Genomic DNA, 56666 nt, shown 5'->3' on the forward strand with positions numbered 1-56666 from the left:
ATCGGGCTGAGCGGCACTTCCATCACGGTGACCGATCTTGGTGGCACGTTGAGCCAGGACCTTGACGGTACCTTTGCCACGGACGCTGAATTGGCTGCCCTTGACACTGATGATGCGGATGCCGACCCGACGAACGAATACAACACGGCTTTTGCAGTCACCGGAGGAAATCTTAGGATCACGGATGGTGGAGGCAACCTAGATGTACCTCTAAGTTCAATATCTACAGATGATCAAGATGCTTCCGAAGTAAACTCAGATACGCCTATTGATGTTGATGGAGATGGAACTACAGAAGCTACCGTAGAGGATGTAATTCAGGATATAGCACCGATTACTTCCAAAGCTGCAAGAATATTTTATCCACCATCCATAGCAATTGATGCATCAACCAATGGTACGGGACGAACTGTTGACCTTTATGCGCAATATGTTGCCCAATATGGAAGCCCTACAGTTGCTAGTGCTGGTGCTCCGGCTGCACTTCCAACATATGGCGCAACTGAGCTCTATTATTACGTAACCTATGCAGACCCAGCGGTCTTTGACAATATGAGTATTAATGCAAGTGGGGTCCTTACGTATGATATTGTTGGACAGCCTGCAGATTACAATGCATTGATCAATGTGGTATTTGTGGTAAAATAGGAATGATATAAAGGCTAATCGATTTGAAATCAAAAAACCTACATAAGTCTTTATTCCTTGGATTGTTTGTCCTGTTTTTGGGGATGAACTTTGCAAATGCCCAGTTTTTACTTCAGGCCCCAAATACCGGTGATGAAAATAATTACCAATGGTTTGAAGCTTCCGATTTAGGAACGGTACTCGGAACTAACTCCTTTTATGAAGCCACGCAGCCTGGAGTTTATTTTGCTACCTATGATGGCACCCTTTGTGGTTCCAATGCGACGGGCTATTTTATTTTAACGGACTGCGAAGCACCTAATAATGAGGTGACGCTTGACATTTCAGCAAGCATTCCCTCTGGTGCGACCGTAAGTTGGAGTCCAGCCTTAAGCGGCGATCAATCGAGGCCCATGGTCATTAGTACACAAACCGTAATGCGATATACGGCGACCATTACCAAGGCAGGAAATAATTCAGAGCTCCCTCGGTTTACAGTGGTTTGTATGAGTCAGGCGGCTAATTTAGAGGACGACCTTATCGCGGTCAATGAGGATGAATCCGTTGTTGTGCCAATTTTCGACAATGATTCGGACTTGCCAACAGCTGGTACGCTTACTACTACAAGTCCATCCAATGGTTCAGTATCCATCAATGAAAATGGGACTGCAAATGACCCATCGGATGATATTGTGACCTACACACCAAACCCTGATTACAATGGAAGTGACTCCTTTGAGTACACCATCTGTAATCCATTTGGGGATTGCAGTACTGCAACAGTGACCGTAGATGTGTTACCCATTGTGGATACCACGGATGATTCTGCTTCAACCGATGTAAACACCAATATTGTGGTACTGTGGAGGGGTAACGATAACGATATTCCAACCGCCGGTTCTATTACGACCACGCTGCCATCCAATGGTACCGTTATCTTGAATGATAACAATACGGCCAACGACCCATCCGATGATGATATCACCTATATCCCCAATCCGGACTTTATCGGAACGGATACCTTTGAATATACCGTTTGTGATACCAATGGAAATTGTGACACTGCCACTATAACGGTCATTGTCAATTCGCTTGGAGTGGATTTGGACTCTGATGGTGATGGCATTGTGGACAGTTTTGAAGATCTTAATGCTGATAACGATAACGACCCATCCACCAACCCAACAGATACCGATGGCGATGGAATTCCAGACTATTTGGACATTGATAGCGATGATGATGGAATTCCAGATAACGTTGAGGCGCAGCCGGCCCTTGGCTACATCCCTCCGAGTTTGGTGGATGCCAATGGAAATGGATTGGATGACGCCTACGAAAATGACGGCAATGTCGGCTTAATACCTATAGATTCCGATAACGATGGTATCCCAGATTATGTGGATACCGACAGTGATGACGACAATGTGCCCGACGCCATTGAAGGTCATGATCATGACCACGATGGTATTGCAGATGTGACCCTAAAAGGTTCAGATAAGGACGATGATGGTTTGGATGATGGGTATGAAGGCGAAGCCGTTCTCGATATTGATGTCAATGATGAGATGGATGACCCAAATACGGATTTACCCGATACTGATTCTGATGGTATTCCTGATTTCCGTGATTCGGATGATGATGATGATGGAATCGAGACCATCGACGAAGATTTGAATCAAGATGGAAACTACGCCAATGATGATTCCAACGAAAATGGCATTCCTAATTATCTAGATCCAGATTTGGGTGAAACTACGGTTGAGACGGTCGACGTCATCAACGTGATCACACCCAATGGCGATGGTGTTCACGATGTGTTGGCCATCAATGGATTGGAAAATTATCCGAACAATACAGTCAAAATTTACAACAGATGGGGCGTTATGGTCTATCAAACCAGGGCCTACAATACAGCTGGGAATGTTTTTGATGGTACATCCCAAGGAAGGGTGACCGTGGATCAAGACAACAAGCTTCCAGTAGGTACATATTTCTACATCATTGAGTATCAAGATGGGACAGGAAACATGAAACAACTTACAGGTTATCTATATATAAACCGATAAAGAAATGGTCGCTTTGGAGAAAATGGCTTTGAGAAAAAGAATTAAGGGACTGCTTACCGTGTTGCTACTCGGGGCAATGGGAATTGTACATGGGCAACAAGATGCACAGTACACCCAGTATATGTACAACACGGTAAGTGTAAACCCTGCCTATGCTGGTTCTCGCGGACATTTGAGCATAGCTGCCCTCTACCGCAACCAGTGGTTGGGATTGGATGGCGCTCCAGAGACTCAGACCCTTAACATTCATACCCCAATGGGATACCGAGGCGTTGGTCTGGGGGTTTCCATAGTAAATGATAAAATAGGTCCAACTTCTGAAACTTATTTTGATGTGGATTTCTCATATACCATCCAAACCTCTTGGGAGGGGCGGTTGAGCTTCGGGCTTAAGGCAAGTGCACATATGCTTGATATCCGATATTCAGAACTGGATGAATTTGAGATTGACCCGCAATTGCAATCACAACAGGATATTCAAAACAAGTTTTCACCCAATGTTGGAGCCGGAGTGTATTATCATACCGATAGATTCTATGCCGGACTATCCGCACCAAGAATTTTGGAGACTACGCATTTTGATACCTCCTCCGTATCAACCGCCAAAGAGCAGATAAACTTGTATGCCATAACAGGCTATGTTTGGGATTTGAATCCTTTTCTAAAATTTAAACCTACCCTTTTGACCAAGGTGGTTCAGGGTGCTCCCTTGCAACTGGACCTGTCGGCAAATTTTATGCTCAATGAACGTTTTATTGGTGGAGTGGCCTACCGATGGGATGCTGCTTTTAGTGGACTTTTCGGCTTTATGGTTTCGGACCAATTTATGATTGGCCTAGCGTATGACCGTGAGATTACGGAGCTGGGAGCTGCAACCTTCAATGATGGTTCCTTTGAAGTCATTCTTCGTTACGATTTCATCAGAAACCTAGGAAATCTTAAGTCCCCACGATTCTTTTAAGGACAATTTAAAACACCTACTTCGGATAAATTCCCTCAAAGGTCATATTTTTACCTCATGGAAGAGGAAAATGTGATTTTGGTAAACGAGGCCGATGAACCCATTGGTCTAATGCCAAAAATGGAAGCCCATGAAAAAGCATTGTTGCATCGGGCTTTTTCTGTTTTTGTGATGAATGATAAGGGAGAGACCATGCTGCAACAGCGTGCCAAAGATAAATACCATTCCCCTTTATTGTGGACGAATACTTGTTGTAGTCACCAGAGGGAAGGCGAATCCAATATTGAGGCCGGAAAGCGCCGCCTTATGGAAGAAATGGGCTTTAGCACTGAGCTAACAGAATTATTTTCATTTGTCTACAAAGCTCCTTTTGATAATGGACTTACCGAACATGAATTTGATCATGTAATGATTGGGACTTACAACGCGGTTCCGAACATCAACCCAGAAGAAGTGGCGAATTGGAAATGGATGCATCCAGAAGAAATCAAAACGGATATTTCCAAAAATCCAGAGCAATACACAGCCTGGTTCAAGATTATTTTTGAACGGTTCTATGACCATCTTATGCAAAACATTTCAACATCATGAAGGTGAAAGTTAGCAGAAAAGCCATTTTTAATGCCGCGCATAGGTTACATCGACCTGATTGGGATGAAGCGAAAAACGATGCGGTCTTTGGAAAGTGTAACAACCCGCGTTTTCATGGCCATAATTACGAGCTTATCGTAAGTATCACCGGAGAAATTGATCAAGAGACGGGTTTTGTGATGGATTTGAAAGTACTCAAAGACTTGATCAAAGAACATGTTGAAGAAGCTTTAGATCACAAAAACCTTAATAAGGATGTACCGGAGTTCAAAAATTTGAATCCGACTGCAGAAAATATTGCTGTGGTCATCTGGAACAAACTACGCCCCCACATTGCAGAAGCCAAGGACTTGGAAGTTGTGCTCTATGAAACCCCTCGTAATTTTGTAACTTACTCAGGATAAAATGGACCTGTATCCCCTAAAATTTAAGCCAATCCTTAAAGAACGTCTTTGGGGAGGAACGAAGCTCAAGGACGTGCTCGGTAAACCCATTGATAGTGATATCACAGGAGAAAGTTGGGAATTATCGGGTGTGCAAGGCGATATTTCGGAAGTAGCCAACGGTCCTTTGGAGGGCATATCACTCAAAGAATTGATAGTGGACCACGGCGAGAAGCTATTGGGGAAAAGTGTGGTAGAACGTTTTGGGACTGAATTTCCCATTCTCATTAAATTCATCGATGCCAAGCAAGACCTCTCCATTCAACTCCATCCCAATGATGATTTAGCAAAGGAAAGACACAATTCTTTCGGGAAAACCGAGATGTGGTACATTATGGATGCCGACCCCGGGGCCAAGCTCATTGTGGGTTTCAATAAAAATGTTGAGAAGGAAGAATATATCCATAGTTTGGAAAAAGGCACGTTGTTGGAGTTGATGAACTACGAAGAAATCTCCGAAGGAGATACTTTTTTCATCAACACAGGGAAAATACATGCCATTGGTGCAGGGACACTGTTGGCTGAAATTCAGCAAACTTCGGATATTACTTATCGGGTTTATGATTTTGACCGAAAGGACAAAAATGGAAACCTTAGGGAATTGCATACAAGCTTAGCAGTTGATGCCATTGACTATGAGTTAAAGGACGATTTTAAGGTAGCATACGCCAACAAAAAGGATGTTGTGAACACCATGGTCGATTGCCCCTATTTTAAAACCAACTTTTTGGATTTGGATGGCGATTTATATCAAGATATTTCAAAAAGGGATTCCTTTACCATCTATATGTGTGTTGGTGGCGAAGCGACCATCAGCAATGACTGGGGCAGTGCCGCTATAAAAAGGGGAGAGACCATTTTAATTCCGGCTTGTAGCAGCAACGTGAACATTAATACGCACGGAGCCAAACTTTTAGAAGTTACGATTTAGTAGTACATTTGAAAAAATACCAACAATGCCAAGTATTCGTGATTTAAAAAAAGATGTCAACTTTGTTTTGGGAGACATCATTGAAGCGGTTTACATCTGGGAAGCCGGTTCAGGAAACAAGGAGTCTGAAGAAGGTACCGTAATCATTGACAAGGCCATCGCCGTGTTCGATGAACTAATGGACAAAATCCATCAGAAAGACGTGAAGGATTCCAAAGCCCATTTTAAGGAGATAAGATTGCAACTGGAAGAAAAAGCTACAGAATTAGTAGAAGAACTGAACAATCTTGCCAGTTAGTCATTCCTGCTTTTCAATAACTCTTGAAGAGCTTTTCCATATTTTGATTCTGCCACTTCAGGCGATAATTTGCCATATACAGAATCCAAATACTTAGGATTTGCTTCCTGAGCCTCCATCATCATGATGTAGGGAGTTGCATAGGAATCTCCATTGTTCAAACCAAAATTCAATACGTATCTGTATCGATTGATCAAATTTTGGTCGGCCAAACGTTGAAGTGAATCCAATGCTTCCTCGTTTTCAAGGTATTCAGGTTGCGAAGCTTCTTGCATCAAGGTCAAATCCCGCAAATTGAATTTGGACAGCATTGCGCTGAATTCCGCAAGTTTTTTATGTGATTCAGAACCCAATATTTCGGGATTCTTATCAAAAGCATTCCAAGACGTATTGATGGTGATTTGTCCGGCTTCTCCAAAAAACATGATTCGATCATTCACATCGTTTTTATCCTCTTTGTCCAGATAGAGATAAAAAATATCAGGATCCTCTACTACTTCGGAAAAGCTGAAATTACCATCGCCCTCAATGTTGAGGGAATCCAACACCACTAAGGATGAATCCCTGAAATGTTGTAGAAAAAGGGTGCCTTTTTTCAGTCCTTTTATGTTTCCGGAAACGGTCATGGTGTTTTCCGTGTTTTTTTCGCAGGATAAAACGGTCAGGGCCAAAAGCGCCACAATAAGGATTCTCTTCATCATTCAAATTTTGCTCGGCAAATATGCATAAACTTCTTAACTTTTTAAACTTTGGAGGCGACTTCCATCAATAAAGCGCAAATATAGGCGCCTGCCGTACCCACAACATACCCAAAAACGGCCAAAAGAATGCCCACAGAAGTCAAGGAAGGATGAAATTCCGCCGCCACAACTGGTGCTGATGCCGCGCCTCCCACATTCGCCTGACTCCCCACGGCAAGGAAAAAATAGGGTGCTTTAATTAACTTGGCGACCAAGATCAATAATCCCGCATGGATGGATATCCAAACCAATCCGATGGCTATGAGTCCTGGGTTCTCCAAAACTTTGCCCAAGTCCATTTTCATACCAATAGTGGCCACCAGAATATAAATAAACACACTTCCAATCTTGCTGGCACCAACTCCTTCATAGTTTTTGGCCTTGGTAAATGATAACCCAATACCAATGGCTGTAGCAAAAACGACCATCCACAAAAACTCAGAACTAAGGGATGAAAGTATTTTCTGTTTGTTCCGAACAACCTCGAAATTAGCTTCCAGAAATCCAGCAAAATGATATCCCAAAAGATGGGCAATACCTACTCCAACAAAGGCATAAAAAAGAATCATCATCAAATCGTGCAAGGTGGGAATTCGAGAGATTTTTTCCGTGTAAGTGGATACCTTTTGTTTGAGGTCCTCTATTGCCGAAGTATCCGCCTTTAGCCAGGCATCAATCTTTTTGGACTTGCCAATACCGAATAAGAGTACAGCCAACCAAAGATTGGCCACCACAATATCAACCAATACCATTCCACCATAACTTTCCTGATTGTATTTAAAGACTTCCAGCATGGCCGCTTGGTTAGCTCCGCCGCCAATCCAACTTCCAGCAATGGTGGCCAAACCGCGCCAGACGGCATCAACACCACTTCCCCCCACAGTTTCCGGTGAAAAAATGGATACGATCAATATAGCTATTGGTCCTCCAATAATGACGCCTGCGGTTCCTGTTAAAAACATGATCAATGCTTTGGAACCTAAATTCATGATGGCTCTCAAGTCTATGCTCAGGGTCATTAAAATCAATGCAGCGGGTAGCAAGTAGCGGCTGGCCACAAAATAAGTTTGGGATGCAGATTCATCTACAATTCCCAAACTGGCCAAAATGGCGGGTAGGAGGTAGCACATGAGTACCGTAGGTACAACCCCATAAAATTTGCTCCAAAAACCGGTTGTTATAGATGAAGTATAAAAAACAAAGCCCAAGCAGAGGCAAAGAAGTCCAAAGATGACCGTGTCATCGGTAAAAGGGAGTTGGTCCATAGTATCTGAATAGCGATATCCTCAAATATAGGAAAATCAAAAAGTGTAAACCTTTTTTCTAAATATTCAGCCAGTAGGTAAGTTTCAAGTTGATTGACCTGGTTCTCGGCATGATGGTATTTACAAAATAGTTATCGTTGTATACCAAGAACAGGTCGGATAGGGGTGCAAAACGCCATTGCAAACGGGAGTTTACGCCTAGGTTGTCCAACTGGTTGCTGTATTGCACCAACGTGGACCAAAAAACCGACTTATTAAAGGTGATGTTTATCCTTGGGCTTAGCAACAATAAGTCTTCACTTTCGTAGGGTTCAGGAAGTTTTATGCTATTGTAGTTCATTCCCAATGAAAGAAATATGGTAGGTTGCAGTCGAAGACTTAAATCTCCTTCCATAGCAAATTGGGTGCCGTTATAAAACTCACCGTATCCGGGTTGAAGCGAGTAGGAAAAAACCTTTCTTCGGTCGCTCTGAAATTCAACTTCAAAACTGGAGTAGTAGTATCCTTCATTGGCGGGAAGCTCTGTGCCCCCATCTGTATTGGTGGGGTCAAAGGTTTCGGTTAAGAAGGTGTATCGGTTAAAAATGCGGGCAGAAAGCTCTTCTTGGGTTTTGAACTGGGCTTGCCATCCGGTTACGTAGGTGTAGTCTGTATTTTTGTAGTCTAAAGTGGGTCTCCAGAGGATATTGGGATTAAAACGAAATCCATGGAAGTTCAAGTTTCCTTTTTTTGGCCAAAAATTCACTTCAACAAAAGGTCTGGTGATAACAAAATCGCGGCGTCTTATATAGCCAAGATCTGATCGGAAGTCGTTTCCCACGAAGTTGCTACTAAGCCCAAAATTTAAATATCGGGAGTTATACTGCAAATCTGCCCCACCCGTAGCGTCATGATCTCCAAGGGCATGTGCAAATGATTTATGGTAGAAAAATTTCCCAAACCAGGTGTTATCCGACGAAGCCAAGTTATAATCCAGTCCTACCACACGATTGTAACGATCCTCTTCGGCCAGAAAATCATAATCATCAAAAGTTTGGCGGTTCACAAATATAAAGCTGAGGTTGGAGCGGGAGAACATCTTCTTTTGAAGCGCAAATACGGTGTTGTTGTTACTGGGGATTTCGTTGGCTTCATCTTTTTCAGTTTGAATATTGAGTAAGCCCAATCGCCAATTTTCATTGATTTTACCGCTCAAACGGGCACCGCCGATAATTCCATTTTCAATCGTTTCGCCATCCAAGTTTTCGGCAATACCAATTCTTCTTGAAAAGAACGGGTTGCTGTCGCGCTCATTCCCAAATGAACTGAAAAGATCACTATTGTCAATAAAAAATTGCCTGCGTTCGGGTAGCGATATCTCAAACCGGGTAAGATTGGTGACCAGATTGTCTACTTCTACATTCGAAAAATCTGGGTTTACCGTAATGTCCAAATTCATGCCATTGCCTATGGAAAGTTTAGCATCCCCACCAAAATTAAGCTTGTTGTTCTCGGTATTGTTCTCATAGTCCTTGCTTGCAATGGCATTGGCATATGGGATGATGGCCATTGGGGTTCTTGATTTTCCCAAAGGTTTTTCAAAGACCATGTCACCCATGAATGCTAAGCTATAGATGAGTTGGTTTTGTGGAATTTCTATCCACGTGCTCTGCTCGTTACTTTGCATATCGAACCGATAACTATTGAAACGCCATCTGGTTTCCCCTTGTTTGAATTTGAAAGAGGTGAGGGGAATGGCAATTTCACAAACGTAATAACCATCATAGAGCTTGGTCTCTCCCTGCCATTTTACATCCCACGAAGTGGTAAAACCGCTTTGGCCGGAGCCGCCATTGGAAATCAGTGCCTCTCTTCTTACTCCGTAGGGATTCATTCCAAAAAGAAAAGCATTGGTGCCATCATTGAAGGTGTCGAACAATAGGCTTATGTTATCGTTTCCGCCTGCACGATAATCCCTTTCCAAAGAAGGAATTATATAATTGTTGCCTTCAGAATCTAGTTTAATGCCAATGAACAGCGTAGTGGCATTATACACCATTTTAATATTGGTTTGCTGGACAGCCTGTACGGAATCCGAGGGGAAATATTGTTGAAAGTCCTGGGCACTTTCTGCAATCTTCCAAGCAGGGTCATCAAGAATCCCATCTATCATTAGGGGGTCTTCAGTATATTTTACAATAAATTGCTTAGAACTGGTTTGCGCAAAAAATAAGTATGGCAATAGTAGTGTGCAAAGTACAAAACGAAGTTTTGACATTAGTTAAGTTTAGTTGGTGCGGTAAAGTTAATTTTTTTCGCTTCGTTAAAAAAATCCCAAAGTTTAGTATAAGCCATTGTCTTTCAAAAAAGATGGTGAAAATTGGCATTTATAAATTATGTTAACCAATCTTATTGTATCGTTTTCCTTCACATAGGGATAACCTCATCATTCATGAAACACACTTTTCTTCTTTTATTATTGGTTCCTGTTTTTGCTTTCAGCAATTTTTGGGGAAAAACAGGACATCGGGTTACCGGACATATTGCCCAAGAGCATTTGTCGAGTAAAGCTAAAAGGGCTTTAAATGATTTGTTGGATGGTCATAGTTTGGCATTTGTCTCTACGTATGCTGATGAAATAAAGGCTGACCGGCAGTATTCTAAATTTTCGGCTTGGCATTATGTAAATTATCCTTTGGGAATAAAATATAAAGACTCCGAAAAAAGTGAGTATGGCGATATTATGACTGCCATTGAGGAATGCAAGCAAGTGATTAAGGACAAGAACAGAAGCAGGGAGGACCGTGTTTTTTACCTGAAGATGTTGATGCACCTAATTGGAGACCTACATCAGCCCATGCATGCCAGTAGGGCAGAGGACAAGGGAGGGAACGATATCCAAGTGCAGTGGTTTGGTGAGGGGACCAACCTACATCAGGTTTGGGACAAAAACATGATTGTTTCCTACGGAATGACCTACACGGAACTCGCCACAGAATTGAATCAGGTTTCACGCAAGGAGCGTAAGGCAATCCAAGAAGGCACTATATATGATTGGGTGGATGAATCCCACGAAATTTGTGCAACATTATATGACTCCGTTAAAGTGGGTGAAAGATTGGGATACGCATATACCTATAAGTATAACGATATCCTTTTTCAGCAACTTCAAAGAGGTGGTTTGCGCTTGGCAAAGGTTTTGAACGACCTTTTTGCCTAAAAAATCTCGCTTACAATATTATTGTAGTACCGTTTTAAGCTGATTTCTATATTCTGATGGATTTTGGCCCGTAAAAGCTTTGAATGATTTGTTAAAATGGGAAAAGTTGTTGAACCCACTTTCATAACAAACCTGGGTAATGCTCATCGGCTGCTCGGCCAAAAGTTTGGATGCATGCACCAAACGGTATTCATTTACAAATTGCGTAAAGGTCTTGTTGGTGATTTTTTTGAAGTACCTACAAAATGAAGGTACTGTCATACTGACCATATCTGCAATTTCGTCCAGACTGATGTCTTCCTTGAAGTTGGTCTTTACATGGTTGAAGACAATATTGATGCGGTCGTTGTCCTTAACTTCGGTCTCCATGGAAAAGCCTTCCCCGTTCAATACTTTGATCTCATCTGAGGTAGCCAAGATGTTCAATATATTAAGGATGGATAACAACCGTTGAAAATCGGTTTGGTACTCCAATATCTCCATTTTTTCACCAACCTTTACCTTGGTCTTTCCTGAAAACGCAATACCTCCCTTGGCAACTTCAAACAGTTTGTGAATATTCTTCATCTCTGGAATATTGAAGAAATCACTACCCAGAAAGTCAGCCTTCATCTGTATAAGGGTCTCGCTTTTGTTTCCTGTCAATTTATCGGTAAAGCCACAATGGGGTAGGTTGGAACCAATAAGAATAAGGTCTCCGTTCCTAAAATAGGAGACATGGCTACCTATTTGACGTTTTCCGGAGCCCCCGTTAATATAGACCAGTTCCAATTCGGGGTGATAATGCCAGCCATTGTTCTTGTTCTCGTTGTTTTCATTGAACTTTTGATAGGTAAACGAGTGACCAAAACTAGGCGCAATTGCCTCAAAAGCAGGTTTTTGAATCATTTTTGCCATTTTATATTTGGTATAACAAAGTTACTGCCATGCCTTGTAGGGCATATCTACAAAATTAACTAAAATCTATGGTATATTAACCTTATCACTATATTAACATATACCCCATGTTAAAATTGCATAGAAACTGGAAAAGATGGTGGTATTCTTGACTTCTATTCCACCATACATTTGTGCTGTAATCTTAAAAAAACGAAATGTTATGAAGTCAGTAGTAAATTATTTAGTAGCCGGAGCATTCCTATTAGTATCTGCAGTAGGTGTTGCCAACGGACCCGCAAAAAGCGAAGTAGAAAAGAAATTGGTCAATGTTGAGCTTGACCCAGTTTTCGTTAAAAAAGGCGAAAAGTTGATGATGAACCTGTTGAACATCTCTCAAGGAACTGTTCTTCTTAAGGTGTATGACAGCAAGGACAGACTTGTTTACGACGAGTCAATCGATGGAAAGCTTGTTGTTGAAAAAGCATTCAACTTTGAAAAAGCTTTTGAAGACGAATATACCATAGTTGTAGTTGATAAGTTCGGTACTTACAAAGAAACTATGGCGGTAAAATAGTTTGTTTAGTTAATTTTTATGTGCAAGGGGCCCTTTAATTAGGGTCCTTTTTTTATAGTAACTTTTCCAATCGTTCTCTTTTTCCAGGCGGTAATGCATCATTCGCTATGGCAAGTTTCAGATGTTCCCGATTTTTTTCTTTGGAAAAGAGCAATTGATAAAATTCTTGGGTGGTCAACGGGCTTTTGGATTCCTCCACTAATTCCATCCTATCTCCGGTAGCAACTTTACCTACTTCCAGAATTCGGATGTATGTCCCGGGAAAACCGTGGTCAATAAATTCCTTTAAAATTTCCTGGGAACCAAAACGAATTCCTAATTTAAAACAAGGCTCCCTTGGTTGGGTAATTTGCACCAAAGCACTGCCTAATTTATAGATGCTTCCAATTTTTAGTTGGGCTTCGTTTAAGCCTTCAATGGTCAAGTTTTCCCCAAACATGCCCCAATTCCAATCCAGATTTGGATATTTTTCCTTCCAATACGGGTAATGGTCCGAAGAGAAAAGATAACACGCCTTAAAAATTCCGCCATGCACCTTACGGTCTGCGATGGTATCCTTGGCCACACTTTCTGTTTCCAAAAGCAAGGGTTCTTCAATGGGGTGCTTGAAAATACCTGTTGTGGTTTCTTTTCCGTTCCAAATTATTGAGGTGGGCTGGCCTATGTTGGTAGAGATGACTCGCATGGACTAAAAATAAAAAAACCATCGCAGATTTTACGATGGTTTTTCAAAATTGAACTTTTGGGTTCAACCTTACTTTTCCAAGTTTTTGGTCATAAAGAAACCAATGAGCAAACCTGTTCCTGCCATTAGGAAAATGGCCCCGGGCATGGTAATATCAGCGTCGAGCGAGGCTTTTTTCCATAATAGCCCGCCAATTACTATTCCTGCACCGATTCCCATTAGTAGTAGCGCCAGATTAAGAATGATAATTTTCCAAATAGGAACGGTCCTTGTTTTTCCATTCACAAAAATACTGGCATCGGCCCCTTTTTCAATTAATGCCAATCGCTCTTTGTTCCGAGTGGAAAAATAGAGATAGGCAATGGCAAATATTACTCCAAAAATTACTGGTAAAATGATTACTTCAGATCCCATTACTGTTCGTTTTTAATGATTATATATTCAATTGGTTTGTAGCTATGACGTTGATTTTTAAAACAGGTTACACCCAAATAAAAAAAATCAAGAATGGTGTAACCATAATAAGGGTTTCGGCGTCCTATGGGGGATGCTGACCGATTCAGAAAAAAAGCTTATCGATGAAATAAAGCGTGGTAATACCAACGCCTTCTCTGAATTGGTGGATATATATAAGGATTTGGTCTTTACCTTGAGCCTAAGAATGCTCGCAAATAGGGAAGAGGCAGAAGAAGTGGCCCAAGATACATTTTTGAAGATATTTAATGCTTTGCCGAAGTTTAAAGGCGATTCCAAGGTATCAACATGGATTTACCGAATTGCTTACAACACTTGCTTGGATAGGCTTAGAGCGAATAAAAAAAGTAGGGTTTTTAAAGATGTTGCGGAGATGGAAGGTATTATCTTTAAGGATATGGACAATGCACTGGATAGTATGATCATGGATGAACGAAATGCCATGGTCAATGCATGTTTAGCACAACTGTCCTCCGAAGATGCAGGTTTATTGACCTTGTTTTATTTTGAGGATAAGAGTTTGATTGAAATTGAAAAAGTGCTGAACACTCCGGTGGGTGTTTTAAAGGTACGCTTGTTTAGAGCACGCAAACGGTTTGCTAAAGTGTTGGAAATGAGTTTTAAATCGGAAATATTTCAGGACAATGGATAAGAATTTCGAAAAGGAATTGGAAGCTTTTGTAGACAGAGTCATGGAAGAGACCAAAGTGGAGTCCCCATCCAAGGATTTCACCCAAAAGCTGATGACGAGAATAGAGGAAGAGTCGAAAGTAACGGTTTTAACCCCCAGTCGCCCTCTAATTTCCAAGGGAGTGTTGGTTTTTTCGGTTTCCGTATTTTCCTCAATGTTGTTTTATGTATTGTTCTTCTATGGCATAGACAGTGGTGAAGGTTGGTTTCAGGGCATTCAATTGGGGCCATATTTTGATAGGCTTTGGACTTGGTTTGAAGCGTATACCTCTTCCAAAATCACGCTATATGCTGTTATACTTTTCGGATTCTTTTTTATGGTTCAGATTCCATTGTTGAAACGATATATGAACCATCACGGTACGCTAGGGTAGCAAGTAGAAATACGCCCAGTACATCAATCCAAATTGCAATGGAATTCTTAAGATGAGAATCCATTTGGGAATTCCCGCGGAGGCTTTTTCACCCGAAAGCATATAAAAATGGACCGATAAAAAAACAATCAGCATTATAATAATGCCAAAAATGCTAAGGTTTCGTGTTGCTTCAAAACATAGGGCGATTCCCAAAACAATTTCGGCCAAACCGCTTAAAAACACCAATAGTTTATGACTGGGAAGATACCTGGGCATAATCCGTAAATACGCCTTTGGAAAAATAAAATGGGCCACCCCTGCAACAACGTACATTCCAGCCATCAGGTATAAGTGCCAAGGAGTTTCCATATTTTAAAAATAGGAAAAAGAATCTCTGGATGAACGCAAATGTCAGTTCGAGCGGAGTCGAGAACTCCTTTTGGGAATAATGCATCTCGACTGCGCTCGATGTGACAGGTTTTGAGATTTATTTAATCATCTCGTAGCTTCGGGCAATGAACTTGGTCAATTCCTCACCTTTCAACAGTCCTTTTGATAAACGCGCCAAATCCAAAGACTGATTAATCAAGCGTTCCCGTTTTTTAGCGGTTTTGGTGTTTAAAATTTCGTTCACCAATTCATGGTTGGTGTTCACGATAAGATTGTACATGTCAGGCATGTTGCCCATACCAAACATTCCACCGCCACCAGTCCGTTGCATTTCCTTCATTCTTCGAATAAACTCAGGCTCCGTAATAATGAAGGGCGAAGCACTGCTGTCCATGGCTTCCATTTGAATGGTATAGCCACGATCTTTTACGACTTCCTCTATTTCACCTTTTAAAGTTTCTTTTTCTTCTTCAGAAAGTTTGGAAATAGCGGTATCTTCTTTTTTGATGAGGTTATCGATGTGGTCCGCATCTACCCGAACAAAGGATAAATTCTCTTTGGAGGTCTCCAATTTTTGAATCAAGTGGGGTACAATGGGCGAATCCATCAACAGCACTTCATAGCCTTTGGCTTTGGCTGCTTCAATATAGCTGTGCTGTGCTTCAGTATCTGACGCATACAGTACCACCAATTTGTCATCCTTGTCAGTTTGACTGTCCTTGATTTTGGCCTCTAACTCCTCAAACGTGTAGTAGCTGCCATCCACGGTTGGGTACAGGGCAAACTTTTCAGCTTTTTCAAAGAACTTTTCTTCGGAAAGCATTCCGTATTCAATCACCACTTTAATGTCGTTCCACTTCTGTTCAAAATCTTCACGATTATTTTTAAAGAGTGAACTCAACTTATCTGCAACTTTTCGGGTGATGTAGGATGAAATCTTTTTCACCGCACCATCAGCCTGAAGATAAGATCGCGAAACATTTAAAGGAATATCCGGAGAATCGATGACACCACGAAGCATGGTCAAAAATTCAGGAACAATTCCTTCTACATTATCCGTAACAAATACTTGGTTTTGGTAGAGTTGAATCCTGTCTTTTTGAATGTTGAGGTCGTTCGTCAACTTTGGGAAATACAAAATACCTGTCAAGTTGAAGGGGTAGTCCACGTTCAAATGAATGTGGAACAACGGCTCCTCAAACTGCATGGGATAGAGTTCCCTGTAAAATTTTTTGTAGTCCTCATCTTCCAAATCGGTGGGTTGCTTGGTCCAAGCTGGATTGGGATTGTTGATGATGTCATCCACTACTTTGGTTGGAGCTGGTTCATCTTCCGCGGCACCTTCGGGTTTGGGAAGTGTTTCAGTACGTGTCCCAAATTTAATAGGGATGGGCATGAACTTGTTGTATTTGGTCAACAGCTCACGGATTTTGGAATCTTCCAAAAATTCAGTGGAATCCTCCGCAACATGAAGGATGATCTCGGTACCTCTTTCTTCCTTTTTGGCTTCTTGAAGGGTAAATTCAGGCGAACCATCACAAATCCAATGAACGGCTGGTTCATCTTTAAAGCTCTTTGTGATGATTTCCACTTTTTCCGCAACCATAAAGGCTGAGTAGAAACCAAGACCAAAATGACCAATGATGCCAGCATCTTTTCCGGCATCTTTGTACTTGTCCAAAAACTCCTCGGCACCCGAAAAAGCCACCTCGTTGATGTACTTTTTCACTTCCTCCTCGGTCATCCCGATACCTTGGTCTATGATATGGATGCGTTTTTTGTCCTTGTCCACCTTCACCTCAATCATGGGGTTTCCATATTCAAGTTTAGCTTCGCCAATGGAAGTAAGGTGTTTTAGTTTTAAGGTTGCATCTGTAGCGTTTGATATCAATTCCCTTAAAAATATTTCATGATCACTGTACAAAAACTTCTTGATCAAGGGAAAAATGTTCTCTACCGAAACATTGATTTTACCTGTTGCCATGGTGTATGTAATTTTTTTAATCCCATAACGACAAAAAAAATACCACACTTACAAAGCTGACAAACTGACACAGAACACGGCTTTTACTTCTAAATCGCAAATTTTAACATAGTTTTGTTTATTCTTTTTTGTAAAATGATAAACAAAATGTGTATCTTTAAAATGTTATAGGAGAAATTGCTATGAAATAGTAGACTATAACAAGTTTGTTTATTTATTGGTTAGGTTGTTGAAAATGCACTTTCGCCCGAAAGTGCATTTTCTTTTCAACTATATTTTGGATGGAGTTGAGGGGAGACCGTTTATTTTGTTAATAAATATGCAGTACTTTGGATATATTTTTTACTTTTCCCTTCAAAAACAGTTTGTTTTTTCAATAATTAGTATTTAATCAGAAAGCAATGTACAACTCAAGAATATCAGGATTGGGATTTTATGTTCCAGAAAATGTGGTCACCAATAATGACTTGTCCAAGCTTATGGACACCAATGATGAATGGATTCAGGAGCGTACTGGAATCAAAGAGCGACGTCATGTGGTGAAGGGTACGGATACCACTACAAGCATGGGGGTAAAGGCGGCCCAAAAGGCGATTGAGCGTGCCGGCATTGACAAAAATGATATTGATTTTATTGTCTTCGCCACCTTAAGTCCAGATTATTATTTTCCAGGTCCGGGTGTTCTGGTGCAACGTGATTTAGGTCTGAAGACCGTTGGGGCTTTGGACATTCGGAATCAATGTTCCGGATTTGTATATGGAATTTCAGTGGCCGACCAGTATATTAAAAGTGGCATGTACAAAAATGTACTTGTCATTGGTTCGGAGCTGCATTCCCATGGATTGGATATGACCACTAGGGGTAGGGGCGTATCGGTTATTTTTGGCGATGGAGCTGGAGCCGCAGTTTTGACTCGCGAAGAAGATATGTCCAAAGGAATTTTATCCACACATTTGCATTCCGAAGGAGAACATGCCGAAGAACTTTCATTAATCGCCCCTGGCATGGGAAAACGTTGGGTAACCGACATTATCAAAGATGTGGATTCGGGTACCGAGGATACCTCTTATTTTCCATATATGAACGGACAGTTTGTGTTCAAAAATGCGGTGGTTCGTTTCAGTGAGGTGATTATGGAAGGATTACAAGCTAACAATTTAAGTCCACAAGACATCGATATGTTGATTCCCCATCAGGCGAATCTCCGTATTTCACAATTCATTCAGAAGAAATTCGGATTGTCCAATGACCAAGTGTTCAACAACATCATGAATTATGGAAATACCACGGCCGCTTCAATTCCCATTGCGTTGACTGAGGCGTGGGAACAAGGAAAGATAAAAGAGGGTGATTTGGTGGTACTTGCCGCTTTTGGTAGCGGTTTTACCTGGGGAAGCGTTATCATTAGGTGGTAATCTTTCAAACAAAATAAACAAAGCCCCGACCTTTTAAAAAATCGAGGCTTTTAATTGATACCCTTGCCTACTTACCAACCAACACTTCGGCAATGAGTACCAATAGATTATTAAAGGATTCCGCCGCCGGTATCTTTGGTTCTGTCATCTCTGCGTTTACGTTGCTTGGCGCGGTTCTTTCCACTTCCAAACCGGTAGGATAGACCTACATACACATTGTTGCTCTCCCAGTTAAATGCCCCCTCTTGTTCATAAGGTTGGTCTGCTTCAAAGGCAAATCGCATGGTGTTGAATATGTCGTTGTAGTTAATACTGATGGTTCCATTCCCCTCATCAAAACTATAGCGCGCCCCAAGGTTCACAAAGTACATGGGTTTAGCATTGAATTGGATGGTACGGTTTTTACCGCGGTAGAATCCAAAGGCCTGTAAGGTCAACTTTTTGGTTACGGTAAAGCTGTTGTTCATGCGGAGGTTCCAAGCAGTGTTGTCCACTTGAACGTTCTCCTCAACAATGTCGTCCTCGGTCGGACTTGGAACATCACCCGGAACGCTTTCCGTAATACCACGATTGGTTTGGGAGAACATGTCAAAACTACCGTTGATGTTCCACCATTGAAATGGGCGATAATTACTGGACAACTCCAAACCATACGCTGAGGTCTTGGCAAAGTTATCAAACGTCAAGATGATTTTGTTGAAATCCAATCGGTCTATATAAACAGCCCTGTTGATTTCATCTTTGATGTTTCGGTAAAAAACACCTGCGGTGATGCTTCCATTTTTAATTCGACGGGTATAATTGGCTTCATAGGAACTCGTGAACTGAGGCACCAAATTCGGATTTCCGAAGGAAGAAATCAGTGGTGTGGCAAATTCACGGATGGGATTTACCTGCTGGAGCCCCGGTCTGTCCACTCGTCTGCTAAAACTGAGCTGAAATTGGTTCTTCTCATTCGGGTTATATGTTACGAAGGCCGATGGGTACACTTGTGTATATTTATCGGTGAAGGAGCGAACGCTGTTGGTATCCGCGGTGACTTCAACATCCTCAACGCGAACCCCCATTTGGTAGGACCATTGTTTAAAGGATTGACTAAACGTAGCGTAGGCTGAATAGATATCCATGGCATACACAAAATTGGTGTCGGGTGTGGGTGCCAAATTTCCATTGGAATTAAAGGTGAATCCGGTGGATGCATAATCCACATCGGTCTCAAAGTTTCGGGATTCTATCCCAACTTCCAGCTTGGAGATGCTGTCCAAGGGGTTTACATAATCCAAATTGGCAATGGTTTGGGTCCGTTCCGTGTCCACAAAATCCATGTAATTTGGGTAAAGACTTGCCCCAACAGACCTAAAATTGGCATCCTGCCCACTATTGAATCTGTTGTGGTCTACCTCCAATTCTATATTGTGTCCTTCTTTGTTGAAATCCAATTTGTAATCAAAATTGTATTGCTCGCTGCGGTTATCCGAAACGTCATCAAAAAATTGGGTCACATTTCTGGAGGCATCTGTATTGTAGGTTACTTGAGTTTCGCCGGTACCATTGCCATCAAAAATATTCTGATTGGTAAAAAAGGATATCGTGTTTTTGTCGTTCAGGTAAAAATCAACACCCAATTTGTAAAGGTGGGATTTTTCATTGTTAAAAAAATCGAACCGTTGTAATGAGTTTTCATCGGTTCTGAAAATACTTCCATCATTCACATACTTGCCAATATTGTTACCGTAATTTCCATAAAAATTGAACTTACCGTTGCGGTAGTTCAAGTCGATGGAACTGTTGAACTTCGCCTCAATACCTTTGGTCAATCCAAGGTTAACATTTCCGTTGAAACCAATATTGGCGTTTTTATGCAGCACAATATTGATGATGCCACTCATGCCTTCAGGGTTGTATTTGGCAGAAGGATTGGTGATAAGCTCAATGGATTTAATGGAGGTGGAAGGAATCTGGCGAAGCAATTGGGCCACTGGAACATTGGAAAGTTTTCCATCCACCATAACCCGAACATTTGAATTTCCCCGTAAAGTAAGATCTCCCGTTTGGGAATCCACATTTACCGAGGGAATGTTGTTCATAATGTCCGAAGCCGTTGCTCCAGCGGTTGTAAGGTCTTTGCCCACGTTGATGACTTTTCGGTCTACACGTTGTTCAATGGTGGTGCGCTCGGCTACCACTTCAACTTCATCCAGTTCCCGGGTTTCTTCTTCCAAGGTAATGGTCCCCAAATCCTGATTTCTGTTGTCCTTGTTGATGACCAATTCTTGGGTATAGGTCTTATAACCAATGAATTGGACTTCCAAAATAAAAGAACCATCAGGTAGTTTTTTAATTTCAAAACTACCATCGTCCTCAGTAATGCCCCCCGTAATGGTCTCGGTGCCGTTTTCAGATTTAATAACGATGGCCGCATACGCCACCGGTTGCTGTTGGGAATTGTCCACAACCGTTCCCGAGATGGAACCTAAGGCTGTTTCGGGGTCGTTGTTGTTCGAATAATTTGATTGAATGCCGCACAGGGTTAGTGCAACAATAAAGAATAGCTTCTTCATGAGTTGTTCGTTTTTGATTTGATTGATGATGATACCAACTAGACGGACATATGGGGGAAATGTTACAGGCTTGTCCCATTTTAACATTTTTGGACCGTTTCGTAAGGTTCAGGAAATGAAACGAACCAATAGGGGAGGATAAAAAAGAAGAAACCCCGGCATAAGAATGCCAGGGTTTTACATTGATAAGCTATACTAAACACTAACCATTAACTATAAAAATACAGTCTTACCAATGATAATATTTTATAGATAAAAGACGTCTTTTTTTCTAAATAGTTACAATCTTTAAATCAGTTTAACACATAAATTAACAAATGAATACAACACTTGTTTTTGGGGCTTCTTCAAACCCGGCGAGATACAGTAATATGGCAATTCGTAGATTGGTTGAAAACGATATTGAAACTATCGCGTTCGGAGTAAGTGGGGGAACCGTATCTGGGGTACAAATTAAAGACAACTTGACTGAATTTCAAAATATTAACACCATAACATTATACCTCAATCCAAAAAATCAAAAAGAATACTACCAAAAGATAATAGACCTTAAGCCAAAACGGGTGATTTTTAACCCTGGTACGGAAAACTATGAGTTTCAGGAACTCCTCGAAAACGCTGGCATTCAGGTAGAAGTGGCCTGTACGTTGGTTCTTTTGGCTACGGGGCAGTATTAGGTTCTGAAGTGATTTTTCCTTTTCGAATCAACCAAAGCCCAAAAAAGGTAATCAGCCCGTTCAGAGGCAGGAGTTCATAGCCAACCACATAACCACCTAAATAGGAAGCGGGAACATTGGCGATAAGAACAATGATGGCTACAGAAAGACCGGAAACCACCCATACGTAACGGTCCCTGATTTTGTGCTTGGTGAGAATGCCAAAGGCAAATAGTCCCAAAAGAGGACCATAGGTATATCCGGCCACGGTTAAGAGACTGTCAATAACATTGCTACTAAGGATGTATTTAAAGGCAATAATGACAATTACCAACATAATGCTCATGGCCACGTGGGTCTTTTTGCGGATTTTCTTTTGCTCTGCATCGCTTTTCTTTTCAACATCCAAAAAATCCACACAGAACGAAGTGGTCAATGAGGTCAGCGCACTATCGGCACTACTGTAGGCAGCGGCAATAAGGCCTAACATAAAGGTAATGGCCAACGCGAGGCCCAAACCACCATTTAGAGCAATTTCGGGAAATAGTAAATCGGTTTTTGGTGAGCCGTCCATCAATGGCATTGTAATTCCGTTTCGTTTGGCGTAAATGAATAACAACACACCCAGCAACATAAACATAAAGGTGACCGCCACAAGTACAAAACTGAAAGAAACCATATTCTTTTGGGCGTCTTTTAATGATTTACAGGTGAGGTTTTTTTGCATCATATCTTGGTCAAGCCCAGTCATGCAAATGGTCACGAACATGCCACCTACAAATGATTTTATAAAATAATTGCGGTCCAAAAAGCTTTCGGTATTTAAAAAGGCATTGTAGTCTTTTAACTCATCCGAAGCCAAAAACTCCCCAAAGCTCCAACCCAATTCCTTGTTGATCAAAACGATGGAAAGAATCACAGCGACAATCATGAAGAGCGTCTGTAGGGTATCAGTCCAAACAATGGTCTTGATGCCACCACGGTTCGTATAAATCCAAATCAATAAGATTGAAATGACTACGGTAAATTCAAAACGAACCCCCAAATCATCAAAAACAAACTGCTGCAATACTATGGCCACCAAATACAATCGAAAAGCTGCCCCCAAAACTCTCGAAAGGAAAAAGAAAAAAGCCCCCGTCTTGTGGCTGGTACTGCCAAAACGTTCCAAAAGATATTCATATATAGAGGTCACATTCAACTTATAATACAATGGCAGGAGCACAAATGAAACCACCATATAGCCAAAAAAGTACCCAATGACCACCTGCATATAATTGAACTGTGTGGCCTCTACCCAACCGGGAACCGAAATGAAGGTAACCCCAGAAAGAGAGGCACCCACCATTCCAAAAGCCACTACATACCAAGGGGATTGCTTCCCAGCCTTAAAAAAATCTATGTTGGAATCATTTTGTCCCGTAAAATAGGAGATGAGAATCAGCACCAAAAAATAGGCGCCGATGAGCAGGAGAATTTGCGTCGCCGACATATATGAAATTTGATTTGCAAAGTACGAAAGTAAATTGGTAAGTGTAAAATCGTAATTTTGTGGGAGAATCGAGGATATGGAATTTTCATCGAAGCTTTTGGAAAATGCCGTTTACGAAATGTCGCAATTGCCGGGTATTGGCAAACGCACTGCGTTGCGATTGGTGTTGCACCTGCTGAAACAGCCAGAGGAGCGAACACAGTTGTTGTCCAATGCCCTGATGACACTCAAGAGCGAAATCAATTTTTGCAAAACCTGTAACAATATTTCGGATACGGAAGTGTGTGAAATTTGTGCCAATCCAAAACGCGATGAAACCTTGGTCTGTGTGGTTGAGGACATTCGTGATGTGATGGCCATTGAGAATACCTCCCAATATAATGGGTTGTACCATGTGTTAGGAGGCAAAATATCCCCGATGGAAGGAGTTGGTCCTCAGGATTTGTACATTTCATCTTTGGTGCAACGCGTAAAGGAAGGAACCGTAAAAGAGCTGATTTTTGCCTTGAGTTCCACGATGGAAGGGGATACCACCAATTTTTACATTTACAGACAGTTGGAAGGATTGGAAATCACAACATCCACTATTGCCCGTGGAATTTCGGTGGGGGATGAGTTGGAATATGCCGATGAGGTAACTTTGGGACGAAGTATTTTAAACCGCGTTCCCTTTGAAAGCTCCATGAAGGCCAATTAATTGATGATTAATTAATGAACATAAATCAATAATAAGTCGATTTCTTTAGTATTTTTGCAAAACAGAAGTCAATATTATATTGTTAACTAAGAATATGTCAAAATTCGAATTGAAATTACCGCAAATGGGGGAAAGTGTCGCCGAAGCTACCTTGACCAGTTGGTTGAAGGAAGTGGGCGATACCATTGAGATGGATGAAGCCGTTTTTGAGATTGCCACGGACAAAGTCGATTCTGAGGTGCCCAGTGAGGTAGAAGGTGTATTGTTGGAAAAACGATTTAATGTGGACGATGTCATTCAGGTGGGTGATGTAGTGGCCGTTATCCAGATTGAAGGTGATGCTGGAGATACCTCCAACGGAACGGATTCCGTTGATGAAGTGGAAGATGTTGAGGAAGAACCAGTCATGGCCTTGGAAACTCAAATGGCCCATGTAAAGGAATCGGTTTCTGCACCAGTGCACGATTTTTCAAGCTCTGAACGCTTTTATTCCCCACTGGTCAAAAATATCGCCAAAGAAGAAGGGGTTTCCATGGATGAGTTGGAAGCCATTGTAGGTACGGGTCTGGAAGGTCGGGTGACCAAGAACGATATCATGGCCTTTTTGGAGCGCCGTTCCACCAATGGTAGCAAACCTGTAGAAACCATCGAAACTTCAACAGTGGAAGAAAAAGTGGCAACTCCTGAACCCAAAGTTCAAAAAGAGGCCCAAGAAAAACCCAAATCCGCCCCTGTTCCAGTTGGCAAGGACGATGAGGTGATTCCGTTGACCCGAATGGGTAAACTTATCGCTCATCACATGATAGAAAGTGTGACCACATCGGCACACGTTCAAAGTTTTGTGGAAGTGGATGTGACCACTGTGGTCAATTGGAGAAATAAAGTAAAGAATGCATTTGAGGCCCGCGAAGGGGAAAAACTCACCTTCACCCCAATTTTTATGGAAGCGGTGGCCATGGCCTTAAAAAAATATCCGTTGATGAACATTTCATTGGATGGAGACAAGGTCATTAAAAAGAAGCATATCAATCTGGGAATGGCGGCAGCCCTTCCGGATGGCAACCTTATTGTGCCTGTCATTAAGAACGCTGACCAATTAAATTTGGTGGGTATGGCAAAAACCGTGAACGATTTGGCCAATAGGGCAAGAAATAATCAATTAAAGCCCGATGAAGTCAAAGATGGTACCTACACCGTAACCAATGTAGGCTCTTTTGGTAGTGTTTTTGGTACGCCCATCATCAATCAGCCGCAAGTAGGTATTTTGGCATTGGGGGCGATTCGTAAAATACCTTCAGTGATAGAAACCGACCAAGGCGAGTACATTGGCATCCGAAGTAAAATGTTCCTCTCCCACAGCTATGACCACAGAGTGGTGAATGGTGCCTTGGGCGGAATGTTTGTAAAAGCAGTGGCGGATTACTTGGAAGCTTGGGACATCAACCGGGAAATCTAACAGAAAATAGCATATTCCTTTAACAATCCTTAATTTAGACCGATGAAGCCTTGTTTCATCGTTTAAAATCCCCACATGCAGTTACAATTAACAAAACCCATTTGTTTTTTTGATTTGGAAACCACGGGAACCAACGTGGTCAAGGATAGAATTGTTGAAATCTCCATTCTTAAGGTGTACCCGAATGGCAATAAGGAAAGCCGCACATGGTTGGTGAATCCAGAAATGCCTATTCCGCCCGAATCGGAAGCGGTACATGGAATTTCGGATGAAAAAGTCGCCAATGAGCCCACCTTTAAGCAGTTGTCCAAGGAAATCTATAAAATGATAAAGGATAGTGACTTGGCTGGATTCAATTCAGACCGGTTCGATATTCCACTTTTGGTAGAAGAAATGCTTCGGGCCGATGTTGATTTTGATATGAAGAATATGGTCTCCGTGGATGTGCAGACCATTTTCCATAAAATGGAAAAGCGTACGCTGGAAGCGGCCTATCAATTTTATTGTGAAAAGAGCTTGGAAGATGCACACAGTGCGGAAGCAGATACTTTGGCAACTTATGAGGTATTGTTGGCCCAATTGGACCGATATCCCGAGTTGGAGAACAACGTTAAAAAGCTATCCGAGTTCACCACCAGAAAGCAATCGTTGGATTTTGCAGGATTTATTGGTATAGATGAAAATGATCAGCCTATTTTTGCCTTCGGAAAGCACAAGGGTAAAACAGTGGATGAAATCATGGAAACGGAACCCGGTTATTTTGGCTGGTTGTTGAATGCTGATTTTCCGCTATATACCAAAAAAGTACTTACCCAGATTAAGCTGAGCAAACTCAATAATAAATTGTCCTAATCAATTCAGAACCCCATGAAATTGATATGCATTGGCAGAAACTATGCCGCCCATATTGATGAGTTGAAAAATGAACGACCAGAGGAGCCCGTCGTTTTCATTAAGCCCGATTCAGCCATTTTACCCAAAGAACAGGATTTTTACATCCCTGAGTTTTCGGACGATGTGCATTATGAGGTGGAGGTTTTGGTGAAAATCAAAAAAGTGGGAAAGCATATTGCAAAGCAATTTGCACACAAGTATTATGATGAAATTGGTTTAGGCATTGATTTTACGGCAAGGGACCTTCAAGCCAAATTAAAGGTCAAAGGACTTCCTTGGGAAAAAGCCAAGGGTTTTGATGGTGCCGCGGTAATTGGCAAATGGGTTTCCAAGGACAAGTTTAAGAATGTTGACGACATAAATTTCGCATTGTATAGGAATGGAGAAAAGGTACAGGACGGAAACACATCTTTGATGTTGTGGAAGATTGATGAGCTCATTGCCCATGTATCCACCTATTTTATGTTGAAAAAGGGAGATATACTCTTCACAGGTACACCTGCAGGTGTTGGTAAAGTAAGCCCAAATGACTACCTTTCAGGAGTGCTTGAAGGAGAGCAACTATTTGAAATTAATGTAAGATAATGATTTACAGCCTCGATAAGATTAATGAAATGGCAGAAGGAGATGAGGATTTCGTAACCTCGGTAGTTTCTGTCTTTTTGGAAGAAGTTCCAGCGGACCTTGATGGTTTGGAAAAAGCCATCACGGAGAGAGATTATGAAAATGTCTACAAGTTGGCACACAAAATTAAGCCAAATGTGGATATTTTGGGGATGGAGCAGACCCGTGCAAGAGCACTTGAAATAGAGACCATGGGTAAAAATTCAGCCAGTATAGAGGAGATTGAGGAAAAATTTCCGATGCTCAAAAAAGATGTACTTCAAGTTGTGGCTGAGCTGAAAAAAGACTTCGATTTATAGATGCAAGCCGAGATCATCACCATTGGGGATGAAATCCTCATTGGTCAGATAGTGGACACGAACTCCGCCTTTATTGCCAAAGAACTCAACAAAATTGGGGTTTCCATCTACCAAATCACTTCGGTGCAGGATGATAGGAAGCACATTTTGGAAGCCTTGGAAGATGCAGGAAGGCGTTCATCCGTGGTAATTATTACGGGAGGACTTGGCCCCACCAAAGATGATGTTACCAAACATACGCTCTGCGAATTCTTTGAAGATGAATTGGTTCAGGATGAATCTGTGCTGAATCATATAGAGGAGCTCTTCAAAAAATACATCAATACCCCAATTTCAGATTTAAATCGTCAGCAGGCATTGGTACCCACCAAAGCAACGGTTTTGCAAAATTATTTTGGAACAGCACCCGGACTTTGGATGAAAAAAGGCAATACGGCTTTTGTTTCTCTTCCTGGGGTGCCGTATGAAATGAAGAACCTGATGACCCGTTCAGTTTTGCCCAAAATTGTGGAGGAATTTGAACGGCCCTACATCCTTCACAAAACCATAATGACCTATGGACTTGGTGAAAGTTCCATTGCTCTTAAACTTGAGGATTGGGAAAATAACCTCCCCAATTTCATCAAGTTTGCGTATCTGCCCAATTTGGGTCGGGTGCGGCTTCGACTTTCCGCCAAAGGAACGGACAAGGATTTTTTAATGGCTTCCATTACCGATGAAGTGAAAAAATTATATCCTATCATCGGGGATATCATTGTTGGGGAAGAGGAGGATGAGTCCATAGAATACCAAATTGGCAAGTTGCTCACGGATAAACAATTGACATTGGCCACTGCCGAAAGCTTTACCGGAGGTAAAATTGCGGAAAGTATCACCTCAGTGCCAGGAGCTTCCAAGTATTTCAAGGGAAGTGTGGTCAGTTACGCCACAGAAATGAAGGTGAAACTGTTGAGCGTTCCTGAAAAATTGATTCAGCAACATTCCGTGGTTAGTGAAGAAGTCGCAATTGCCATGGCAGAAAACGTTAAGCGCATCATGAATACCGACTTTTCAATAGCCACCACGGGGAATGCGGGGCCAACAAAGGGAGACTCCGATGCCGACGTGGGAACGGTTTTTATTGCCATTAGTACGCCAGAGCGCACTTTTGCGGAGAAATTCAGTATGGGAAACCTTCGAGAAAGGGTGGTTGAGAAGTCTGTGAACAAGGCATTTGAGCTGCTATTCAAAGAAATTTTAAAATTCTGAAAAAGAATTTTGTACGTCCCATTAAAATGGTATAAATTTGCAGCCTCAATAAAATCACTCAAAAGTTAGGGAGATGTCTAAAGTTTGTGAAGTTACAGGAAAAAAGGTGATGTTTGGAAACAACGTTTCCTTTTCCATCAATAAGACCAAAAGGAGATTTGATGTAAATGTTTCTAAAAAGAAATTTTACATTCCAGAAGAAGATCGTTGTGTGACCTTGAATGTTTCCTCAAGAGGATTGAAGATCATCAACAAAAAGGGAATCTCTGCTGTATTGAAGGAAATCAATTCCAAAAAGTAAGTAGTATAAGCGTTTAAGTACAATACAATGGCAAAGAAAGGAAATAGGATTCAGGTAATTTTGGAATGTACAGAGCACAAGGAATCTGGTCAGCCAGGTACTTCCAGGTACATTACCACCAAGAATAAAAAGAACACGCCAGATAGGATGGAAATCAAAAAATACAATCCTATCCTTAAGCGTATGACTGTTCACAAAGAAATTAAGTAATAGGTTTTAACGAGCCTTATAAAAATATAAGCCATGGCAAAGAAAACAGTAGCAACACTTCAATCATCATCTAAAAGATTGACCAAGGCCATCAAAATGGTAAAATCTCCAAAAACTGGAGCTTACACTTTTGTGGAATCCGTTATGGCACCTGAAATGGTCAATGATTGGTTGAACAAGCAATAAGGTTAACCCTTACTAAAAAATTGAAAGCCACTTTTTAAGTGGCTTTTTTAGTTTCAGTACCTAGATACCTTTTGGGGAAGCGACCTGTGCGCCAGTGATTTTATGTTAAAATAACTCCCCGTACTTTCCTATCTTTGACATTCACTAACGACACAAAATGAGTTTATTCAAAAATATATTTTCAAAGGACAAAAAGGAGACTTTGGATAAGGGATTGGAAAAATCCAAGACCAGCTTTTTTGGTAAGTTGGGAAAGGCAGTGGCCGGAAAATCCAAAGTGGACGATGAGGTACTGGACAATCTTGAAGAGGTTTTGGTCACTTCGGATGTGGGGGTAAACACCACCTTAAAAATCATCGATAGAATCGAGGAACGTGTCTCCAAGGATAAATATATGGGCACGGATGAACTCAATGCAATCTTGCGTGAGGAGATTGCCGGATTGCTCTCCGAGACCCATGTAGGTGAAGAAACCGAATTTACAATCCCGAAGGATAAAAAACCGTATGTTATTATGGTGGTTGGTGTAAATGGTGTGGGCAAGACCACTACTATCGGAAAACTGGCGAATCAGTTCAAAAAACAAGGTCTAAAAGTGGTTTTAGGAGCTGCGGATACATTTCGGGCGGCTGCCATTGACCAATTGGAGGTATGGGCCAAGCGGGTAGATGTGCCTATCATTAAACAAAAAATGGGAAGCGACCCTGCTTCTGTGGCATTTGATACCCTAAACTCAGCCGTGGCGGAAAATGCCGATGTGGTTTTGGTGGACACTGCTGGCCGACTTCATAACAAAGTCAATCTGATGAACGAACTTTCCAAGGTAAAGCGGGTGATGCAAAAGGTAGTGCCTGATGCACCCCATGACGTACTCTTGGTTTTGGATGGTTCCACCGGGCAAAACGCCTTTGAACAGGCCAAACAATTTACCAAAGCCACTGAAGTGACCAGCTTGGCCGTTACCAAATTGGACGGAACTGCCAAAGGTGGGGTGGTCATTGGTATCTCGGACCAGTTCCAGATTCCCGTAAAATATATTGGGGTCGGTGAAGGGATTGATGACCTTCAGGTCTTTAATAAATACGAATTTGTAGATTCGTTTTTTAATCTGAATTAGGAACGAAGAGCACATTTCAATAGAAACGGTCTCGACTATGAGTAGTTAGGTGGATTAGTGGTCAACTTTGCAAATACACACCAAAGTGAAAATCCTTGTGGATTTTCAGAAGCCTGCCCTGAGCATCGTCGAAGTGTAGGCGAGAACCTGTCTGCCGAGAGGCAGACAAGCAATTACTTATAGCCATTGTTGTGCGTAGTTATTTTTTAGTTTTTCAAATTCTTTTTCGTATTTCTCAATTCGAGTTTGGTCTTTTGTCGATAAAAGAAATGGTTTTCTTTTTCCGATAATCATTCTATCGTAAACCAAATTTCCATTTTCATCTTTTATCTCGACTTCGAGATAAGGTCGAAACATTGAACATTCCGTTTTGGTTAATTTGACTGCAAGATTTGCATATTCTTTTGTCGGAAATTGATTGGAAAGTTCAAGTATTTTTAAATTTTTCAGATTTGCAATTGGTTCGAGAGATTCATCTCCGACTTTTATGTTAGTCAGTCTCAAATATTCCAAATGATAAAGTTTAGATAGCGGTTTTAAGCTGTCCACTTTTAACTTTTTATCTATTCCACCATCTAACGACAAACTTTTGATTTTAGTCGCTTTCTCTAATGCTGAGAAGTCCGAAATTTTAGAATAATCTCTAATCGCCAATTTTTTCAAGTTCGGATTGGATTCTATGTTCCAAAGTTCAGTCGCTTTTGTATTCCATTCTGTTATCAGAGTTTCGCAATTACTCAAATTCTCTAAACAGCTTAAATCTTTTGCCAAAAATTGGTAAAGACTCACATATTTCGGTTGATGAAGTGAAAAAATTTGTTCAATGTCTTTTTCTTTAGCTCCAATTAACCAAAGTTTTTCAATATTCAGTTCGTTTAAAAGCTTTCTGTTTTTTACGTCCGCACGAATATGCAATTCCGTTTTAGAATTGTCAAAATCTGCCAAATCAGAAGTAAATTCTGGCTTATTCTCAAATCTGTCTATTGTAATATTGTTCATTTTTTTAATTACGCACAACTTGTTTATATAGATGTAAAATGCAGCTATACACTCCCAAAACGGGAGGTAATCGATGTAAAAGATACTCTTTTATACAAACCTAGCTCTCAAGAAATCAATCATTTCCAAAGAATAAAGTGATGGGGAAATCTTAAATTTAGCAGCTAATTTATGCCAATATGGGTACATACCCTGTTCGAATTCTAAGATTAAATCGAGATCTTGGTAACCTCTAAATATACTATGATGCGCAAGTACCTCCATTTTTGCCTAGCATTTTTGTTGTTTGTCGGTTGCAAACAAGAAAAGGAAACCACTTCCTCAGAAGAAATAATACTGTGGACACCCTACAATGACTCCGCTGAAGTTGCCGCCAATGCCGACCATGAGTATCAGCGAATGCGGTACAAATTCATTCAAAGTAAGGTGTTGGATAAAAATGAGGTGTTCCTGCCTTTGTACGATGAGGTTTCAAAATTTTCGGAGACCCAATATGAAAAGATGAAGCCAATGGTCTTGGAGAAAGATATTAGAACTCTCCAAGCACACATAAGTAAGGGCGATTTTACCTATGAGGACTTGGTGCTGTTTTACCTCCATCGTATTTATAAATATGAATTACCCAATACCACCACACTGAATACAATAATTGCATTGAATCCCAATGTTTTGGAGGAAGCAAGGGCGCTCGAGCCAAATGCCAACGGACATCATCCCATTTATGGGATGCCCATTTTATTGAAGGATAACATCGGCACCTCGGAAATGAAAACCACGGCTGGTGCGGTTGTTCTAAAAGACAATCAAACTGAGGATGCTTTTATCACCAAACGGCTAAAAGAGAAGGGTGCTTTGATTTTGGGAAAAGTCAACCTGAGTGAATGGGCCAATTACCTTTGTGTTGAGTGCCCCAACGGGCAAAGTGCCGTGGGAGGTCAAACCTTAAATCCGTATGGCAGAAGGGTGTTCGATACTGGAGGCTCTAGTGCCGGAAGTGGAACATCCACAGCAGCCAATTATGCGGTGGCAGCGGTTGGCACCGAAACATCCGGTTCCATTTTGTCTCCATCCAGTAGTAACTCCGTTGTGGGACTAAAACCTACCATCGGCCTGTTGAGCCGGACAGGAATAGTGCCCATATCCAGTACTTTGGATACTCCTGGCCCCATGACCAAAAACGTGACCGATAATGCCATTTTGTTGGATGCCATGCTGGGCAAGGACGAAGCCGATTTTAAATCGGTCGCTCCGGAGGCTGAAGTTGCATCGGCATGGAAAAACCCAGCAACACTTAGTGAAATCCGTTTGGGTGTGATGAAAAACCTTTTGGAAAGAGATTCGCTGTATGCTGCCAATGTAGAAATTCTGCGCAATGCAGGAGCACAGATTGTGATGTATGAGAAAATGGACGACTATCACTTGCCATCAACGTTTGTTACTCTTTTAGAGGTTGACATGAAAAATGACCTAAAAAGATACCTACAGGAACAAGTCAAAAACAAGGATATGGTCAAAGTTACTTCGGTCGCCGATGTGGTGGAATTTAATAAACAGGATTCTTTGGTTCGAATTCCCTATGGCCAAGCTCAATTTGAGTCAATTATAGAAGATACAACCACTGAAGAAAGACTACTTAGAATTAAAGAAGATGTTCTAATAACCGGAAGGGGTTTTTTTGACCCCATGCAAGAGCTTAATCTTGATGTTGTTCTTAGTATTAACAACTATCATGCTGGATTCGCTGCCGCAGCCGAATACCCCGCATTGACTATTCCTATGGGTTATATGCCGACGGGACAACCCGAAGGGTTAACTTTCATCGGGAAACCCTTTTCAGAAGAACTTTTATTACAGATTGGAAAATCGTTTGAAGATTTGACCAAGGCAAGAAAACTACCGGAAGGGTATGTAGATTAGTTGATGTAGGCGCTCAACTTTTCCCATAGCTGATTGTCAAAACTAGAAGGTCCCAATTGGCTTTCCCCTGCATCGTCCCCTAATCTGACCACTACCAAGTTTTGGCTGGGAACCACATAAAGTTTTTGGTCAAAGGCACCAAGTCCAGAAATTAAATCACTCGGGGCTTCGGGAATTAAGTCGCCAGTGAAAGAAGCTTCACTTCCCGGAACTTTAAAGTTGCCCTTTCCATTGAGCCACCATAAATAGCCATAGGATGGGTTAAGATTTTGGGAGGTAGTTGTCATTTCGGTAAAGTACGTTTTGTCGGAAAGTATTTCCGTATCCCCCCAAGTGCCTTTGTTGAGACACAACAGTCCAAATCGTGCCATGCTTCGGGTATTGCTGAAAAAGAGGTTGTTATAACCAACTTTTATCCAATTGCCTTGCATTCCAATTCTATCCCGAATCTTTTGATACGAATACTGCTTAAAATCCAAACTGGTGGCGCCAGTCACTATTTGGTCCAATAAGGTATAAGCTGCATTGTGATAGTACCAAAACGTACCCGGTTCATTTTTATAGACTAAACACTCCTTGTCGTAACAAAATGGGTCGTCCACCGTATAGTCCAAACCTGTGGTCATGGTCAAATGGTGACGTATGGTAATATTGGCTTCTTGTTCCGGTGTAAGCATGGACCAACCTTCACCCAAATAATCCATTGAGGAATCGGAAATGGACAAAAAACCCTCTTCTTGGGCAATACCAACGGTCATGGCGGTCAATGTTTTGCCTGCCGAATTCCATGAGTGGTTGTCACTGGCGGTAAAATCTCCAAAATACCATTCCACCACAATCTTTCCATCCTTTAAAATGATGAATCCATCAGTACCTTTTTCTTCCAAAAAGTCATAAAGCGACTGTTCTGCATCGGTATTCCACGACAAGTCAGTTGGAGTTGAAGTTTCCCATGTTCCTCCGTCGGAAGGAGGGAAGTATAGTTCTTCCGTTTCAGGGTCTGGGTTGATGTCTCCATCATCTGTTGAAGCACTGTCCGAAGAACAACTCCAAAGGAGAAAAATCAGAATAAAGAGTAAAGCAGCAGGTCTTTTCATAGTATAGGTATAATAGTTTGACTACTACTGGCGTCAAATGGTTTAACGCTGAATCATGAAAATTATGCAAGCAAATCGATGTAATGCCTTGTGTTGTTGTATTTTTGCAGACCATTTATAGCAACTATGCGTACAAAATCCCTGAAGAAGAACAAAATCAATGTGGTGACCTTGGGTTGTAGCAAGAATGTCTACGATTCTGAAGTGTTGATGGGCCAGCTGCGTGCCAATAACAAAGAGGTGGTGCATGAAGAGGAAGGTAATGTGGTGGTGATAAATACCTGCGGTTTTATTGCCAATGCTAAGGAAGAAAGTGTCAATACCATTTTGGAGTATGTTCAGAAGAAGGAAGCGGGAGAAGTGGACAAGGTTTTTGTGACTGGATGCCTCAGTGAACGCTATAAACCAGATTTGCAGCAGGAAATCCCCAATGTGGACGAATATTTTGGGACAAGTGATTTGCCCAATCTGTTAAAAGCTTTGGGAGCGGATTACAAACATGAGTTGCTGGGCGAACGTCTGACGACCACACCCAAAAATTATGCTTATCTAAAAATTGCCGAAGGTTGTGACCGTCCCTGTTCGTTTTGTGCCATTCCGTTGATGCGCGGTAAGCATAAAAGTAAGCCGATTGAAGAATTGGTGGCGGAATCGGAAAAATTGGCCGCAAAAGGGGTCAAAGAATTGATTTTGATTGCCCAAGACCTCACCTATTATGGTCTTGATCTTTACAAAAAGCGGAATTTGGCTGAATTGCTTCAGGCGTTGGTCAAGGTGGAGGGTATTGAGTGGATACGTTTGCACTATGCGTTTCCCACTGGGTTTCCGATGGATGTTTTGGAGGTTATGCGGAACGAACCCAAAGTTTGTAGTTACATCGATATCCCTTTACAACACATTGCCGACCCCATTTTGAAGAGTATGCGCCGTGGTACCACAAAGGCAAAGACCACCAAATTACTACAGGATTTTAGAGCCGAAGTTCCAGAAATGACCATTCGCACTACCTTGATTGTGGGGTATCCTGGGGAGACCGAAGAAGACTTCCAAACACTGAAGAATTGGGTGAAGGAAATGCGATTCGAGCGTTTGGGTTGTTTTACGTACAGTCATGAGGAAAATACCCATGCCTACAACTTGGAAGATGATGTTCCTGAAGATGTAAAACAGGAACGAGCGAACGAAATCATGGAAATACAATCCCAGATTTCGTGGGAACTCAATCAGGAGAAAATCGGGAAGACCTATCGCTGTATCATTGACCGAAAAGAAGGTAACTATTTTGTGGGTCGTACGGAACACGATTCCCCAGATGTGGATAACGAAGTACTCATAGATGCCGCAAAACACTACGTGAAAATCGGTGACTTTACCCAAATAGAGATTACCGAAGCTTCAGATTTTGATTTGTACGGGATTCCGGTTTCAATATAAAGTCTACATATTTACAAATTCAAATCCGGAAAGTGGGATGTTTCTGAGGTCGAACTCGGTTTCGTTGAGGAGTATCCCATGTTCCATATACGCCTTTAGATTAGCCAACCAAAACGTCCAGCCGTTGCTGCAACCATGATGGATGTTGAGTTTGCTTTCCTCATCTAAGGGGATTTCATATTGTTTCAAGGTGAGGAGCACCGCATTCTTGTGTTCTTCCAGTGAGACGGAAACCTTGCTGTTTGCAAAGGAGATTTCCAAAAAATCGGTTCCATTGGCTTGGAGCACTTTTCCCGTTTCCTGCCCATCCCAATTGTGCCATTTCCAGATGTAATTATCCCCAGCCTGAATTTTTTCATTGGGGTCACGCTGTTTTCCATTTGAGGTGTAGATGGCCTCACTCAAAAACCACGAGGCTATTCCTTCCGAAGTGCCCCAACACCAATAGAGTTTTTCTTTAGGTGCCTTAATGAAGATTTTTTTGGTAAACTGGTCAAAGGTCAACGTGCTCATCGCTTTCTATTTACTTCATACTCATATAATTCGCGTCCCAATTGCGCCAAAAATGGAATACCCACTTCATCGTAATTATAGTCATCGTCATTGAAAACTCCATTGCTGTTCACTAAAATGGTGGCGTTGATGATGAAATCGATGTTGTTCTTGGTATCCTGAATATAGGCGCAATCGGTAAGGGTGCCGTAGGCATAGCCTACCTTATTGTATATTTTGATGTGTTCTGGCATGGGGTCATACATATCGCCGAACATGAAAAACTTCACGTAACTGTCATAAAATTCTTCGGGGTCATAGCCCAGTTTGGCTGGAAGCGTATGCATGGCTTCCAACAAAAAGTTACGCTGTTCATCGCTGAGGTCAAACTGCTGTTCTTTCGGGAATGCCTCAGGAAAAATGATGCGTTTTATAAGCGCGTTTTGCGCTTGGATGGGGAAGTAATTCTTCAGGGAGAAATCAAAAGGAGCCATTTGAAGCGAGTCATCGTTGTAATAAGCTTTCCCTTTTTTTATCCGATGCAATTGTAAGGGCTTTGCCTGAGTGTTGATAATTGGTTTGCTCAGCACGGTTGTAGAATCATTCAAATAAATAACCAAAGGTTTTGTGGTCACATCGTCACCGTTGGGCGCGGATAACCTGTGGGCAATTCGGATGGGTTCCACCCCTCTGTTCCGCATGCGTTGGTTGAGGTCATCTTGACCCAAAAATTCCACCAATCGGTTGTTGGCGGCGTTGTCAGAAACGGCAAAGATTTCTGAAATGGCCTTGGCAAACGTGGTCTCAACGGAATCACCCTCCACATAAAATCGAGTGTATAGTGATAATGAGTCAATCTCATGGAGCTTTTCAAGTGTGGCCACAGCAGCTGGGAATTTGGCCGTACTTGCGGGATAGAAATAGTTGTCCTTATTGACCTGAAAATCGAAATCAGTGAATCGGATGCTATCGTTTCTCCGGTCTATTTGGGTGTAGCGAATTTGAATCTCATGGGCTTTAAGGTTGTCCATTACCCGTGTAATCAATGGACTTTTGGAACTGAGAGCCTTGTCCAAAGGGTCTTTATAGGTGACCCCACCACAGGAATAGGCAAATAAAATCAATCCCCAAAGTACAATTCTTCCCCACATGTTGAATCTTATGGTATCGGTTATTCCAAATAAATTTCGCCGCGATGAGGCTTTAGGATTTCCTTTACCTCTTTTAGTTCAAATTCGGCCACTACTAAAAAAGCGGTGCTATGGGAAGGACTGTGGTGTTCAAATCCGGTAATATCGAATTTAAGCTCTTCAATCATAACGAATTCCTCGAGATGTTTTTGGTAGTGTTCCGCAATTTTGGCTGCACCGGGACCTCTAAAATCCCAGATTATCTTAATTTTTCGATCTAAAACTTTTTCCATAGGGTCATAAGTGTTCAACAGAAGTGCCGTTTTCAGCAAATGCCTTGAAATCCTTCATATAAATGGCAGATTGTTTTTTAAAGGCTCCCGGCATTAAAAGAGCCAACATTTTCATTCCAAAACCTGAAAACTGGAATTCACTCTCTGAAATCCATCGTGTTTTTCCATCCTCTTCCTTAAAATAGTTTTTTTGGATGTTGTGCACACCCTTGGTGTCATACGTAGTATGCATTTCTTCGGGCAGGTTTCGCTTGATTATCGTCTCCACCATATCCATCTTGCGTTTTCCCATTTGATAGCTGAGGCTCATTCGGGCCCCTTCTTGACCAGGATTTTGTGAAAGTTGTTCATAGTCGACCAATCCTCGCTGCCAGTGCTTCATATTCTCTGGATTGTCCAGTTTTTTTATGAATTCATCACGAGGAAGATCTACGACAATTTCTGTGGTATACTTCATTTTTTGAGTGGTTTGGCACTAATGTAACAATTTCTTTGAAGGAACCGTCTACTAAAAATCTGTTAATGAGAAAGGAACCTACTTGTAAGGGATTTTGTAATTGTTATTTTTGCGGAATGCTTAAGCTCCAAAAAAATAGTCTTTTCCTACTTTGCACCTTTGGTGCTCTGCTGGCTTCATCTTGCGAAGGCCTTTTTAATAAAGAGGATGACAGGGTACCCTTGGCAAGGGTGGGGGACGCGTACTTGTACAAAGAAGACATCGCTTCTTTTATACAAGATGACATGTCTGCGGAGGATAGCACCTTGTTTGTGACCAATTATATCAACAACTGGGCGTCTAAACAATTACTGTTGTCCAAGTCCAAAATAAACCTGCCTGAAGAGAAATTGGCAGAATTTGACCGCTTGGTGAATAATTATCGCTCAGATCTGTACACTAGGGCCTATATTGAAGCATTGGTGCTTCAGGCCCAAGATACAGCGGTGTCCAATAATCAGCTTCAGCAGTATTATGAGCGAGAGAAGGAAAACTTTAAGCTTAACGAGAAGTTGGTCCAGTTGCGTTTTGTGGGAATGTCCGAACAGTTTTTGGACAAGGATCAAGTTAAGGCTAAAATCCGGGATTGGAAGGAGAGCGACAAAACCTACTTGGACTCCATTGCGGTCCAGTTCAAGAAGATGCATTTTAATGATTCCATTTGGGTAAGTGCTTCTCGGGTTGTTGAAGAAATACCACCGTTAACTCCTGTAAATGAAGGGGACTACTTAAAAAAATCACAATTTTTTGAGCTACAAGATTCGATAGAGGTATATTTGGGAATGGTGACCAACGTATTGGAAGTCAATGATACGGCACCTTTTGAATACATTGCTCCAGACATTCGACAATTGATTTTAAACCGTCGAAGATTGGATTACGTAAAAAAACTTGAAACCGAAATTATAGATGAAGCTATTAAGAAGAATGAATTTGAGGTTTATGATAAAGAAAAATAGAGCCCTTTGGGCCTTTGTATTTTTAACCACTGCTGGTGTTTTACAGGCACAAGATCAGGACGAATCCATGGCGGTGAACGACTCCACCAGTTCAACCAACAAGGTAAAATTGGACGGTATCTCCGCGGTTATCGGAGATTACGTGATTCTGGAGTCTGATATTGATAAAACACTCATTGATCTAAAAACCCAGGGAGCTTCAACACAGGACATTACCCGCTGCAGCCTTTTAGGGAAATTGATGGAAGACCGTTTGTATGCACACCAAGCTGTACAGGATAGTTTGCTGGTTTCCGATGATCAAGTAAATGCCGCGAGCGATGGTCAGATACAACAACTTTCACAACAGATTGGAAGCGTAGAAAAAATGCTCAGGTATTACAACAAACCTGATATGGAAAGCTTTAGGCAAGAGCTTTTTGAAATCAATAAACTGCGCATGCTTTCTGAAAAAATGCAGAGCAATATTGTAGAGGAAATTGAGGTAACTCCAGAGGAGGTGCGTCAGTTTTTCAATAAAATTCCTGAAGATGAGCGGCCTGTTTTTGGTGCGGAGTTGGAAATCGCACAGATTGTAAAACAACCTGAAGCCACCGAAGAGGAGAAGCAGAAAGTCATCAATCAATTAAAGGAAATTAAGCAAGATGTACTGGAAAATGAGGCTAGCTTTAAAGTAAAAGCCATTTTGTATACCAGAGATGATGCCTCTCGGGCCAATGGTGGATTTTATACGATGACGAGAGAAACTCCTTTTGTAAAGGAATTTAAGGACGTTGCTTTTAGTCTTCAGGAAGGTGAGATTTCGGAGCCTTTTAAAACCATATTCGGATATCATATTATTTATATTGAAAAAATTAGGGGTCAAGAAGTGGACCTTCGACACATCCTTTTGATTCCTGAAGTATCCAAAGCTGCCATTGATGAAGCGGTTCAGGAATTGGACAGTATCCGCCAGCAAATCATAGATGGGAAATACACCTTTGCCGAAGCTGCTTTGAATTTTTCAGATGAAAAGGAAACCAAGTTTGACGGTGGTCTTTTAAGAAACCCCATCAATTTTGATTCCCGTTTTGAATTGACCAAAATGGACCCTACCCTTTACAATCAGGTAAGAAACATTAAGGATGGCGAAATTTCAAGGCCGATTCGTGAAGATGATCCCCGTGGAGGAGCGCCCAAGTTCAAAATCATGAAAATCTCTAACCGTTATGATGAGCATAAAGCAGATTTTGCCAAGGACTACATCAAAATCCAAGAACTGGCGCTTAGGGAGAAACAGTTCAAAGCCATCAAAGAATGGATGGACAAGCGTATTGAGGACACCTATATCCACGTAAATACAGAAAACAGGGACTGCGATTTTGCAAACAACTGGGTAAAGGAATAAATACATGTCAGACGTTACAGCAGTTGAAAATCTTGTAAAAAAACATCAAGCTTTAAAAAAGGAGATTGCCAAGGTCATCGTAGGCCAAGAAAAGGTAATCGAGCAGATTTTACTTTCCATTTATACAGGAGGACATTCGCTATTGATTGGTGTTCCCGGGTTGGCAAAGACCTTAATGGTCAATACCATTGCCCAGACCTTGGGATTGGATTTTAAGCGAATCCAGTTCACGCCAGATTTAATGCCCAGTGATATTTTGGGGAGTGAGGTGTTGGACCAAAACCGGAACTTTAAGTTTATTATGGGTCCCGTTTTTGGAAACATCATCCTTGCCGATGAGATCAACAGAACTCCGCCAAAAACACAAGCCGCCCTTTTGGAAGCCATGCAGGAGCGCGCTGTGACCATAGCCGGGAAACAATATAAACTCAATCAGCCTTATTTTGTATTGGCTACTCAAAACCCTATTGAGCAAGAAGGAACATATCCATTGCCAGAGGCGCAGTTGGACCGTTTTATGTTCGCCATTGAGTTGAAATACCCTTCCATTGAAGAGGAAATCCAAGTGGTGAAATCGACTACCAGCGATGATGAGGTTCAATTGGATACCTTGTTCAATGCTGATGAAATCATTGCGGTGCAACATTTAGTGCGAAGGATTCCTGTTCCGGACAACGTGGTGGATTACACGGTACGATTGGTGAACAAAACCAGACCCGGACTTGAAGGAGCATCCGATTTTGTCAATAATTATGTGGATTGGGGGGCAGGACCAAGGGCATCGCAGAATCTTGTGCTTGCTGCAAAGGCCCATGCGGCCATTAATGGTAAATTTTCTCCCGACATTGAAGATGTGAAAGCAGTGTCATTGGGGATACTTCGTCACAGAATCCTAAAAAACTACAAGGCGGAAGCCGAAGGAATTTCTGAGGAAAGAATTATTTCAGAATTGTTGTAAATATCAAATCTTCGATACTATTTAGGCCAATTCTAATTCAGAAATCGTAGGTATTTTAGTAAATTTACCAAATTACTAAAATCTTAAAACTCAATTGTAGAATGGCATTTGATATTGACATGATTAAGGGCGTCTACGCTTCCATGGGGGAACGTGTGGACAAGGCCCGGGAGTTGGTGGGAAAACCCCTTACCCTTGCTGAAAAAATATTGTATTCGCATTTATGGGATGGAATGCCCACCAAGGAATTTATTAGAGGAAAGGATTATGTTGATTTTGCCCCAGATAGAATAGCCTGTCAAGATGCAACGGCCCAGATGGCTTTGTTGCAGTTTATGCAAGCAGGTAAAGATAAAGTGGCCGTGCCTACAACCGTGCACTGCGATCACTTGATTCAAGCTAAGGAAGGTGCAGCTACCGATTTAAGACATGCCAATGAGACCAGTAAGGAAGTATTTGATTTCCTTGGGTCTGTATCCAATAAATATGGAATAGGTTTCTGGAAACCAGGAGCTGGTATTATTCACCAAGTAGTTTTAGAAAACTACGCATTCCCAGGTGGAATGATGATTGGAACCGATTCGCACACCGTAAATGCGGGTGGATTGGGCATGGTGGCCATTGGTGTTGGTGGAGCTGATGCAGTGGACGTAATGGCTGGAATGGCTTGGGAATTGAAGTTTCCGAAGTTGATCGGGGTTAAATTGACCGGAAAGCTATCCGGATGGACAGCACCCAAAGATGTTATCCTAAAAGTGGCCGAGATTCTTACCGTAAAAGGTGGAACAGGCGCCATTGTAGAATATTTTGGCCCAGGAGCCACTTCAATGTCGTGTACCGGTAAAGGAACCATCTGTAACATGGGAGCTGAAATCGGTGCAACAACGTCAACATTCGGGTATGACGAATCCATGGAGCGCTATTTAAGGGCTACCGATAGGGAAGATGTGGCTGATGCGGCGAATGAAGTAAAAGAATACCTAACGGCAGACCCAGAGGTGTATGCAAATCCGGAGAACTATTTTGATCAAGTGATAGAAATCAACTTGACAGAATTGATGCCGTTGTTGAATGGTCCTTTTACCCCAGACTTGGCTACAGAAGTGGGAACCATGACCGACAAAGCCAACAAGAATGGATGGCCTTTAGCGGTTGAATGGGGTCTGATAGGGTCTTGTACCAACTCTTCTTATGAAGATTTGTCACGAGCTTCTTCCATTGCACAACAGGCTTTGGACAAAAAATTGAAAACAAAAGCGGAATTTGGAATTAATCCAGGTTCTGAACAAGTACGATATACCACGGAACGAGATGGTATCCTCGAGATATTTGAAAAATTGGATGCCAAGATTTTCACCAACGCTTGCGGACCATGTATTGGTCAGTGGGGCCGTTATGAAGATCCAAAGAACGCTCCAAAAAACAGTATCGTTCATTCCTTCAACCGTAACTTCGCCAAGCGCGCGGATGGTAACCCAAACACCCACGCGTTTGTGGCTTCGCCAGAAATGACTGCCGCTATTGCTATCGCAGGTCGTTTAGACTTCAACCCATTGACCGATAAATTGATTAATGAAGATGGGGAAGAAGTGATGTTGGATGAGCCAACAGGATGGGAATTGCCTCCAAAAGGTTTTGAGGTGAAGGACAACGGTTATGTTGACCCTGTGGCTGATGGTAGTAAGGTTGAGGTGGTTGTGGCCGAAGGTTCTGAAAGACTACAATTATTGGAGCCCTTTGAACCCATCACTCCTGCAAGTCTTCAAGGGATGAAACTATTGATCAAAGCTTTTGGAAAATGTACCACAGACCACATTTCCATGGCTGGACCTTGGTTACGATATAGAGGGCATTTGGATAACATTGCCAACAACACCTTGATTGGAGCTGTGAATGCCTTCAATCAAAAGACCAACTTCGTGAAAAACCAATTAACTGGCGAATATGAAGGTGTTCCTGATGCACAAAGAGCCTATAAAAAAGCTGGAATCAAAACGATTGTTGTGGGAGACCATAACTATGGTGAAGGATCATCCAGAGAGCACGCTGCTATGCAACCAAGACATTTGGGTGTGGCTGCCGTATTGGTTAAATCGTTCGCAAGGATTCACGAGACCAACCTGAAAAAACAGGGAATGTTGGCCTTGACCTTTGCCAATGAAAATGATTATGATCTTATTCAAGAAGATGATACCATCAATTTCTTGGATATCGATGCATTTGCTCCAGACAAGCCTTTGACCATTGAATTGGTGCATGCTGATGGAAGCAAGGATACCATAAAAGCGAACCATTCGTACAACAATGCGCAGATAAAATGGTTCAATGAAGGTTCCGCTTTGAACCTCATTAAAAAGGAGAATGCCTAAATTTTTTTAAGATTATTCAATAAAACTCCTGATATTGGCAACATATCAGGAGTTTTTAATTTTAACCAATTGCCAATAATGAAAATCAGTAAAAAGACCGTACTCAATATTGTATTGATTCTTTTTATCCTCTCTTTTTTTGTGACCCCACTCGGATATTATGGTAAGCTATTTTTAAACCGATTATTCGCTTTTTCACCCCCAATCATTGAAGAATCCCAGCGGGAAAACATTCCAGATTATGATTGGCAACTAAAAGATGCGAATTGGGACTTTTTCAATTTTGAAAAGTCAAAGGGAAATGTGGTTTTCATCAATTTCTGGGCTTCATGGCGATTGCCATGTGAAGCTGAGTTGGCAAGCATACAGGAACTATACAACCGGTATAAAGGCAAGATGGATTTCTATATCATCACCAATGAAGAGAGACCTCCCGTGGAAGCATTTATGGAAGAGCACGACTTTACATTTCCGGTGACCTATTTGATTATTGGCGAGAAAATGCCAATTGCATCCAAACCGGTGCCCTCTTCATACCTCATTGATAAATCTGGAGCCATTGTAATCCATAAAGAGGGTATTGCAGATTGGAGCAATGGAAAACTCTATAATCTGTTGGATGAATTGATTGCTGAATAAAAAGTATGAAACTTTCCAAGGAACAAATCAGCAACGGCATATGGATTTTGGCCATCCTATTGATTGTCTTTACGCCTGTTGGTTTTTATGCAAGACTTTGGGTAAATAAAGCTTTAGTTGAAGTTTTGAATCCTAGTGTGTTAGATGAGGAAGAACGGGCCACTTTAAAGGATTATACGTGGGGTTTAACAGATTTGGAGGGTGAGCTAACCAACCTTCAATCAAAAAAAGGAGAGGTTATTTTAATCAATTTATGGGCAACGTGGTGTCCACCATGCGTTGCCGAAATGCCATCATTTGTGGAATTATATTCAGATTATAAGGACAAGGTTACATTTGTCTTTGTGGCGAATGATGAAAAGATGAAGGTTGAAGCGTTTTTACAGAAAAAGGGATACGAACTACCAGTATATTTTCAGTCCACAACCACACCACAACAACTTGAAAGCAGTAGTATTCCAGTTACCTATATTATTGACAAAAAAGGTAATATTGTGGTAAACAGAAGTTGGGTTGCCGATTGGAACTCAAAAAGTACAAGGGCTTTGTTGGATAGTCTTCTCCTAGAGTAGTATTACTTTTTAAAGTATTTAAAGGGAACAAACAACATCCCAAAGCACTCTCCATCTTCCTTGCCTAAATGCTTGTGATGTATTTTATGGGCACGGCGTACACCTTTAGCGTACCAATTATTGGCATTCCTAAATATTTTGAAGCGTTGGTGAATGAAAATATCATGCACCAAAAAATAAGCAATTCCATAGGCCAAAATACCAAATCCCAAAGGCCACCCATACCAAAATGAAGTATAGTTGCCAAGAAAGAATAGGGTCATGCTCACCACGGCATAAAAAATGAAAAAGGCATCATTGCGCTCAAACCAAGAATCATGGTCTTTTTTATGGTGATCTCTGTGCAAACTCCATAAAAATCCATGCATGACATATTTATGGGTGAACCAAGCCATGAATTCCATAAAACAGAACATGCCCAAAAAAATACCTATCCAAAGCGCTATCTTCATTGTACCAATTGTAGTTTATAATTTAAGTAGGATTGGGCCAAAAGTCCAAATTTTTGGTAGTTGGGAACTCGAATGCGGGCATTTTTTATTTCCAAGGGAGGTGTGTCCTGAAGTTTAAAAAGTAACTTTTTATAATAACGATAGGCCGTATATACCCCAAATTTAGCCTGCTCGGGTAGTTTGATGATACCAGAATATCCAATAGCGAAGTCCGCTTTTATTTCATTCACAATTCGCTTTTTGGAAACTTCATCGAGCTCCATCAAGTTGGTATTTGGGAAATAGGTGCGGTTAAGATGCTCGTAATCCGCTTTAAGGTCCCTGAGAAAATTCACTTTTTGAAAAGCGGAGCCCAAAGCCATGGCTGATTCCTTCAATTCCTCATATTTTTCCTTGTTGCCATTGACAAAGACACAGAGACACATCAATCCAACCACATCGGCAGAGCCATAAATGTACTCCCGGTATTCATCAAAGGTCTCATAATTCTTTTTGGTCAAATCCATCCGCATACTTTTCATAAAAGACTCCACTAAATGATAGGGAATATCGTATTTGTGATAGGTGTGCTGGAAGGAATTCAAAATAGGGTTTAAACTGATTTTGTGAGCAATGGCCTGCTGCATATCTGTCTCAAAATCGTTAAAGAGTTTTTCCTTGTTGTACTCATGGAAAGTATCGACGATTTCATCCGCAAAACGGACAAAGCCATAAATGTTGTAAATATCCGCTCGAATTGAGGGAGCCAACATTTTAGTGGCCAAAGCGAAAGAAGTACTGTAGGATTTCGTAACAATCTTGCTACAGTTGTACGAGACATGGTCAAAAATAGTTTTCATCTTTTAGAGTCTTTAGTGATTAAATCAGAAACCAATTTCCCAGAGATTAGGGATGGTGGCACCCCCGGGCCGGGAACGGTAAGCTGACCGGTAAAGAACAAGTTCTTTACCTTGCTACTTTTGAGGTTGGGTCGTAAAAAAGCGGTTTGTCGCAATGTATTGGCCAAACCGTAGGCATTTCCTTTATAGGAATTGTACTGTTCAACAAAATCGTTTACACAGAAACTTTCCTTAAATATAATAGATTCTTTAACAAGTTGTTGGGTTCTTTTTTCAAAGCGGTCCATGACAACATCAAAATATTGTTCTCGAAGTTGCGGTGTATCTTCCAATCCTGGAGCTATCGGAACTAGAAAAAATCCGGTTTCCTGCCTTTTCGGCGCCATGGAGGCATCTGTTACGGATGGAAAATTGGCATAGAACAACGGCTTCGATGGCCACTGGGGCTCATCATAGATTTCTTGGGCATGTTTTTCAAAATCCGTGTCAAAAAACAGGTTATGGTGCTCAATGTTCTCCAGCTTTTTATCAAACCCTATATAAAATAGGAGCGAAGAAGGGGCGTAGGTCTTTTTCTCCCAATATTCTTCGGAGTACTGTCTGTCCTTTTCATCAAGAAGCGTTTCGGAATGATGGTAATCGGCTCCACTGACCACATAATCCGCCAAGTGATTTTTACTTTGACTGCGAATACCAAGCACTTCTTTGTCTGCTACAATAATTTTGGTAACGGGACTATCCACATGGATTTTAACCCCTAATTCTTCGGCCAAATTTTTCATGGCCTTGATGATTTCATACATACCCCCACGCGGATGCCATGTGCCTAATCCAAAATCAGCAAAATTCATAAAACTGTAGAATGACGGGGTATTGTTTGGCTTTGCTCCCAAAAAGAGCACGGGAAACTCCAAAGTGGAAATCAGTTTCGGGTTTTTAAACCGTTTGCGGACCTCCTGACTGATTGTTTTGAAGAATTGGTCAACCCGAAGTACGGTTTCCTTGGTCACCAATTCCAAAGGTGACAGCCCAGGGCGCAAAACCACTTTATTGATGGCAATGTCATAGTTTTCTTGAGCCTGACCGATAAAACGTTTTAGATGTGCACCACTTCCTGACTCCAACCGTTCAAACTCCTCACAAATTTTATCCATACAATCACCAATGGTGACCATATCGTCCTCAAAAAAGATTTTATAGGCCGGATTCAGTTTATCCAGATGGTAGTAATCGGATGTTTTCTTTCCAAAGTCATTGAAAAATTTATCGAAAATATCGGGCATCCAGTACCAACTTGGACCGATATCAAAAGTAAAGCCATCCTTGACCAATTGTCTGGCCCTTCCTCCAACCGTGCTATTTTTTTCAAAGATTTCAACCTCATAGCCGGCCTTGGCCAAATAACAAGCGGCAGAAAGTGAAGAAAAACCGGAACCAATAATAATGACTTTTTCCATTAGCACTTGACCCATTAAAGGAATTCCAATAATTGTTCAATTGAATTGAACGCTTGTACCGATTCAGGGAATGTATCCGCTGTGGCATGCCTTATTTGGTGTCCCAGTACTAAAAGTCTGGAATCGGGTGAAAGCTCCAACAGGTTGGAGAATTGTTCTAAGTAGGCCTGCAGTTCATTTGGGGTTGGCGCAACAGTGAAGTAAGATACAAAATTGATATTATTATAGTATTTCAACAAATCGGATAGGTTTTCCATGGGCATGGTCTGCCCCAAATAGATGGATTTGTATCCTCTGAGCGTAATTTCATAGTTGATATACAACAGTCCTATATCGTGTATTTCATTCTCTGGTAGGAAGAGTGCGAAGACCTTATCGTGTTTGGTGGGTTCTTCCGTTTGCAGCTTTTCCGTTTGAATGTATATTTTTTGTTTAATGAGGTTGGAAATAAAATGCTCATGCGCAGGACTGATAGTATCTGTCTGCCATAGAAGCCCCAACTCGTTCAATAGCGGAATGAAAACTTCATAAAACACATCCCTAAAAGATCGTTCGGCCAACAAGCTGTTATAGGTTTTTTGAAACAGGGATTGGTCAAAATTGAGCATCGCCAACTTAAAGGCATTCAGCGCGTGGCTCTTTTTGCTGTTTTTGGCCACAATTTCTTTGACCATTGTCGGAATCTGGGATTCATCCAGTTTAGCGATTTTGGAAATCTTATAGCCATTGTTGTACAGCAGGGTAATGTTCAATAGCTTTTGTAGGCTTCCAATGGAATAGTTTCTGATATTCGTGGTGGTTCTTTCTGGACTGAAAAGATTATACCGCTTTTCCCATATCCGGATGGTATGTGCCTTTATTCCGGATAGATTTTCCATGTCACGAATGCTGAAGGACTTCTTTACATTGTTCATCTTTTACTGATAAAGATTAAACAAATTTACAATTTAAACCGAACGAACCTATTTTTTTGTCATAAAATTTGGGTTGTACACTTCGAAAAATTAAGGTTTTTAACTGAAAAGATGAACAGTTTTAAAGGAAAAGGTATATAAATAAAAAAACCGCAATCACTTGCGGTTTTGTGCCCACGACTGGAGTCGAACCAGCACGTCCTTGCGAACACTACCCCCTCAAGGTAGCGTGTCTACCAATTCCACCACGTGGGCTTATTGTTTTTTGGCGTCAGATGCCAAAATCTTTGGGGCGACAAATATAGGGGTTTTGTGTAAATATAACTTGCACTATTTTTCTGAAATTATCCGCTTCCGTGGCATGTTTTCGTTCATTGTTTAAAAATTCTGCCGTCTTCCATTTCAATGATACGGTCCGTACGTTTCGCAAAATCCTCATCATGGGTCACAACCAATAGGGAAAGGCCTTGATTTTCCTTCAGATTTTTAAAAATATTGAATACGTTTTCGGAATTATGGCTGTCCAAATTGCCTGTGGGTTCATCACCCATTAAAATCGTTGGGTCATTGATGAGCGCCCTAGCTATAGCCACCCGTTGTTTTTCCCCACCCGAAATTCGGGATGCCCTTTGACCGGCCAAGTGGCCAATATTGAGCATTTCAAGTTTTTGATGTGCGTCTCGCTCGATTTCGGAATTGGATTTTTCACCCAATTTTTTGGCAGGAAGCATCACATTTTCCAAAACACTGAACTCCGATAGGAGATAATGGAACTGAAATACGAACCCAATATTTTTATTACGGATGCGGGATAACTCTTGGTGGGATTTCCCTGTTATCAGTTCATTGCCCAAGTACAGTTCGCCCGTATAATCGGTATCCATGGTGGAAAGAACATACAATAACGTGGATTTTCCCGAACCTGATTTTCCCATAATGGAGGCGAATTCACCTTCACGGACGCCAAAAGAGATATCCTTCAACACATGGAAATCCTTGGGTTTATAAAAATGCTTGTTGATATTTTTGGTTTCCAGGACGAGTTTCATAGGCTATGTTCCCCGAATGATTTCTACGGGGTCGATTTTTTTTGCTCTATTTGATGGCAAATAGCCGGCAATAAAGGTTGATATAAGGGCGAAAGTGATTCCGATTACATAATAAGCCACGTTGTAATTGACCGGAAAGGTGGAGATGGTGGGCAATGCTTCGGTTTCAAATGGAGTTTGGTCAATTACTTTTGAAAGCATAAACCCAATCAAAAGGCCCAAAATACCACCAATCAATCCAATGATCATGGCCTGACTCATAAAAATAAGCTGTACGTCCCTTCCAGAAAAGCCTGTGGCTTTGAGGATAGCAATATCCTTCATTTTTTCATAGATGAGCATGTTAAGAATATTATAGATACCAAAACCGGCCACAATGAGCAAGGTGATGGAGACGGCGTAGGTAATCAAGTTTCTGATGCTTGAACCGGTTTCAAACTGGGCATTGGCCTCATTAATGTCAATGGCTTTGGTGTTGAACTGCTTCTCCAATCTGCGGGCCATGGGTTCGGCTTCATTGATGTTCAACAACTTTATATTGATGTCAGTGACATAATTTTCAGCTTCACCCAATATGCGCTGAACGGTCTTGAGGTTGGCAAAACTTTGCACATTGTCGATTTCGGCAATGCCACTTTGATAAATACCCACTATTTTTAAGGGAAAGATATTCCCTGAAACAGTACTCACTTGAACACGGTCCCCAACCGACAAAGACATTTTATCCGCCAATCCGGCTCCCAGCAAGATGCCGTTATCATTGGTGTCCAATGCCTCTGGTGTTCCTTCTACGATGTTATCTTGAATATTGGATAAGCGAACCTCTTCCATAATATCCACTCCGATAAGATTACCTCCCAATTCAATGGACCCGGACAGGTAAAAAATCTGAGCTCTCAGCTGGGGAGTGGCACCTTTTACGTTGGGTTGTTTTTTCAGATAGTTGAGAATGGGAAGGGCATTATGAATTTTCTTTTGGTTTTGCTTGGGCTTTATGGAGTGGACCACATTGAACGCGTCCTTGAAATCATCATATAGTGCCACGGGTTGGGTGGGGGAGGGTCTAATTTCGTTATAGATATGGATGTGTGGGGTCTGGTTCAAAACGAGGTCATCCAGCATTCCGTTCAAACCTGTCATAAAACTTACCAAGGTAATATAGGCCCCAATACCAAAAGTGACCCCTAAGGTAGCCGTGGCGGTGGACTTCATCTTGGTTAGAAGATGGGTTTTGGCAATCCCCAATATTACATTCCAGTTGATCATTCTTCAGGTTTGTAAATGGCTGTGTTTTCGTCAATTCCTGCTAAAATCTCCACTCGGTCCAGGTTTTGTAGCCCGATGGAGACTTCTTTTTCACCATCATCCGTGAGGACATGTGTGTCATCAATAAGATATTCCTTCGGAATGGTCAAGGTTTCATTCTTTTCTGCGATAATGATATTTCCTTCACCAGAAAGACCGGGATAAAGCGTGGCAGGGGGTTCTGCGAAGAGCGCTTCGACCTTAAACGTTTGGGAACGTTCATCTTTTCGAGGGTAAATCTTATCCAACGTGCCTTCAAAAACTTCAGAATTATACGAATCCAGCGTGATGAAAACTTGTTGCCCAATTTTGAGTTTTACGATGTCCACTTCGTCGACCAAGAGTTCCACCACAAATTTGTCGCTTCTGCCCACGGCGGCCACCGGTTCCATGGTGGTTACAATTTCACCTTGGTTTTTGTAAATGGCGTAGACCTTCCCATTGATTTTACTGGTAATGGTAAAGTCACTTGTGTTGGTCATTGAGGTCTTGTAGTTGTTTTCCGCCTGACGGACTTGGGTTTCCAATTCGTTTTTGGTGCGGTTGTATTTTTGTTGGAGAAGATTCAGGTTGTTTTGTGATAGTTCGTACGCCAATTTTCGATTGTCGTACTCCACTTTGGAACCGATATTTTGATCCCAAAGGTTTTTTTGACGGAAATAATTGATGGAATCATTTTTCAGTTGCAGTTCCGCAGCATTAATTTCATCTCTGATTCCACTGAGCACGGCAGCACTTCCACTGTAGTTTTCTCGTGCCAATTGAAGGGCCAATTTGGCATTTTCGGTATTTAGTTCAGGGGATGTGTTGGTAATTTGAAGGATGGGGCCGCCCTTGCTCACACTATCACCTTCCTCAACCCAAATTTTATCCAAAATGCCCACCACAACGGAGTAGGCTTGGTACAGACTATCCGGTTGAACTGTTGCCGAAGCATAAACAGATTCTGTCAACGGCATCCGCTCAGGAAATATCTTTTCTTTTTTATCGGAACAGGAAGACAATAGGAGGAAGGAGAGCAGGGTAAGTACAATGTATTTCATGGTGTTTTTCATGAGATTGTCCTCAAATTACCAATAAAATTGTTAGCTACACTATGAGTTTGGTCAGTAAATCATTCAACCCTAAAAATTATTCATTATTGGCCTGATTTTTCGATTTTGAAGCTAATGATGACGCAGGTCATTGTGCAGGTTTGCAAATCCTATTTTCTTTACCACAAAAAGCTCATGATACTAACAGTTGCCATATTGTTAGTTGTGCTCCTAGCCCTTGGACTTCTTCTTGTTCCAATTCAAATTTTTATTGATACTGATGCAGCACAGTACTATGTTCGAATAAGGGGGTTGGCAAGGGTCAGTTTAGAACCAGACAAAAAAGAGCTGTTACGGATACGGTTTAAAACGCTCTTTTATGAACGCTGTTTTTATCCCATTACAACCACTTCAAAACCAAAACCACCAAAGAAAAAAGCCAAACCTAAAAGGAGGATGAAATTTGGGAAAATCGTGCGTGTGATAAGGTCGTTCCAAGTACGGCGATTTGTGTTGGATATGGATACAGGGGACTATACCGCAAATGCAAAAATGTATCCTGTATTTATGTTGCTCAACCAGTATGTGGCTTCATTCCACATCAATTTTGAGAACCGAAACAGATTGTTGGTGGATGTACGCAATCGGCCTTATAGAATACTAAAATCATTTGTTAAACATTAAATTGGTAGGTCATGGATTTACATTTTGAAGAATTATTGAACAAAGTGACTGATTTTATCAAGTCAGAAGCTAAAACAGAGACCATTATTGGTGAACCCTTTCAATTGGGTGAATTTAAATGTGTGCCCGTTATTAAAGTGGGTATGGGATTTGGCTCCGGAGGAGGCGAAGGAGTTGAAGGAAAAGGACGAAAAGGAGAAGGTGCCGGTGCCGGAGCTGGTATTGGTATCCAACCTATTGGATTCTTGGTGACCAAAGGAGATGAGATTTCCTTCTTGGAAGCTGGAAAGACCCATGGTTTGGCAGCCGCATTTGAAAAAGTGCCCGATTTAATCGAACGCATTGTTTCTGAACGAAACAAGCATGAAGAAGTTGTTTCCTAAATGAAGAGCAATGTTGTTGGAAAGCGCTGGATGGCCTGAAGTAAATAGTTTAGGCCATCCAGACTGAAATTTTAGGTGTTTTCAGCATGGGCTTGAGCGCCATACTGACTTTTATAAATTCTGACCACTACCAGAAAAAGACTCACCAATAGAGGTCCGAATATCAATCCAATAAATCCGAAGAGCGGAATACCTACCAAAATACCAATCAAGGTAATAAGCGGATGCACATTGTCCAATCGCTGCAGCACATACATCCGAATTAAATTATCGGCAGAACCGACTACTACAAAGCCGTAAATCAAAACACCCCAAGCTGCAAACGTATTTCCTTGGGAAAGCATCATCAAAAATACGGGAATGGTACCCAAAGCGCTGCCCACAAAAGGGATCATGGAACCAACCGCAACAATGACAGCCCAAAAGACGGGATTTTCCACCCCAAAGATGAAAAATCCGATTAGGGCAACCACTCCTTGGGCAAGAGCCACCAAAGGAATTCCCAATGCATTGGCCAAAACCATTTGCTTGACCTCTTTACCAATTTGTTTAAGATTTTCGTTAGCGATGGGCAAGTATTCGTACAGGGATTCTTTTAGTCTATTTCGATTGGTAAGCATGTAATACAAAAGAAAATACATGACTCCAATAGAGATGACCGTTGCAAAGGTACCTCCGGCAAAGCCTTGAAGGTTGTTGGAAACCCAATCTGAAATCGCTTCAAAATCAAATTTAGACTGTAGGTTAAAGCCTGTATAATCTTGTACTTTTTGTAAATATTCCTTTAGGGTGTCCATTATTTTTGGCGGACCCTCAATGGCATCTTTTATTCTGGAACCCAGCATGAGTATCACCGCGATCACGGGCAAAAGAATCACGATGAAAGAGGTTACCATCAATGTAATCGCGGCTACCGAAGTACTCCAATTTCGAGCCATGAGCCATTCCATAGGTTTTTTAAAGATGACATATAGGGTGAGTGCCCCGAGCACACCAGGGAGATATTCGGCTATTTCTTTGAATATCAATGCAAATAGTAAAACAATGATGCTCAGAACAAATACTTGTCTTATAATGTTGGGATGAATGGATTTCATTGCAGTCTGTTGTTTTATAGGAATCAGTGGCTTGTGCTTTTTAATTTTCAGCTGAAAGGTCTCCGAAATTTAACCAGCGGATACCAAAGACATTATCCCTATCCACTTAAAAATGGATTCATTCACATATTTGATGGTTACGTTTGCCCAATTTGGAAGAAGAATTACTGAATTTTAAGGAAAACAGTTCATTATAATTTTTGATAATATGTCCTAGAAGGAAGATGTAATGCCTTATTAATTATAATATTAGCTTTATCTAATACTATATTCCCAACTATAATCCCATTTATTGTCTTTTAGCAACTTTAGTTGCAAATTTGAGGGTACTCCAATACTTTTTAACTAACAAATCAAGATGCATTCCAAAGCATTTTTCAGTATGAAGAACCCTAAGAATTTATTCTTGTTGGCAGCTTTTTTCATTTCAGTTGCATTACAAGCCCAAAAAACAAACTTTACCCATCAAGATTCCTTGCGGGGAACTATTAATAAGGAACGGTCTTGGTGGGATGTATTGCGGTACGACATCACCGTGAAACCAGATTTCAACAAAAAGACCACTATTGGCAAAAATGTGATCACTTATAAAGTGGTTGAAGAATCCCATAGTGATTACATGCAGATAGATCTACAGGAACCTTTACGCATTGATAGCGTTGTTACGGATGATGCCAGAAAACTTAGTTTTACAAGAGAAGGCAATGCCTGGCATGTACAGAATAAGCTGGGTGCTGCTAAAAAGGAAGGTAAAATCACCGTTTATTTTAATGGAACACCACGGGAAGCCGTTCGCGCTCCATGGGATGGCGGTTGGAGTTTTTCCAAAGATTCCCTTAACCGACCATTGATGACCGTTACCTGTCAAGGCCTTGGAGCATCCATTTGGTATCCCAACAAAGACCACCAGAGTGATGAGCCCGATAACGGTGCCACCTTGACCATGACCGTTCCCAATGAGCTTACCGCAGTGGCCAATGGTAGATTAAAGGAAAAGAAGTCACATAACGACGGTACAACATCCTACACATGGGAAGTCAAAAATCCAATAAATAATTACAACCTTATTCCATATATAGGGCATTATGTCAACTTCAGTGAAACCTATGCTGGCTTAAAAGGGGACTTGGATCTGAACTATTGGGTTTTGGACTATAACTTGGAAAAAGCAAAGCCATATCTACCGAATGAAGTCCATAACATGCTCGATAGTTTTGAATATTGGTTTGGACCTTATCCATTTTATGAAGATGGTTTTAAATTGATAGATGTAGATCATACCGGAATGGAACATCAATCCGCTGTGGCTTATGGGAATCATTACAAACCCGGTTATCGAGGCAGGGATGGTTCTGGAACGGGAATAGGATTGCTATGGGATTTTATCGTCATCCACGAAAGCGGTCACGAGTGGTTCGGGAACAACATCACTACAAAAGATTTGGCCGACATGTATATTCACGAAGGATTCACCAACTATAGCGAGACCCTATTTATTGAAAGCATGTACGGAGCTGATGCCGCCAACGATTACAACCGAGGTATTCGTCGCGGAATCCGAAATGACCGTCCCATTATACCAGAATATGGGGTGAATGCCCAGGGTAGTGGAGATATGTACACCAAGGGCAGCAATATGATTCATACCATTCGACATAGCTTGAACAATGACCAACTGTTCCGAAATATTTTGACGGGACTTAATCGGGTGTTCTATCACCAAACGGTGACCAGTGATCAAGTGCATGCCTATATTTCAAAAAAGGCAGGTTTTGATTACGGCAAGGTTTTCCATCAATATTTAAAGACGACCCAAATACCCGAGATACATTTGTATGCTGATGCCAAGAACAATCGCATGTATTTTAAATATGCCAATTGCGAGAAAGACTTCAATCTTCCACTTTCGTTGGTTGGAAGACACACGAGCCTCAAGATTTTCCCAACCACGGAATGGCAAAGCGTTGAGGTTAGCAATGATCAATATGTACTTTTCTCTGCCCCACGCATTGAAAAGATGTACTATTTAACTCCCAAGGTTTTAAACTCCATGGAAACTGAAAAGAAATAATAACTCGTATAACGGTGTCATGAGAAAAAATCATCCATTCCTGCTATTTGTTTTTGTTGTGCTCTGTAGTTTGAATCTTGCCTTGGCACAGTCCAACTATCCAACTCCGGTTGAGGGCGATTATGTCATTGACAATTTTAAGTTTCAGAGTAACGAGGTGCTTCCCAAACTCAATTTGCATTACACCACCCTTGGAAAACCAACCAAAGGCAAAGATGGCAAGGTGAACAATGCAGTCTTGATAATGCACGGAACCACAGGGAACGGAAAGGGATTTTTAAGTGACCGATATGCAGGCAATCTTTTTGGTCCTGGCCAACTTTTGGATGC

The 56666-nt window shown here is 41.4% G+C and carries 59 protein-coding genes and 1 tRNA gene (1 of these 60 cut by a window edge); 35 read left to right on the forward strand and 25 right to left on the reverse strand.

Going from position 1 to position 56666, the window contains the following annotated elements:
* The 7 genes from ACFSJE_RS18210 to ACFSJE_RS18240 form a co-directional block, all read left to right on the forward strand.
* Positions 1-648 (forward strand): hypothetical protein (locus ACFSJE_RS18210; protein WP_379832312.1); only part of this gene is annotated, 648 nt, incomplete at its 5' end.
* Between the two features lie 83 nt (positions 649-731).
* Positions 732-2693 (forward strand): T9SS type B sorting domain-containing protein, encoded by a 1962-nt coding sequence (locus ACFSJE_RS18215; protein ID WP_379832313.1) that lies wholly within the window; start codon positions 732-734, stop codon positions 2691-2693.
* 4 nt (positions 2694-2697) lie between these two features.
* On the forward strand, positions 2698-3654 hold the full coding sequence (locus tag ACFSJE_RS18220; RefSeq protein WP_379832314.1) for a PorP/SprF family type IX secretion system membrane protein: 957 nt from the start codon (positions 2698-2700) through the stop codon (positions 3652-3654).
* A 57-nt stretch (positions 3655-3711) separates the two neighbouring features.
* Complete coding sequence (idi, locus tag ACFSJE_RS18225) at positions 3712-4245, forward strand: isopentenyl-diphosphate Delta-isomerase (protein WP_379832315.1); 534 nt, start codon at positions 3712-3714, stop codon at positions 4243-4245.
* Positions 4242-4649, forward strand: coding sequence for a 6-pyruvoyl trahydropterin synthase family protein (locus ACFSJE_RS18230; RefSeq protein WP_379832316.1), 408 nt, complete (start codon positions 4242-4244; stop codon positions 4647-4649). Before idi ends, ACFSJE_RS18230 begins: the two co-directional genes overlap by 4 nt.
* A gap of 7 nt (positions 4650-4656) precedes the next feature.
* On the forward strand, positions 4657-5619 hold the full coding sequence (locus ACFSJE_RS18235; RefSeq protein ID WP_379832413.1) for a type I phosphomannose isomerase catalytic subunit: 963 nt from the start codon (positions 4657-4659) through the stop codon (positions 5617-5619).
* A gap of 25 nt (positions 5620-5644) precedes the next feature.
* On the forward strand, positions 5645-5917 hold the full coding sequence (locus tag ACFSJE_RS18240) for a hypothetical protein (protein WP_379832317.1): 273 nt from the start codon (positions 5645-5647) through the stop codon (positions 5915-5917).
* On the opposite strand, the gene ACFSJE_RS18245 is transcribed toward ACFSJE_RS18240, so the two are convergent.
* Genes ACFSJE_RS18245 through ACFSJE_RS18255 form a run of 3 tightly spaced genes read right to left on the reverse strand, consistent with a single transcriptional unit; the run spans position 5914 to position 10179 of the window.
* Complete coding sequence (locus tag ACFSJE_RS18245) at positions 5914-6615, reverse strand: DUF4369 domain-containing protein (RefSeq protein ID WP_379832318.1); 702 nt, start codon at positions 6613-6615, stop codon at positions 5914-5916. The genes ACFSJE_RS18240 and ACFSJE_RS18245 overlap by 4 nt on opposite strands.
* Positions 6616-6659: 44 nt before the next feature.
* The gene (locus tag ACFSJE_RS18250) at positions 6660-7922 is read right to left on the reverse strand and encodes a DUF819 family protein (protein WP_379832319.1); all 1263 of its coding nucleotides are present in this window, start codon (positions 7920-7922) and stop codon (positions 6660-6662) included.
* A gap of 58 nt (positions 7923-7980) precedes the next feature.
* Positions 7981-10179, reverse strand: a complete 2199-nt coding sequence (locus ACFSJE_RS18255) for a DUF5916 domain-containing protein (RefSeq protein ID WP_379832320.1) — start codon at positions 10177-10179, stop codon at positions 7981-7983.
* Between the two features lie 174 nt (positions 10180-10353).
* Here ACFSJE_RS18255 and ACFSJE_RS18260 point away from each other — a divergent pair, with 174 nt between their 5' ends.
* A complete protein-coding gene (locus tag ACFSJE_RS18260) occupies positions 10354-11121 on the forward strand; it encodes a S1/P1 nuclease (protein ID WP_379832321.1) in 768 nt (255 codons plus the stop codon).
* An 18-nt stretch (positions 11122-11139) separates the two neighbouring features.
* Here the strand turns inward: ACFSJE_RS18260 and ACFSJE_RS18265 are convergent, their stop codons facing one another.
* Complete coding sequence (locus ACFSJE_RS18265) at positions 11140-12009, reverse strand: AraC family transcriptional regulator (RefSeq protein WP_379832322.1); 870 nt, start codon at positions 12007-12009, stop codon at positions 11140-11142.
* A gap of 211 nt (positions 12010-12220) precedes the next feature.
* On the opposite strand from ACFSJE_RS18265, the gene ACFSJE_RS18270 reads away from it, so the two are divergent.
* Positions 12221-12574 (forward strand): hypothetical protein, encoded by a 354-nt coding sequence (locus ACFSJE_RS18270; protein ID WP_379832323.1) that lies wholly within the window; start codon positions 12221-12223, stop codon positions 12572-12574.
* Between the two features lie 52 nt (positions 12575-12626).
* Here the strand turns inward: ACFSJE_RS18270 and ACFSJE_RS18275 are convergent, their stop codons facing one another.
* Positions 12627-13259, reverse strand: coding sequence for an MOSC domain-containing protein (locus ACFSJE_RS18275; protein ID WP_379832325.1), 633 nt, complete (start codon positions 13257-13259; stop codon positions 12627-12629).
* Between the two features lie 69 nt (positions 13260-13328).
* A complete protein-coding gene (locus tag ACFSJE_RS18280; protein WP_379832326.1) occupies positions 13329-13673 on the reverse strand; it encodes a DUF6249 domain-containing protein in 345 nt (114 codons plus the stop codon).
* A gap of 133 nt (positions 13674-13806) precedes the next feature.
* Between ACFSJE_RS18280 and ACFSJE_RS18285 the strand changes: the two genes are divergently transcribed.
* Both ACFSJE_RS18285 and ACFSJE_RS18290 read left to right on the forward strand, forming a co-directional pair.
* Positions 13807-14385 (forward strand): RNA polymerase sigma factor, encoded by a 579-nt coding sequence (locus tag ACFSJE_RS18285; protein WP_379832327.1) that lies wholly within the window; start codon positions 13807-13809, stop codon positions 14383-14385.
* A complete protein-coding gene (locus ACFSJE_RS18290) occupies positions 14378-14797 on the forward strand; it encodes a hypothetical protein (RefSeq protein ID WP_379832328.1) in 420 nt (139 codons plus the stop codon). The genes ACFSJE_RS18285 and ACFSJE_RS18290 overlap by 8 nt, the downstream gene beginning before the upstream one ends.
* Here the strand turns inward: ACFSJE_RS18290 and ACFSJE_RS18295 are convergent.
* Together ACFSJE_RS18295 and htpG are read right to left on the reverse strand one after the other, a co-directional pair.
* Positions 14789-15148, reverse strand: coding sequence for a DoxX family protein (locus ACFSJE_RS18295; protein ID WP_379832329.1), 360 nt, complete (start codon positions 15146-15148; stop codon positions 14789-14791). The genes ACFSJE_RS18290 and ACFSJE_RS18295 overlap by 9 nt on opposite strands.
* A gap of 118 nt (positions 15149-15266) precedes the next feature.
* Positions 15267-17153: a molecular chaperone HtpG gene (htpG, locus tag ACFSJE_RS18300; RefSeq protein WP_379832330.1), complete on the reverse strand. Its 1887-nt coding sequence runs from the start codon at positions 17151-17153 to the stop codon at positions 15267-15269.
* A gap of 401 nt (positions 17154-17554) precedes the next feature.
* Here htpG and ACFSJE_RS18305 point away from each other — a divergent pair, with 401 nt between their 5' ends.
* Positions 17555-18568, forward strand: coding sequence for a 3-oxoacyl-ACP synthase III family protein (locus tag ACFSJE_RS18305; RefSeq protein ID WP_379832331.1), 1014 nt, complete (start codon positions 17555-17557; stop codon positions 18566-18568).
* 110 nt (positions 18569-18678) lie between these two features.
* On the opposite strand, the gene ACFSJE_RS18310 is transcribed toward ACFSJE_RS18305, so the two are convergent.
* Entirely contained in the window at positions 18679-21129 is a 2451-nt protein-coding gene (locus ACFSJE_RS18310) for a TonB-dependent receptor (RefSeq protein WP_379832332.1), read from the reverse strand.
* A gap of 317 nt (positions 21130-21446) precedes the next feature.
* Between ACFSJE_RS18310 and ACFSJE_RS18315 the strand changes: the two genes are divergently transcribed.
* The gene (locus ACFSJE_RS18315; protein WP_379832333.1) at positions 21447-21806 is read left to right on the forward strand and encodes a CoA-binding protein; all 360 of its coding nucleotides are present in this window, start codon (positions 21447-21449) and stop codon (positions 21804-21806) included.
* On the opposite strand, the gene ACFSJE_RS18320 is transcribed toward ACFSJE_RS18315, so the two are convergent.
* Entirely contained in the window at positions 21790-23277 is a 1488-nt protein-coding gene (locus tag ACFSJE_RS18320) for a sodium:solute symporter (RefSeq protein ID WP_379832334.1), read from the reverse strand. The two genes, ACFSJE_RS18315 and ACFSJE_RS18320, sit on opposite strands and share 17 nt — an antisense overlap.
* Before the next feature lie 76 nt (positions 23278-23353).
* Here ACFSJE_RS18320 and recR point away from each other — a divergent pair, with 76 nt between their 5' ends.
* The 10 genes from recR to ftsY all read left to right on the forward strand — a co-directional run bounded on the left by recR (position 23354) and on the right by ftsY (position 30309).
* Positions 23354-23974 carry a recombination mediator RecR gene (gene recR, locus ACFSJE_RS18325; protein ID WP_379832335.1) on the forward strand — a complete coding sequence of 207 codons (621 nt, stop codon included), beginning with the start codon at positions 23354-23356 and terminating at the stop codon, positions 23972-23974.
* Between the two features lie 94 nt (positions 23975-24068).
* The gene (locus ACFSJE_RS18330; protein WP_379832336.1) at positions 24069-25430 is read left to right on the forward strand and encodes a dihydrolipoamide acetyltransferase family protein; all 1362 of its coding nucleotides are present in this window, start codon (positions 24069-24071) and stop codon (positions 25428-25430) included.
* 75 nt (positions 25431-25505) lie between these two features.
* Positions 25506-26282: an exonuclease domain-containing protein gene (locus ACFSJE_RS18335; protein ID WP_379832337.1), complete on the forward strand. Its 777-nt coding sequence runs from the start codon at positions 25506-25508 to the stop codon at positions 26280-26282.
* Between the two features lie 15 nt (positions 26283-26297).
* Positions 26298-26909, forward strand: a complete 612-nt coding sequence (locus tag ACFSJE_RS18340) for a fumarylacetoacetate hydrolase family protein (RefSeq protein WP_379832338.1) — start codon at positions 26298-26300, stop codon at positions 26907-26909.
* On the forward strand, positions 26909-27247 hold the full coding sequence (locus ACFSJE_RS18345) for an Hpt domain-containing protein (RefSeq protein WP_379832339.1): 339 nt from the start codon (positions 26909-26911) through the stop codon (positions 27245-27247). The genes ACFSJE_RS18340 and ACFSJE_RS18345 overlap by 1 nt, the downstream gene beginning before the upstream one ends.
* The gene (locus ACFSJE_RS18350; protein WP_379832340.1) at positions 27248-28495 is read left to right on the forward strand and encodes a competence/damage-inducible protein A; all 1248 of its coding nucleotides are present in this window, start codon (positions 27248-27250) and stop codon (positions 28493-28495) included.
* 73 nt (positions 28496-28568) lie between these two features.
* Positions 28569-28796 (forward strand): 50S ribosomal protein L28, encoded by a 228-nt coding sequence (gene rpmB / locus ACFSJE_RS18355; protein ID WP_379832341.1) that lies wholly within the window; start codon positions 28569-28571, stop codon positions 28794-28796.
* A gap of 27 nt (positions 28797-28823) precedes the next feature.
* On the forward strand, positions 28824-29006 hold the full coding sequence (gene rpmG, locus ACFSJE_RS18360; protein ID WP_207099256.1) for a 50S ribosomal protein L33: 183 nt from the start codon (positions 28824-28826) through the stop codon (positions 29004-29006).
* A gap of 33 nt (positions 29007-29039) precedes the next feature.
* Complete coding sequence (locus ACFSJE_RS18365) at positions 29040-29192, forward strand: DUF4295 domain-containing protein (RefSeq protein WP_072879696.1); 153 nt, start codon at positions 29040-29042, stop codon at positions 29190-29192.
* 157 nt (positions 29193-29349) lie between these two features.
* Complete coding sequence (gene ftsY, locus ACFSJE_RS18370) at positions 29350-30309, forward strand: signal recognition particle-docking protein FtsY (protein ID WP_379832342.1); 960 nt, start codon at positions 29350-29352, stop codon at positions 30307-30309.
* Positions 30310-30486: 177 nt separating this feature from the next.
* Here ftsY and ACFSJE_RS18375 read toward each other — a convergent pair whose 3' ends face one another.
* Positions 30487-31308, reverse strand: coding sequence for a leucine-rich repeat domain-containing protein (locus tag ACFSJE_RS18375; RefSeq protein WP_379832343.1), 822 nt, complete (start codon positions 31306-31308; stop codon positions 30487-30489).
* A gap of 246 nt (positions 31309-31554) precedes the next feature.
* On the opposite strand from ACFSJE_RS18375, the gene ACFSJE_RS18380 reads away from it, so the two are divergent.
* Positions 31555-33225 carry an amidase family protein gene (locus ACFSJE_RS18380; RefSeq protein WP_379832344.1) on the forward strand — a complete coding sequence of 557 codons (1671 nt, stop codon included), beginning with the start codon at positions 31555-31557 and terminating at the stop codon, positions 33223-33225.
* On the opposite strand, the gene ACFSJE_RS18385 is transcribed toward ACFSJE_RS18380, so the two are convergent.
* A complete protein-coding gene (locus ACFSJE_RS18385) occupies positions 33222-34322 on the reverse strand; it encodes a serine hydrolase domain-containing protein (RefSeq protein WP_379832345.1) in 1101 nt (366 codons plus the stop codon). The genes ACFSJE_RS18380 and ACFSJE_RS18385 overlap by 4 nt on opposite strands.
* A 126-nt stretch (positions 34323-34448) precedes the next feature.
* Between ACFSJE_RS18385 and rimO the strand changes: the two genes are divergently transcribed.
* Positions 34449-35756, forward strand: a complete 1308-nt coding sequence (gene rimO / locus ACFSJE_RS18390) for a 30S ribosomal protein S12 methylthiotransferase RimO (protein WP_379832346.1) — start codon at positions 34449-34451, stop codon at positions 35754-35756.
* A gap of 3 nt (positions 35757-35759) precedes the next feature.
* On the opposite strand, the gene ACFSJE_RS18395 is transcribed toward rimO, so the two are convergent.
* Genes ACFSJE_RS18395 through ACFSJE_RS18410 form a run of 4 tightly spaced genes read right to left on the reverse strand, consistent with a single transcriptional unit; the run spans position 35760 to position 38128 of the window.
* Positions 35760-36269, reverse strand: coding sequence for an SRPBCC family protein (locus tag ACFSJE_RS18395; protein ID WP_379832347.1), 510 nt, complete (start codon positions 36267-36269; stop codon positions 35760-35762).
* Entirely contained in the window at positions 36266-37399 is a 1134-nt protein-coding gene (locus ACFSJE_RS18400; RefSeq protein ID WP_379832348.1) for a serine hydrolase, read from the reverse strand. The genes ACFSJE_RS18395 and ACFSJE_RS18400 overlap by 4 nt, the downstream gene beginning before the upstream one ends.
* Before the next feature lie 20 nt (positions 37400-37419).
* Positions 37420-37671: a hypothetical protein gene (locus ACFSJE_RS18405; RefSeq protein ID WP_379832349.1), complete on the reverse strand. Its 252-nt coding sequence runs from the start codon at positions 37669-37671 to the stop codon at positions 37420-37422.
* Positions 37672-37675: 4 nt separating this feature from the next.
* Entirely contained in the window at positions 37676-38128 is a 453-nt protein-coding gene (locus tag ACFSJE_RS18410; RefSeq protein ID WP_379832350.1) for an SRPBCC family protein, read from the reverse strand.
* A gap of 116 nt (positions 38129-38244) precedes the next feature.
* Here ACFSJE_RS18410 and ACFSJE_RS18415 point away from each other — a divergent pair, with 116 nt between their 5' ends.
* The 6 genes from ACFSJE_RS18415 to ACFSJE_RS18440 all read left to right on the forward strand — a co-directional run bounded on the left by ACFSJE_RS18415 (position 38245) and on the right by ACFSJE_RS18440 (position 45051).
* Entirely contained in the window at positions 38245-39126 is an 882-nt protein-coding gene (locus tag ACFSJE_RS18415) for a peptidyl-prolyl cis-trans isomerase (protein ID WP_379832351.1), read from the forward strand.
* A complete protein-coding gene (locus tag ACFSJE_RS18420; protein ID WP_379832352.1) occupies positions 39110-40513 on the forward strand; it encodes a peptidylprolyl isomerase in 1404 nt (467 codons plus the stop codon). The genes ACFSJE_RS18415 and ACFSJE_RS18420 overlap by 17 nt, the downstream gene beginning before the upstream one ends.
* Positions 40514-40517: 4 nt before the next feature.
* Positions 40518-41471: an AAA family ATPase gene (locus tag ACFSJE_RS18425; protein ID WP_379832353.1), complete on the forward strand. Its 954-nt coding sequence runs from the start codon at positions 40518-40520 to the stop codon at positions 41469-41471.
* A gap of 101 nt (positions 41472-41572) precedes the next feature.
* Positions 41573-43840, forward strand: a complete 2268-nt coding sequence (locus ACFSJE_RS18430) for an aconitate hydratase (protein WP_379832354.1) — start codon at positions 41573-41575, stop codon at positions 43838-43840.
* Between the two features lie 78 nt (positions 43841-43918).
* A complete protein-coding gene (locus ACFSJE_RS18435; protein ID WP_379832355.1) occupies positions 43919-44479 on the forward strand; it encodes a TlpA family protein disulfide reductase in 561 nt (186 codons plus the stop codon).
* A gap of 5 nt (positions 44480-44484) precedes the next feature.
* The gene (locus ACFSJE_RS18440; protein WP_379832356.1) at positions 44485-45051 is read left to right on the forward strand and encodes a TlpA family protein disulfide reductase; all 567 of its coding nucleotides are present in this window, start codon (positions 44485-44487) and stop codon (positions 45049-45051) included.
* Positions 45052-45053: 2 nt separating this feature from the next.
* On the opposite strand, the gene ACFSJE_RS18445 is transcribed toward ACFSJE_RS18440, so the two are convergent.
* From ACFSJE_RS18445 to ACFSJE_RS18480, 8 genes are all read right to left on the reverse strand, one after another.
* The gene (locus ACFSJE_RS18445; protein ID WP_379832357.1) at positions 45054-45503 is read right to left on the reverse strand and encodes a sterol desaturase family protein; all 450 of its coding nucleotides are present in this window, start codon (positions 45501-45503) and stop codon (positions 45054-45056) included.
* On the reverse strand, positions 45500-46342 hold the full coding sequence (locus tag ACFSJE_RS18450) for a phytoene/squalene synthase family protein (protein ID WP_379832359.1): 843 nt from the start codon (positions 46340-46342) through the stop codon (positions 45500-45502). Before ACFSJE_RS18450 ends, ACFSJE_RS18445 begins: the two co-directional genes overlap by 4 nt.
* Positions 46339-47799, reverse strand: a complete 1461-nt coding sequence (locus ACFSJE_RS18455) for a phytoene desaturase family protein (RefSeq protein ID WP_379832361.1) — start codon at positions 47797-47799, stop codon at positions 46339-46341. Before ACFSJE_RS18455 ends, ACFSJE_RS18450 begins: the two co-directional genes overlap by 4 nt.
* 14 nt (positions 47800-47813) lie before the next feature.
* A complete protein-coding gene (locus ACFSJE_RS18460; RefSeq protein WP_379832363.1) occupies positions 47814-48713 on the reverse strand; it encodes a MerR family transcriptional regulator in 900 nt (299 codons plus the stop codon).
* 171 nt (positions 48714-48884) lie between these two features.
* Positions 48885-48968, reverse strand: a tRNA-Leu gene (locus ACFSJE_RS18465).
* Between the two features lie 116 nt (positions 48969-49084).
* The gene (locus ACFSJE_RS18470) at positions 49085-49762 is read right to left on the reverse strand and encodes an ABC transporter ATP-binding protein (protein ID WP_379832365.1); all 678 of its coding nucleotides are present in this window, start codon (positions 49760-49762) and stop codon (positions 49085-49087) included.
* 3 nt (positions 49763-49765) lie between these two features.
* Complete coding sequence (locus ACFSJE_RS18475) at positions 49766-51028, reverse strand: ABC transporter permease (protein ID WP_379832367.1); 1263 nt, start codon at positions 51026-51028, stop codon at positions 49766-49768.
* On the reverse strand, positions 51025-52110 hold the full coding sequence (locus tag ACFSJE_RS18480) for an efflux RND transporter periplasmic adaptor subunit (protein WP_379832369.1): 1086 nt from the start codon (positions 52108-52110) through the stop codon (positions 51025-51027). The genes ACFSJE_RS18475 and ACFSJE_RS18480 overlap by 4 nt, the downstream gene beginning before the upstream one ends.
* A 186-nt stretch (positions 52111-52296) precedes the next feature.
* Between ACFSJE_RS18480 and ACFSJE_RS18485 the strand changes: the two genes are divergently transcribed.
* Both ACFSJE_RS18485 and ACFSJE_RS18490 read left to right on the forward strand, forming a co-directional pair.
* Positions 52297-52785 (forward strand): hypothetical protein, encoded by a 489-nt coding sequence (locus tag ACFSJE_RS18485; protein WP_379832371.1) that lies wholly within the window; start codon positions 52297-52299, stop codon positions 52783-52785.
* An 11-nt stretch (positions 52786-52796) separates the two neighbouring features.
* Positions 52797-53168 (forward strand): GerW family sporulation protein, encoded by a 372-nt coding sequence (locus ACFSJE_RS18490; protein ID WP_379832373.1) that lies wholly within the window; start codon positions 52797-52799, stop codon positions 53166-53168.
* A gap of 71 nt (positions 53169-53239) precedes the next feature.
* Here ACFSJE_RS18490 and ACFSJE_RS18495 read toward each other — a convergent pair whose 3' ends face one another.
* Positions 53240-54265, reverse strand: a complete 1026-nt coding sequence (locus tag ACFSJE_RS18495) for an AI-2E family transporter (protein ID WP_379832374.1) — start codon at positions 54263-54265, stop codon at positions 53240-53242.
* Between the two features lie 382 nt (positions 54266-54647).
* Between ACFSJE_RS18495 and ACFSJE_RS18500 the strand changes: the two genes are divergently transcribed.
* On the forward strand, positions 54648-56336 hold the full coding sequence (locus ACFSJE_RS18500) for a M1 family metallopeptidase (protein WP_379832376.1): 1689 nt from the start codon (positions 54648-54650) through the stop codon (positions 56334-56336).
* A 19-nt stretch (positions 56337-56355) separates the two neighbouring features.
* Positions 56356-56666, forward strand: the 5' portion of a protein-coding gene (locus tag ACFSJE_RS18505; RefSeq protein WP_379832378.1) for an alpha/beta fold hydrolase. It continues 778 nt past the right edge of the window; the window shows 311 of its 1089 coding nt (coding positions 1-311); its start codon is at positions 56356-56358; the stop codon falls past the right edge of the window.

The organism is Flagellimonas iocasae, from assembly GCF_042682725.1.
Classification (GTDB): Bacteria; Bacteroidota; Bacteroidia; order Flavobacteriales; family Flavobacteriaceae; genus Flagellimonas; species Flagellimonas iocasae.

Coding starts and splice junctions, on each gene's coding strand:
- ACFSJE_RS18265 (WP_379832322.1), bottom strand. CDS start 12,009: ATGATTCAAAAACCTGCTTTTGAGGCAATTGCGCCTAGTTTTGGTCAC.
- ACFSJE_RS18250 (WP_379832319.1), bottom strand. CDS start 7,922: ATGGACCAACTCCCTTTTACCGATGACACGGTCATCTTTGGACTTCTT.
- ACFSJE_RS18480 (WP_379832369.1), bottom strand. CDS start 52,110: ATGAAATACATTGTACTTACCCTGCTCTCCTTCCTCCTATTGTCTTCC.
- ACFSJE_RS18215 (WP_379832313.1), top strand. CDS start 732: ATGAACTTTGCAAATGCCCAGTTTTTACTTCAGGCCCCAAATACCGGT.
- ACFSJE_RS18400 (WP_379832348.1), bottom strand. CDS start 37,399: ATGTGGGGAAGAATTGTACTTTGGGGATTGATTTTATTTGCCTATTCC.
- ACFSJE_RS18230 (WP_379832316.1), top strand. CDS start 4,242: ATGAAGGTGAAAGTTAGCAGAAAAGCCATTTTTAATGCCGCGCATAGG.
- ACFSJE_RS18305 (WP_379832331.1), top strand. CDS start 17,555: ATGTACAACTCAAGAATATCAGGATTGGGATTTTATGTTCCAGAAAAT.
- ACFSJE_RS18345 (WP_379832339.1), top strand. CDS start 26,909: ATGATTTACAGCCTCGATAAGATTAATGAAATGGCAGAAGGAGATGAG.
- ACFSJE_RS18415 (WP_379832351.1), top strand. CDS start 38,245: ATGCTTAAGCTCCAAAAAAATAGTCTTTTCCTACTTTGCACCTTTGGT.
- rimO (WP_379832346.1), top strand. CDS start 34,449: ATGCGTACAAAATCCCTGAAGAAGAACAAAATCAATGTGGTGACCTTG.
- ACFSJE_RS18320 (WP_379832334.1), bottom strand. CDS start 23,277: ATGTCGGCGACGCAAATTCTCCTGCTCATCGGCGCCTATTTTTTGGTG.
- ACFSJE_RS18445 (WP_379832357.1), bottom strand. CDS start 45,503: ATGAAGATAGCGCTTTGGATAGGTATTTTTTTGGGCATGTTCTGTTTT.
- ACFSJE_RS18475 (WP_379832367.1), bottom strand. CDS start 51,028: ATGATCAACTGGAATGTAATATTGGGGATTGCCAAAACCCATCTTCTA.
- ACFSJE_RS18295 (WP_379832329.1), bottom strand. CDS start 15,148: ATGGAAACTCCTTGGCACTTATACCTGATGGCTGGAATGTACGTTGTT.
- ACFSJE_RS18245 (WP_379832318.1), bottom strand. CDS start 6,615: ATGAAGAGAATCCTTATTGTGGCGCTTTTGGCCCTGACCGTTTTATCC.
- recR (WP_379832335.1), top strand. CDS start 23,354: ATGGAATTTTCATCGAAGCTTTTGGAAAATGCCGTTTACGAAATGTCG.
- ACFSJE_RS18285 (WP_379832327.1), top strand. CDS start 13,807: ATGCTGACCGATTCAGAAAAAAAGCTTATCGATGAAATAAAGCGTGGT.
- rpmB (WP_379832341.1), top strand. CDS start 28,569: ATGTCTAAAGTTTGTGAAGTTACAGGAAAAAAGGTGATGTTTGGAAAC.
- ACFSJE_RS18375 (WP_379832343.1), bottom strand. CDS start 31,308: ATGAACAATATTACAATAGACAGATTTGAGAATAAGCCAGAATTTACT.
- ACFSJE_RS18460 (WP_379832363.1), bottom strand. CDS start 48,713: ATGAACAATGTAAAGAAGTCCTTCAGCATTCGTGACATGGAAAATCTA.
- ACFSJE_RS18485 (WP_379832371.1), top strand. CDS start 52,297: ATGATACTAACAGTTGCCATATTGTTAGTTGTGCTCCTAGCCCTTGGA.
- ACFSJE_RS18255 (WP_379832320.1), bottom strand. CDS start 10,179: ATGTCAAAACTTCGTTTTGTACTTTGCACACTACTATTGCCATACTTA.
- ACFSJE_RS18405 (WP_379832349.1), bottom strand. CDS start 37,671: ATGGAAAAAGTTTTAGATCGAAAAATTAAGATAATCTGGGATTTTAGA.
- ACFSJE_RS18435 (WP_379832355.1), top strand. CDS start 43,919: ATGAAAATCAGTAAAAAGACCGTACTCAATATTGTATTGATTCTTTTT.
- ACFSJE_RS18380 (WP_379832344.1), top strand. CDS start 31,555: ATGCGCAAGTACCTCCATTTTTGCCTAGCATTTTTGTTGTTTGTCGGT.
- ACFSJE_RS18500 (WP_379832376.1), top strand. CDS start 54,648: ATGAAGAACCCTAAGAATTTATTCTTGTTGGCAGCTTTTTTCATTTCA.
- ACFSJE_RS18385 (WP_379832345.1), bottom strand. CDS start 34,322: ATGAAAAGACCTGCTGCTTTACTCTTTATTCTGATTTTTCTCCTTTGG.
- ACFSJE_RS18315 (WP_379832333.1), top strand. CDS start 21,447: ATGAATACAACACTTGTTTTTGGGGCTTCTTCAAACCCGGCGAGATAC.
- ACFSJE_RS18280 (WP_379832326.1), bottom strand. CDS start 13,673: ATGGGATCTGAAGTAATCATTTTACCAGTAATTTTTGGAGTAATATTT.
- ACFSJE_RS18470 (WP_379832365.1), bottom strand. CDS start 49,762: ATGAAACTCGTCCTGGAAACCAAAAATATCAACAAGCATTTTTATAAA.
- ACFSJE_RS18425 (WP_379832353.1), top strand. CDS start 40,518: ATGTCAGACGTTACAGCAGTTGAAAATCTTGTAAAAAAACATCAAGCT.
- ACFSJE_RS18335 (WP_379832337.1), top strand. CDS start 25,506: ATGCAGTTACAATTAACAAAACCCATTTGTTTTTTTGATTTGGAAACC.
- ACFSJE_RS18450 (WP_379832359.1), bottom strand. CDS start 46,342: ATGAAAACTATTTTTGACCATGTCTCGTACAACTGTAGCAAGATTGTT.
- ACFSJE_RS18350 (WP_379832340.1), top strand. CDS start 27,248: ATGCAAGCCGAGATCATCACCATTGGGGATGAAATCCTCATTGGTCAG.
- ACFSJE_RS18490 (WP_379832373.1), top strand. CDS start 52,797: ATGGATTTACATTTTGAAGAATTATTGAACAAAGTGACTGATTTTATC.
- ACFSJE_RS18270 (WP_379832323.1), top strand. CDS start 12,221: ATGAAGTCAGTAGTAAATTATTTAGTAGCCGGAGCATTCCTATTAGTA.
- ACFSJE_RS18240 (WP_379832317.1), top strand. CDS start 5,645: ATGCCAAGTATTCGTGATTTAAAAAAAGATGTCAACTTTGTTTTGGGA.
- ftsY (WP_379832342.1), top strand. CDS start 29,350: ATGAGTTTATTCAAAAATATATTTTCAAAGGACAAAAAGGAGACTTTG.
- ACFSJE_RS18495 (WP_379832374.1), bottom strand. CDS start 54,265: ATGAAATCCATTCATCCCAACATTATAAGACAAGTATTTGTTCTGAGC.
- ACFSJE_RS18290 (WP_379832328.1), top strand. CDS start 14,378: ATGGATAAGAATTTCGAAAAGGAATTGGAAGCTTTTGTAGACAGAGTC.
- rpmG (WP_207099256.1), top strand. CDS start 28,824: ATGGCAAAGAAAGGAAATAGGATTCAGGTAATTTTGGAATGTACAGAG.
- ACFSJE_RS18340 (WP_379832338.1), top strand. CDS start 26,298: ATGAAATTGATATGCATTGGCAGAAACTATGCCGCCCATATTGATGAG.
- ACFSJE_RS18310 (WP_379832332.1), bottom strand. CDS start 21,129: ATGAAGAAGCTATTCTTTATTGTTGCACTAACCCTGTGCGGCATTCAA.
- ACFSJE_RS18395 (WP_379832347.1), bottom strand. CDS start 36,269: ATGAGCACGTTGACCTTTGACCAGTTTACCAAAAAAATCTTCATTAAG.
- idi (WP_379832315.1), top strand. CDS start 3,712: ATGGAAGAGGAAAATGTGATTTTGGTAAACGAGGCCGATGAACCCATT.
- ACFSJE_RS18275 (WP_379832325.1), bottom strand. CDS start 13,259: ATGCGAGTCATCTCTACCAACATAGGCCAGCCCACCTCAATAATTTGG.
- ACFSJE_RS18330 (WP_379832336.1), top strand. CDS start 24,069: ATGTCAAAATTCGAATTGAAATTACCGCAAATGGGGGAAAGTGTCGCC.
- ACFSJE_RS18420 (WP_379832352.1), top strand. CDS start 39,110: ATGATAAAGAAAAATAGAGCCCTTTGGGCCTTTGTATTTTTAACCACT.
- ACFSJE_RS18440 (WP_379832356.1), top strand. CDS start 44,485: ATGAAACTTTCCAAGGAACAAATCAGCAACGGCATATGGATTTTGGCC.
- ACFSJE_RS18410 (WP_379832350.1), bottom strand. CDS start 38,128: ATGAAGTATACCACAGAAATTGTCGTAGATCTTCCTCGTGATGAATTC.
- ACFSJE_RS18455 (WP_379832361.1), bottom strand. CDS start 47,799: ATGGAAAAAGTCATTATTATTGGTTCCGGTTTTTCTTCACTTTCTGCC.
- ACFSJE_RS18365 (WP_072879696.1), top strand. CDS start 29,040: ATGGCAAAGAAAACAGTAGCAACACTTCAATCATCATCTAAAAGATTG.
- htpG (WP_379832330.1), bottom strand. CDS start 17,153: ATGGCAACAGGTAAAATCAATGTTTCGGTAGAGAACATTTTTCCCTTG.
- ACFSJE_RS18430 (WP_379832354.1), top strand. CDS start 41,573: ATGGCATTTGATATTGACATGATTAAGGGCGTCTACGCTTCCATGGGG.
- ACFSJE_RS18260 (WP_379832321.1), top strand. CDS start 10,354: ATGAAACACACTTTTCTTCTTTTATTATTGGTTCCTGTTTTTGCTTTC.
- ACFSJE_RS18220 (WP_379832314.1), top strand. CDS start 2,698: ATGGTCGCTTTGGAGAAAATGGCTTTGAGAAAAAGAATTAAGGGACTG.